Source organism: Komagataeibacter intermedius TF2, assembly GCF_000964425.1.
Lineage (GTDB): Bacteria > Pseudomonadota > Alphaproteobacteria > Acetobacterales > Acetobacteraceae > Komagataeibacter > Komagataeibacter intermedius.
Genome location: NZ_BANF01000194.1, coordinates 1 through 57,671 on the forward strand (window position 1 = coordinate 1; position 57,671 = coordinate 57,671).

The 57,671-nt window shown below is 60.5% G+C and carries 47 protein-coding genes, 1 tRNA gene, 1 pseudogene and 1 riboswitch (1 of these 50 running past the window's edge); of the genes and pseudogenes, 16 read left to right on the plus strand and 33 right to left on the minus strand.

Features of this window, described 5'->3' with window-relative positions; translation table 11 throughout:
* Positions 1–40: 40 nt before the first annotated feature.
* From msrA to B7449_RS15695, 4 genes are all read right to left on the minus strand, one after another.
* A complete protein-coding gene (gene msrA / locus B7449_RS15680) occupies positions 41–595 on the minus strand; it encodes a peptide-methionine (S)-S-oxide reductase MsrA (RefSeq protein ID WP_039735214.1) in 555 nt (184 codons plus the stop codon).
* A 30-nt stretch (positions 596–625) separates the two neighbouring features.
* Positions 626–3,319 (minus strand): valine--tRNA ligase, encoded by a 2,694-nt coding sequence (locus B7449_RS15685; RefSeq protein WP_039735216.1) that lies wholly within the window; start codon positions 3,317–3,319, stop codon positions 626–628.
* A gap of 196 nt (positions 3,320–3,515) precedes the next feature.
* Positions 3,516–4,952 (minus strand): TolC family outer membrane protein, encoded by a 1,437-nt coding sequence (locus tag B7449_RS15690; RefSeq protein ID WP_039735218.1) that lies wholly within the window; start codon positions 4,950–4,952, stop codon positions 3,516–3,518.
* 110 nt (positions 4,953–5,062) lie between these two features.
* Positions 5,063–5,749 carry a protein-L-isoaspartate O-methyltransferase family protein gene (locus tag B7449_RS15695; RefSeq protein WP_039735220.1) on the minus strand — a complete coding sequence of 229 codons (687 nt, stop codon included), beginning with the start codon at positions 5,747–5,749 and terminating at the stop codon, positions 5,063–5,065.
* Positions 5,750–5,930: 181 nt separating this feature from the next.
* Between B7449_RS15695 and B7449_RS15700 the strand changes: the two genes are divergently transcribed.
* A tRNA-Cys gene (locus B7449_RS15700) sits at positions 5,931–6,004 on the plus strand.
* Positions 6,005–6,628: 624 nt separating this feature from the next.
* Here the strand turns inward: B7449_RS15700 and B7449_RS24805 are convergent.
* Positions 6,629–6,730, minus strand: a pseudogene (locus tag B7449_RS24805) (IS5/IS1182 family transposase); the annotation flags it as partial.
* A gap of 388 nt (positions 6,731–7,118) precedes the next feature.
* Here B7449_RS24805 and B7449_RS15710 point away from each other — a divergent pair.
* Positions 7,119–7,613 carry a DUF523 domain-containing protein gene (locus tag B7449_RS15710; RefSeq protein WP_039735222.1) on the plus strand — a complete coding sequence of 165 codons (495 nt, stop codon included), beginning with the start codon at positions 7,119–7,121 and terminating at the stop codon, positions 7,611–7,613.
* 848 nt (positions 7,614–8,461) lie between these two features.
* Here B7449_RS15710 and B7449_RS15715 read toward each other — a convergent pair.
* Positions 8,462–8,863, minus strand: a complete 402-nt coding sequence (locus B7449_RS15715; protein ID WP_039735223.1) for a hypothetical protein — start codon at positions 8,861–8,863, stop codon at positions 8,462–8,464.
* Between the two features lie 397 nt (positions 8,864–9,260).
* Here B7449_RS15715 and B7449_RS15720 point away from each other — a divergent pair, with 397 nt between their 5' ends.
* The 5 genes from B7449_RS15720 (at position 9,261) to B7449_RS15740 (ending at position 14,202) form a co-directional block, all read left to right on the plus strand.
* Positions 9,261–10,622, plus strand: coding sequence for an aminotransferase-like domain-containing protein (locus B7449_RS15720; RefSeq protein ID WP_039735251.1), 1,362 nt, complete (start codon positions 9,261–9,263; stop codon positions 10,620–10,622).
* 78 nt (positions 10,623–10,700) lie between these two features.
* Positions 10,701–10,997 carry a putative quinol monooxygenase gene (locus B7449_RS15725; RefSeq protein WP_039735224.1) on the plus strand — a complete coding sequence of 99 codons (297 nt, stop codon included), beginning with the start codon at positions 10,701–10,703 and terminating at the stop codon, positions 10,995–10,997.
* Positions 10,987–12,165, plus strand: a complete 1,179-nt coding sequence (locus tag B7449_RS15730; protein ID WP_235721128.1) for an arabinose transporter — start codon at positions 10,987–10,989, stop codon at positions 12,163–12,165. Before B7449_RS15725 ends, B7449_RS15730 begins: the two co-directional genes overlap by 11 nt.
* Positions 12,162–13,394, plus strand: a complete 1,233-nt coding sequence (locus B7449_RS15735; protein ID WP_039735226.1) for a Tm-1-like ATP-binding domain-containing protein — start codon at positions 12,162–12,164, stop codon at positions 13,392–13,394. The genes B7449_RS15730 and B7449_RS15735 overlap by 4 nt, the downstream gene beginning before the upstream one ends.
* Positions 13,372–14,202, plus strand: a complete 831-nt coding sequence (locus B7449_RS15740; protein WP_039735227.1) for a phosphoenolpyruvate hydrolase family protein — start codon at positions 13,372–13,374, stop codon at positions 14,200–14,202. Before B7449_RS15735 ends, B7449_RS15740 begins: the two co-directional genes overlap by 23 nt.
* Positions 14,203–14,302: 100 nt before the next feature.
* On the opposite strand, the gene B7449_RS15745 is transcribed toward B7449_RS15740, so the two are convergent.
* From B7449_RS15745 to B7449_RS15760, 4 genes are all read right to left on the minus strand, one after another.
* Positions 14,303–14,821 (minus strand): DUF4232 domain-containing protein, encoded by a 519-nt coding sequence (locus B7449_RS15745; protein WP_235721129.1) that lies wholly within the window; start codon positions 14,819–14,821, stop codon positions 14,303–14,305.
* A complete protein-coding gene (locus B7449_RS15750; RefSeq protein WP_039735229.1) occupies positions 14,821–15,318 on the minus strand; it encodes a hypothetical protein in 498 nt (165 codons plus the stop codon). Before B7449_RS15750 ends, B7449_RS15745 begins: the two co-directional genes overlap by 1 nt.
* Positions 15,315–16,697: a voltage-gated chloride channel family protein gene (locus tag B7449_RS15755; RefSeq protein WP_039735230.1), complete on the minus strand. Its 1,383-nt coding sequence runs from the start codon at positions 16,695–16,697 to the stop codon at positions 15,315–15,317. The genes B7449_RS15750 and B7449_RS15755 overlap by 4 nt, the downstream gene beginning before the upstream one ends.
* Positions 16,698–16,808: 111 nt before the next feature.
* Positions 16,809–16,885: riboswitch (Fluoride riboswitch) on the minus strand.
* A gap of 384 nt (positions 16,886–17,269) precedes the next feature.
* Entirely contained in the window at positions 17,270–17,809 is a 540-nt protein-coding gene (locus B7449_RS15760) for a Dps family protein (protein WP_039735252.1), read from the minus strand.
* 319 nt (positions 17,810–18,128) lie between these two features.
* Here B7449_RS15760 and B7449_RS15765 point away from each other — a divergent pair, with 319 nt between their 5' ends.
* Positions 18,129–19,106, plus strand: coding sequence for a hypothetical protein (locus B7449_RS15765; protein ID WP_039735231.1), 978 nt, complete (start codon positions 18,129–18,131; stop codon positions 19,104–19,106).
* 78 nt (positions 19,107–19,184) lie between these two features.
* Here B7449_RS15765 and B7449_RS15770 read toward each other — a convergent pair whose 3' ends face one another.
* The 12 genes from B7449_RS15770 to B7449_RS15825 all read right to left on the minus strand — a co-directional run bounded on the left by B7449_RS15770 (position 19,185) and on the right by B7449_RS15825 (position 34,609).
* Positions 19,185–19,955: an SDR family oxidoreductase gene (locus B7449_RS15770; protein WP_039735232.1), complete on the minus strand. Its 771-nt coding sequence runs from the start codon at positions 19,953–19,955 to the stop codon at positions 19,185–19,187.
* A gap of 127 nt (positions 19,956–20,082) precedes the next feature.
* Entirely contained in the window at positions 20,083–21,003 is a 921-nt protein-coding gene (rfbA, locus tag B7449_RS15775; RefSeq protein ID WP_039735233.1) for a glucose-1-phosphate thymidylyltransferase RfbA, read from the minus strand.
* Positions 21,000–22,076: a dTDP-glucose 4,6-dehydratase gene (gene rfbB, locus B7449_RS15780; protein WP_039735234.1), complete on the minus strand. Its 1,077-nt coding sequence runs from the start codon at positions 22,074–22,076 to the stop codon at positions 21,000–21,002. The genes rfbA and rfbB overlap by 4 nt, the downstream gene beginning before the upstream one ends.
* Positions 22,077–22,322: 246 nt before the next feature.
* Entirely contained in the window at positions 22,323–23,474 is a 1,152-nt protein-coding gene (locus B7449_RS15785; RefSeq protein ID WP_039735235.1) for an acyltransferase family protein, read from the minus strand.
* Between the two features lie 36 nt (positions 23,475–23,510).
* Positions 23,511–24,068 carry a polysaccharide biosynthesis/export family protein gene (locus B7449_RS15790; RefSeq protein ID WP_039735236.1) on the minus strand — a complete coding sequence of 186 codons (558 nt, stop codon included), beginning with the start codon at positions 24,066–24,068 and terminating at the stop codon, positions 23,511–23,513.
* A gap of 95 nt (positions 24,069–24,163) precedes the next feature.
* Complete coding sequence (locus tag B7449_RS15795) at positions 24,164–25,510, minus strand: outer membrane beta-barrel protein (RefSeq protein ID WP_235721130.1); 1,347 nt, start codon at positions 25,508–25,510, stop codon at positions 24,164–24,166.
* 38 nt (positions 25,511–25,548) lie between these two features.
* On the minus strand, positions 25,549–27,027 hold the full coding sequence (locus B7449_RS15800) for a flippase (protein ID WP_010515948.1): 1,479 nt from the start codon (positions 27,025–27,027) through the stop codon (positions 25,549–25,551).
* Complete coding sequence (locus tag B7449_RS15805; RefSeq protein ID WP_039735237.1) at positions 27,027–28,178, minus strand: glycosyltransferase family 4 protein; 1,152 nt, start codon at positions 28,176–28,178, stop codon at positions 27,027–27,029. Before B7449_RS15805 ends, B7449_RS15800 begins: the two co-directional genes overlap by 1 nt.
* A gap of 18 nt (positions 28,179–28,196) precedes the next feature.
* The gene (locus B7449_RS15810) at positions 28,197–30,371 is read right to left on the minus strand and encodes a GumC family protein (RefSeq protein ID WP_039735238.1); all 2,175 of its coding nucleotides are present in this window, start codon (positions 30,369–30,371) and stop codon (positions 28,197–28,199) included.
* 41 nt (positions 30,372–30,412) lie between these two features.
* Positions 30,413–31,228 (minus strand): WecB/TagA/CpsF family glycosyltransferase, encoded by an 816-nt coding sequence (locus B7449_RS15815; RefSeq protein ID WP_039735239.1) that lies wholly within the window; start codon positions 31,226–31,228, stop codon positions 30,413–30,415.
* A 36-nt stretch (positions 31,229–31,264) separates the two neighbouring features.
* Positions 31,265–32,761 carry an exopolysaccharide biosynthesis polyprenyl glycosylphosphotransferase gene (locus B7449_RS15820; protein ID WP_244465770.1) on the minus strand — a complete coding sequence of 499 codons (1,497 nt, stop codon included), beginning with the start codon at positions 32,759–32,761 and terminating at the stop codon, positions 31,265–31,267.
* Between the two features lie 369 nt (positions 32,762–33,130).
* Positions 33,131–34,609 carry a mannose-1-phosphate guanylyltransferase/mannose-6-phosphate isomerase gene (locus B7449_RS15825; RefSeq protein WP_048883812.1) on the minus strand — a complete coding sequence of 493 codons (1,479 nt, stop codon included), beginning with the start codon at positions 34,607–34,609 and terminating at the stop codon, positions 33,131–33,133.
* Between the two features lie 319 nt (positions 34,610–34,928).
* Here B7449_RS15825 and B7449_RS15830 point away from each other — a divergent pair, with 319 nt between their 5' ends.
* Positions 34,929–36,266: a UDP-glucose dehydrogenase family protein gene (locus tag B7449_RS15830; RefSeq protein ID WP_039735241.1), complete on the plus strand. Its 1,338-nt coding sequence runs from the start codon at positions 34,929–34,931 to the stop codon at positions 36,264–36,266.
* Between the two features lie 274 nt (positions 36,267–36,540).
* Here B7449_RS15830 and B7449_RS15835 read toward each other — a convergent pair whose 3' ends face one another.
* The 4 genes from B7449_RS15835 to B7449_RS15850 are packed head-to-tail and all read right to left on the minus strand — an operon-like array spanning position 36,541 to position 41,017.
* A complete protein-coding gene (locus tag B7449_RS15835; RefSeq protein ID WP_039735242.1) occupies positions 36,541–37,506 on the minus strand; it encodes a glycosyltransferase family 2 protein in 966 nt (321 codons plus the stop codon).
* Positions 37,503–38,702, minus strand: a complete 1,200-nt coding sequence (locus B7449_RS15840; RefSeq protein WP_039735243.1) for a glycosyltransferase — start codon at positions 38,700–38,702, stop codon at positions 37,503–37,505. The genes B7449_RS15835 and B7449_RS15840 overlap by 4 nt, the downstream gene beginning before the upstream one ends.
* Positions 38,699–39,862 carry a glycosyltransferase gene (locus B7449_RS15845; protein WP_048883810.1) on the minus strand — a complete coding sequence of 388 codons (1,164 nt, stop codon included), beginning with the start codon at positions 39,860–39,862 and terminating at the stop codon, positions 38,699–38,701. The genes B7449_RS15840 and B7449_RS15845 overlap by 4 nt, the downstream gene beginning before the upstream one ends.
* A gap of 45 nt (positions 39,863–39,907) precedes the next feature.
* Entirely contained in the window at positions 39,908–41,017 is a 1,110-nt protein-coding gene (locus tag B7449_RS15850) for a GumK N-terminal domain-containing glycosyltransferase (protein WP_039735245.1), read from the minus strand.
* Positions 41,018–41,334: 317 nt separating this feature from the next.
* Here B7449_RS15850 and B7449_RS15855 point away from each other — a divergent pair, with 317 nt between their 5' ends.
* Genes B7449_RS15855 through rfbD form a run of 5 tightly spaced genes read left to right on the plus strand, consistent with a single transcriptional unit; the run spans position 41,335 to position 46,433 of the window.
* The gene (locus B7449_RS15855) at positions 41,335–42,513 is read left to right on the plus strand and encodes an acyltransferase family protein (protein WP_039735246.1); all 1,179 of its coding nucleotides are present in this window, start codon (positions 41,335–41,337) and stop codon (positions 42,511–42,513) included.
* A 13-nt stretch (positions 42,514–42,526) separates the two neighbouring features.
* Positions 42,527–43,858 carry a hypothetical protein gene (locus B7449_RS15860; protein WP_048883811.1) on the plus strand — a complete coding sequence of 444 codons (1,332 nt, stop codon included), beginning with the start codon at positions 42,527–42,529 and terminating at the stop codon, positions 43,856–43,858.
* Positions 43,855–44,880 carry a glycoside hydrolase family 5 protein gene (locus tag B7449_RS15865; protein WP_199858361.1) on the plus strand — a complete coding sequence of 342 codons (1,026 nt, stop codon included), beginning with the start codon at positions 43,855–43,857 and terminating at the stop codon, positions 44,878–44,880. The genes B7449_RS15860 and B7449_RS15865 overlap by 4 nt, the downstream gene beginning before the upstream one ends.
* Positions 44,881–44,929: 49 nt before the next feature.
* The gene (rfbC, locus tag B7449_RS15870; RefSeq protein ID WP_039735247.1) at positions 44,930–45,487 is read left to right on the plus strand and encodes a dTDP-4-dehydrorhamnose 3,5-epimerase; all 558 of its coding nucleotides are present in this window, start codon (positions 44,930–44,932) and stop codon (positions 45,485–45,487) included.
* Positions 45,488–45,545: 58 nt separating this feature from the next.
* A complete protein-coding gene (gene rfbD / locus B7449_RS15875) occupies positions 45,546–46,433 on the plus strand; it encodes a dTDP-4-dehydrorhamnose reductase (RefSeq protein ID WP_039735248.1) in 888 nt (295 codons plus the stop codon).
* 7 nt (positions 46,434–46,440) lie between these two features.
* On the opposite strand, the gene B7449_RS15880 is transcribed toward rfbD, so the two are convergent.
* Positions 46,441–47,322, minus strand: a complete 882-nt coding sequence (locus B7449_RS15880; RefSeq protein ID WP_235721132.1) for a hypothetical protein — start codon at positions 47,320–47,322, stop codon at positions 46,441–46,443.
* Between the two features lie 432 nt (positions 47,323–47,754).
* On the opposite strand from B7449_RS15880, the gene B7449_RS15885 reads away from it, so the two are divergent.
* A complete protein-coding gene (locus B7449_RS15885; RefSeq protein ID WP_235721133.1) occupies positions 47,755–48,828 on the plus strand; it encodes a DegT/DnrJ/EryC1/StrS family aminotransferase in 1,074 nt (357 codons plus the stop codon).
* A 43-nt stretch (positions 48,829–48,871) separates the two neighbouring features.
* Complete coding sequence (locus tag B7449_RS15890) at positions 48,872–50,260, plus strand: hypothetical protein (protein WP_039733201.1); 1,389 nt, start codon at positions 48,872–48,874, stop codon at positions 50,258–50,260.
* A 120-nt stretch (positions 50,261–50,380) separates the two neighbouring features.
* Here the strand turns inward: B7449_RS15890 and B7449_RS15895 are convergent, their stop codons facing one another.
* The 6 genes from B7449_RS15895 to B7449_RS15920 form a co-directional block, all read right to left on the minus strand.
* Positions 50,381–51,748 (minus strand): sugar porter family MFS transporter, encoded by a 1,368-nt coding sequence (locus B7449_RS15895; protein WP_039733202.1) that lies wholly within the window; start codon positions 51,746–51,748, stop codon positions 50,381–50,383.
* 33 nt (positions 51,749–51,781) lie between these two features.
* On the minus strand, positions 51,782–52,885 hold the full coding sequence (locus B7449_RS15900; protein WP_235721134.1) for a major royal jelly family protein: 1,104 nt from the start codon (positions 52,883–52,885) through the stop codon (positions 51,782–51,784).
* A 135-nt stretch (positions 52,886–53,020) separates the two neighbouring features.
* Complete coding sequence (gene xylB, locus B7449_RS15905) at positions 53,021–54,490, minus strand: xylulokinase (protein WP_039733204.1); 1,470 nt, start codon at positions 54,488–54,490, stop codon at positions 53,021–53,023.
* A 351-nt stretch (positions 54,491–54,841) separates the two neighbouring features.
* Positions 54,842–55,984, minus strand: a complete 1,143-nt coding sequence (locus B7449_RS15910) for an acetoin dehydrogenase dihydrolipoyllysine-residue acetyltransferase subunit (protein WP_039733205.1) — start codon at positions 55,982–55,984, stop codon at positions 54,842–54,844.
* A gap of 1 nt (position 55,985) precedes the next feature.
* Positions 55,986–57,014 (minus strand): alpha-ketoacid dehydrogenase subunit beta, encoded by a 1,029-nt coding sequence (locus B7449_RS15915; protein WP_039733207.1) that lies wholly within the window; start codon positions 57,012–57,014, stop codon positions 55,986–55,988.
* A 33-nt stretch (positions 57,015–57,047) separates the two neighbouring features.
* On the minus strand, positions 57,048–57,671 hold the 3' portion of the coding sequence (locus B7449_RS15920) for a thiamine pyrophosphate-dependent dehydrogenase E1 component subunit alpha (RefSeq protein WP_039733212.1). 342 nt of this gene lie beyond the right edge of the window; the window shows 624 of its 966 coding nt (coding positions 343–966); its start codon lies off the right edge, out of view — the gene reads right to left on this strand; the stop codon is at positions 57,048–57,050.

Sequence of the window (57,671 nt, forward strand, 5' to 3'; positions counted from 1 at the left end):
CAAGAACTCTGGATATGCATCAATCTAATCACAGAATGCTCTAGCCCGCCGTATCCACCAGCCGGTCGCGAAACAGCCGCCGCATCTTGGCAATCTTTGGCGGGATCACGGCGCTGCAATAGGCATTGCCGGGATTACGGGCGAAGTAATCCCGGTGATAATCCTCTGCTGGCCAGAAATGCGTCAGTGGCGCGATTTCAGTCACCAGCGGGTCTGGCCATACCTTTTCTTCCGCGATTTCATTGCGGATGGCATAGGCCGTCATTTCCTGCTCCGGTCCCTGCCAGAATATGGCGGAACGATACTGCGTCCCCACGTCATTGCCCTGCCGGTTGAGCGTGGTGGGGTCATGCATGACAAAAAAGACCCGCAGCAGGTCGGCGCATGACAGTTCCGCGGGGTCGAATGTCACCCGCACGACCTCCGCATGGCCGGTGCGGCCAGAACAGACCTGTTCATAGGTGGGATTGGCGGTATGGCCCCCGGCATAACCGGGTTCCAGCCCCTCCACGCCGCGCAGTTCCTTCAGCGGCGCTTCAAGACACCAGAAGCAGCCCCCACCCAGCACCAGTGTTTCCAATGCGTGTCCGGTCATGCGTGCTGCTCCCCCTATTTTACAGGTCCGTCAGGAAATGCGCGCCAGCGCGGCCTGCAGGCGCTGGCGTTCAGCCTGGAACGTCTCAAGCCGTTCACGGTTTTCAGCCACCACTTCAGGCTTGGCGCGAGCCACGAAATCGGCATTGCCCAGCTTGCGCTCGACCTTGGTGATCTCGCCATCGACCTTGGCACATTCCTTTTCCAGACGCTGGCGTTCAACGGCAAGGTCAATGATCCCGGCAAGCGGAATGACAAGTGTTGCTTCATCCACCACCAGCTGCGCCGCACCCTGGGGCATTTCGCCTTCCAGCGGCTGCACCTCGGATACACGCGCCATGCGTCCGATCGCTTCCGACCATTTGGCGGCACGCGCCACGGTCACGGGTGAGGCATCGCGCAGCAGGACGGGGGCAAGGCGTGACGGCGGCACGTTCATTTCCGAACGCACGGTCCGGATCGCACTGATGAAGCGGATAAGCCACTCCATTTCCTCACGGGCTTCCTTTGCCCCTTCCAGATGTTCGGGCTGTGGCCAGGGCGCGGTAATCAGCGATCCCTCCGGCCCGAAACCGAAATGCTGCCACAGGCTGTCGGTCACGAACGGGGTGACGGGCTGCAGCAGCCGCATGATGGTGCCCAGCACATGGGCAGCCACGGCACGCGTCTCGACTGCTTCCGCCGTGTCCCCTGCGGCAAAGACCGGCTTGGCCAGTTCAAGAAACCAGTCACAGAAAAAGTTCCAGACGAAACGGTAGCAGGCTGCGGCATATTCATCGAAACGGAAGGCTTCCAGCGCCTTCGTCGCGTCTTCCACCGCCTGCGCCAGTTCCGCCAGTATCCAGCGGCCCAGCGGCGACTGCACGCTGGCGGGGCTGAACCCTTCGACCGGGGCCACGCCGTTCATTTCGCAGAAACGCGCGGCGTTCCAGATCTTGGTGATGAAGGAACGGTATTCTTCCACCTTCCTGCGTCCCAGCTTCACATCACGGCCCAACCCGGTCAGCGAGCAGATGCAGAACCGCATGGCGTCCGCGCCGTAGCTGTCGATCATTTCCAGCGGGTCAATGCCGTTGCCCTTGGACTTGGACATCTTCTGCCCACGTTCATCACGCACCAGGCCGTGGATGAATACCGTGCGGAATGGCACGTCCTTCATGAAATGCAGGCCCATCATCATCATCCGCGCGACCCAGAAGAAGATGATGTCAAAGCCCGTGACCAGCACGTCGGTGGGATAATAGCGGGCCAGTTCCGGCGTCTGCTGCGGCCAGCCAAGGGTGGAGAACGGCCACAGCGCGGAGGAAAACCACGTATCCAGCACATCTTCATCGCGCGTCAGCGCCGTCTCCTGCCCGTAATGGGCACGGGCCTGTGTCGCAGCATCGGCTTCGTCATGGGCAACGAATACGTGACCGTCCGGGCCATACCATGCCGGAATGCGGTGTCCCCACCACAGCTGGCGGCTGATGCACCAGGGCTGGATATCGCGCATCCAGGCATAGAAGGTGTTTTCCCACTGCCGGGGCACGAATTCGATCCTGCCGCTTTCGACCGCGTCAATCGCGGGACCGGCAAGGGTCTTGGCGTCGCAGTACCACTGCGTGGTCAGGCGGGGTTCGACCACTGCGCCACTGCGTTCGGCATGGGGTACCTGATTGGTATGCGGCTCGATCTTTTCCAGCCATTCGAGGCGTTCAAGTTCGGCCACCATCGCCTTGCGCGCCGCATCACGCGGCATGCCGGCCAGCGTGCGCACGAAGGCGGGATCAGCCAGACCATCCTCGGCACGCAGTTCACCCTCGATTTCGGCAAGGGTGATACGGGCTTCCTCGTCCAGCACGCTGGGCATGTCCAGCTTGTGACGGCGGCCGACCTCGAAATCGTTGAAGTCATGGGCGGGCGTGATCTTGACCGCGCCACTACCCTTGGTCGGGTCGGAATGTTCGTCCGCCACGATGGGAATACGGCGGCCCGTCAGCGGCAGGATGACATTCCTGCCCACCAGATCGGCAAAACGTTCATCTTCCGGATGGACGGCCACGGCCATGTCGCCCAGCATGGTCTCGGGCCGGGTGGTGGCGACCGTGATGGTGCGGCCCGGCTGCCCTTCGACGGGGTAGCGGATATACCACAGGTTGCCGCGCGTTTCCCGGTTATCGACTTCCAGATCCGAAATGGCGGAACGGAAGGCAGGGTCCCAGTTGACCAGACGGCGGTCGCGGTAGATCAGCCCTTCGCGGTAGAGGGTGACGAACACCTCCTTCACCGCATCCGACAGGCCATCATCCATGGTGAAACGTTCACGCGGCCAGTCGAGGGAACCACCCAGGCGGCGCAGCTGCCTTGTAATGCCACCGCCGGATTCGGCCTTCCATTCCCACACGCGTTCGACAAAGGCGTCGCGGCCCATTTCCTGCCGTGACGTGCCGTCCTTCTGCAGCATCCGCTCGACCACCAGCTGCGTTGCAATGCCTGCGTGATCGGTGCCCGGCTGCCACAGGGTGTCACGCCCCTGCATCCGCCGCCAGCGGATCAGCGTATCCTGCAGGGTCATGGTCAGGGCATGGCCAATATGCAGCGTGCCCGTGACGTTGGGCGGCGGTATCATGATGGTATAGGGCTTGGCCAAACTGTCTGGCCGGGCGCTGAACGCGCCACTGGCCTCCCACAGGGCATAGAGGGAAGTTTCTGTCCCGTCGGGGGAGAACGACTTGTCAAGCATCACGAAAAACCAGATCCACCATAATCAGACGCAGGGCAGGACAACGCGCCCGGCCATGCGCAGATATACCCCAAACCGGCGCGAAGGGAACGGCGCGCATGCAATCTTTATCTGCCCTGCCGCAACGCGGCCCTGCCACATCCCCGGATCACGCGGGCGCGGCATCATCTGATGCCGCCGGTCCATGCATGTTCCCTCAGCGTCCCGGCTGGCCGGTGGCGTAATCGCTGATCCCCCACAGCCGGTCATGCACGGCATGGTAATAGGCCCGTTCATCATACAGCGGGACATCAAGGCTGAGGTCACGCGCGGTCAGCCGTCCGACAGCCGCCGTGACCTGATAGGATGACTGCACAAGATTGCCCGCGCTGCGCACCAGCGCGATCTGGGCCTGAAGCAGGGTTTCCTGCTGCTGCAGCACCGCCAGCGTGGTGGTGGTCCCCACGATGACCTGACGCTGCATGCCATGCAGGGCGGTGGCATCCGCCGCGACGGCTTCGCGGTTGCTGTCGATCGCTTCCCGATTGGCCTGCATGCGCTGCCAGCTTGCCGCCGCCAGCTGGATCGCGGCCCGACGGCGGACATCCACCGTGTGGCCGGCTTCAGCCGCCTGCTGGCGCGCCATGCGCACGGCGGCATATTCGCCCCCACCCTGATAAAGCGGCATGGAGGCGTTGACGAGCGCGTATTTGTTATTGTTCAGCGAACGGCCTTCGTCCTGATTGATGCCGTGCATGTAGGCGGCCTCGGCGCTGACGGTGGGCATCAGGGCGGCAAAGGCCACGCCCACGGCGTCCTTTTTCGCGGCCTCATCAAACAGCGCGCCAATGACTTCGGGATTGTTCTGCACCGCCTGCGTCATAGCGTCCTGTTCGGTCTGCAGGGGCAGGACCAGCGGCTGGGGCGGGGACAGGTCATCGGGCGCATCACAGCCGACCACCTGCCGGTAGGTCGCGCGGTCCGCCTGCAATGTCCCTTCGGCCAGTTGCCTGACCGCGCGCGCATTGGCCAGCGCACCCTGCGCCTGCGCCACGTCGGTATGGGTGATTTCGCCCCCATGCGCCCGCAGGCTGGTGGCGCGCAGCTGGGCGGCGTAAACCTGTTCGTTATTGATGTCGATGCTCAGGATCTGCTCATCTTCCACCACGGTGACGTAGGCGCTGACCACATCGGAAAAGACCTGCTGTTCCGCTTCGATCAGGCGCGCGCGTTCCGCCATGACGGCATGCCGGGCCTTGTGCGTGTTCGCCGTTGTCTTGCCGCCAGTATAGATGGGCTGGGAAATGCTGACGCCGCCGGAATAACCGGGACTGTCATATTTACGGACGTATCCTCCCGATTCCCCTGCAACGGGGGCCATGCGCAGCAATCCGGAATAGTAAGACATGCTGGCGCTGCCGGTAATGGTGGGCCGCCACCCGCCCAGCGCCTGCGGCACCTGTTCATCCGTTGCCCGCAGGGCGGCGCGTTCCTGCCGCAGCACCGGGTTGGTCAGATAGGCCATGGCCAGCGCGGCCTTGAGGGTATGGGGAACATCCTGATCCTCCACCCGGGGCACCGGTGCGCGCGCCAGCGCCGTGCCACAGCACAGGATTGCCGCACTTCCCGCCCCGATTGCCCGGTATCCCCGCATTCTCGTCCCCGTCCGCCTGATATGCCATGCGGGAACGTGACGCCCCGCATGGCATGTTTACGGACAGGATATTGCGCAGGCGTTAATTGTCAGTCCGATCATGTTCCCCGTCAGAAAACAAAGGCAGGCGCCGGTTCCAGTTCCGGCAGCAGCGGGACTGCGACATCAAACAGCGGCTGCGTGGCGCAGCCCTGCGCCGTGCGGACAATACGACTGACGGATGTCACCCCCGATCCAGCGCAGACCGGCGCGATCACACGCCCGCCCTGCGCCAGTTGCTCCTGCACTGCCGAGGGGACCTCGCGCACGGCCCCGTCAATCATGATCAGATCGTACGGTCCGTCATCCGGCGCACCCCTGACCAGCGCACCGTCACGCCAATGCACGTCAGATGCCCACGTGAAACACAGGGCCCGGCCGATATCCGCCAGCCGCCGTTCCGATTCGAGGGCCACGATCTCCAGCGACTCCCCCATGGTGGACAGCAGCGCCGCGAGGTATCCGGTCCCGGCCCCGACCACCAGCACCCGTTCCCCGCGGACAGCTTCAGCAACCTGCAGCATGCGCCCCGTCACGCGCGGTTCGGTCAGGTAGCGTCCTTCCCCCAGCGGCAGGTTCTGGTCGGAATAGGCAAAGGCGCGCAGGGCATCCGGCACAGCCAGTTCACGCGGGAGCGCACGCATGGCCGCGATCACATGGGGATTACTGACCTGTGCCGGACGGATCTGGGCATCAACCATGCGCTGCCGTGCCGCGACAAAATCAAGAGGCACATAATCGGGGTCTGTCTTGTCCATAACGTTTCCTTGAAACACGGCGCCCTGAAGGGAAGGCGTTCGGCCGCCCGGCCGGACGGGCAATATTTTTTCCGGCTTTTTTTCTATTTATGCGCCGCTTTTACACCGAAACAACGCCCTACCTGCACACAACGGCTTGACCTGAGCCAGATTTCGGCAGATATAGCGCCAGAGCCGCTGAGGTCTGGTGGCAGAATGGTGATGCAGCGGACTGCAAATCCGCGAACGTGGGTTCGATTCCCGCCCAGACCTCCACGCCTTCCCTGTCCGGGGAAGATCGTGATTGACATCCCCCCCCCGGAAACCCGCCGTTTTCTTCTCCCTGGCTGTGACAGCCGATGACAGGCATGATGAGCGTATCGGCAGAACGGTGGGGGTATCGATTCTGGCTGATGCGGTGGTCAGGCGCACCTGTCCCTGATAGACCTGCCGCAAACTGCCAGACCCGGTCAGCCAGCGCATGTCCACAAGCCTGACGGATCTACAGCACAGCAAGACGCCCTCGGCCCCAGTCACACACGAAAAACAGCATCAGACCGGACAGACCTGTCCCGAAACCATCCATGGGCAGCTGGAAAGTGCTACCGGGCGCACGGCACATCTGCCCGCAACGGGACAGCATTCCGGTGGCATGAGGTAACCCGCAGCAAATTCCTGACGATATGGATATACAAACTTAAGGGACACTGCGCCCCGCAGGAGCCAATCGCTCTACCGGATCATCCCATATCGTTATTTCGAAGAAACAGAATTCATGAGGTCAATAATATTTCTGACCAGAGATTCGGCCGCGAGTGGCAGGGCCGTATCTTCGCGGGCATACAGGCCACGATGGCTGGTAATGTGTTTCCGGTTTGCTGATGGCATCCAGGATCATCTGGCCTCGCGTCCCGCGACTTCACGATCGAGCATCAGACAGGCATCATGGATGATCTGGAATATGAAACGGCGCTTCAGCCTGCGGAACCACCAATAGACGGTTAGCGGGCGGCATCCGGTCAAAATCCGTGCAACCGCCCAGAACATGCTATTCAACATTGGCCGTGCTGCTGGCGGCTTCAATCCTGCAATCGTTTCAAATATAGATTACAATTCCGGGCTTTGCGTAACCATATCCCTGCTTTCATTATTATTCATGATTTCATAAACTGAATGATGATGATTTTTTGGAATATTCCTGTTCAGTCATAGGTATCCGTCTGAACTGATGCACAGACAAAATAACCCCTGATCCTGACATATCGTCAACCGGTGGAAAGACTGTCCTCCCACTGCATTTCGGAGCCCGGTGCAGTTTGCCCCGCATGATTTTCCTTTTTTCCATCATCGCCCGGTTCCTTCGCGTGGCAGTGCGTGGCATGGTCCGGTCATGAAACCGACCCTACTGATCAGCGGCTGTCTGTCTGGCCAACCTGTCCGGTATGACGGCGCTGCACGCACGCTGTTACTGGACAGTCTGGCCCGTTGGCGAACAGAGGGGCGTGTCATCGCCTTCTGTCCCGAAACAGCCGCAGGTCTGCCGACGCCCCGGCCACCCGCGGAAATCACCCATGGCCGGGACGGGGCGGCGGTCCTTGATGGATCAGGCCGTGTATGTGAGAAGTCCGGCCATGATGTCTCCGCCCCTTTCCTGACAGGCGCTTACCTGATGCTGGATCTGGCACGACGCCATAACAGCCGGTTGGCCCTGCTGATGGATGGCAGTCCATCATGCGGCAGCAGCTTCATTTATGATGGCCAGTTCACTGGCACGCGCCATGCAGGACAGGGCATTACAGCGGCATTGCTGCGCCGTAACGGGATTGCAGTCTACTCTCCTGCGCAGTTTTCGAGCCTTGAGGCGGTGATGGGGCATACATCGTAACCGTGGTCTGCGCCTACGTCCCGGCAGGGCAGCTGAAGACCAGTTCGGCACCGCCCCCGCCATCATCGGCAAAACCTCTAGCGTCGCAGTCCAGCCCATTATCACAGGCAATGAACTACGTACCGTAGGTATCATAAGACGGGTCCGCCGCGGCTACCTGCCCCATAAGCAACGACAGCAGGACCATTCCCCCAGCCAGTTTTTCACCCTGTCTGTTTCCCATCATGTTTCCATCCCAGGCAGGCAGTTCAAGACATGTATCGTTACAACGATACTACAACAAATACACATGGGAACACCGTCTTTTTTGGCGCGCGATAGAATATTGAGACATTTTTTTATTTACAGTTTTATTTAAAAAAACGGTAGAATCGGGCCTTTTCTTTGAAATGGAAGATCAAGACGACTGCGATATAGATGGTGAATATAACGCAGGAACACACCGGTCGCATCATGTTGCGACATGCCGCCAGCATTCGTGCTTTACGAACATGTTTTCGATCAGATGAGGTCTCTCATACAAACATTATCTATCTGGACACAGTACATCTACGATTTTTACAAAATACCATTATAAATTACATAGACGATCCTGCTCAGGTTACGGCATGCATCCACACGGCGGCATCATGCTCCAGAGCAGAAAAACAGTCTAATCCGCCACATCTGACTGTCAGACAGTCAAAGCAGGTCACTCACAGGCTTGCCCCCATGCAACCTTGTGAATGATCAACCAATCGCCGCCCGGTTCCGTCATTCAAGGGGACTGATGACCTGCAGCATCCTGGCGTGATGCCGCTTCCAATGATCGGGCAGCCTTTACCAATACTGCAATGGCAGGCGCGATATCAGGTAGCAGATCGCCTGCGGGCTGGGGACTGGACCTGACCGCCAGCAGGGAGGCCGATGCCGCGAACTGCCCCTGCGCATTCACGCCAGCCGTTTGCAGGCCGATCCATAGCGTCCAATCCCGTCTGCGCCAGTTGCGCCAGCAGGGTGGGTGCGGGCAGCACCTCCGTGACGGAAGGATCACGTTGCGCCAGCCACCGCAGGCGGGCGTCATTTCCACGCCAGTTTTCCAGCCGGGCATGCAGGCTTGCCGCCAGTTCCTTTCGTCCAGCAAGACAGGCCTGCACGTCATGGTTAAACAGCGCGGCCTCCGTATTATCCGTCGTCGCGATGTCAGCTGCACGATCCAGTGGGCGCGGATCACTGGTGGGGGCGACGCGGCATGGGCCATGACGCGCCAATATCGCGCATGGAATGCTAATAAAATATAATACGTGCGATAATATCATATGCTATATTGGCACTCTCCATGAATGTAATACGCCGTGCCCGCCCTGCATGATGTCATGCAGGCTGTCCGTCCATTGTCGCGACAATCGTCCCACGTTGTAGCCTGCAATGAAACATACAGGGAACACCGTATCACTCCGCAACGTTGCCATGGAGTCAGAACCGGAACCACCTGCAACAGGTCATAAAGAACCCTTCGGTCACGCCGTGAGGCCAATGACAAAACACCTGTATGCCGACGCACCATGGTTCATGAATGCAACAGCGCTTTTCAGGCGGCCTGTTTTCTTACCCCGCCATGACCTGCTATGCCGGACGGAACCCGTAACAGGACAGGCCTGGTTTCGCATGCGTCTGCGCTCCCCCTGGCATCCGCACCTGCCACCCGGCAACACGCCGCCTGCCGAACGTCTGGCGGATGCACTGGCAGGCGACATTCTGGGGGAAAAGCTGGATGCGGGCGACCGCCTGCCTGCCCACCGCGACCTTGCATGGCAGTTGGGCATAGGTGTGGGCAGCGTGACCCGCGCCTATGCCATGCTGGAACGTCGCGGCCTGGTGCGTAGCGTACGCGGGCGCGGCATGTTCGTGGCTTCCCGCCCTGGCGGATCGGGGCAGATGATCGACCTGTCGGCCAACATGCCGCCGCCCATGTTCGGCAATCGGGCGCTGGCCCGCACGCTGGGCCGCCTTGCCCATACGGTCGACCCGGCGCTGTTCAATGTCTATCCCCCTGTTGCGGGGCATATCGAACACCGCCGGATCATGGGTCACTGGCTGGCGGAACTGGGGGTGGACATGCCGCCCGACCGCCTGCTTCTGGCCAGCGGGGCGCAGCAGGCCCTTGGCGTGGCGGTGGCGGTCTGCCGCACGGTCCGCACGACCGCCGTAACGGAGGAACTGGCCTATCCCGGCATGCTGTCCCTGCTGAGGCAGGCCGGATTGCCGCCCCATGGCCTGCCCATGGACCGGCATGGCCTGCTGCCCGCACCGCTGGATCGCATGCTGCATGCCCACGGACCGGGCCATTGCGTGGTGTACGTCACCCCCACCATGCACAATCCGACCACCGCCACCATGGACCATGCCCGCAGGCAGGACATCGTACGGATATGCCGGGCACATGATGCCCTGATCATCGAGGATGATGTCTATGACTGTGCGCGCGATGACCAGCTTCCACCGCTGGTGACGCTGGCGCCGGAACGGACGTTCTACGTCAACAGCCTGTCCAAGACCCTCAGCCCCGGATTGCGTATCGGCACGCTTGCCCCCCCTGCCCGCTTCATGGCGGCGGCACGGGAGGCCCTGCTCAATTCATCGCTCATGATCGCACCACTCTCCTATGCCATGATGGCGCAGTGGATGCTGGATGGCACCGCGACCTCCGTCCGGCGGGCCTTGCGTGGGGAGGCGGAACGGCGGCGCGGACTGGCCCTGCGCATTCTTGGTCCCGACCTGACGCCGCCAGCCTATGACGCCTTTCACGCATGGATGCCCATGTCGATGGAGCAGGCAACGGATTTCGTGTCTGCCGCCGCACGCGAAGAGGTTCGGGTAACCCCGCTTTCTCCCTTCGTGGCGACCGCTGATACCTGCGGCCAGGGCGGAATACGGCTATGCCTTGGGCCAGCCACCCTGCCCGACCTGACGGATGCGCTGCATCGGCTGCGCCATGTACGCACAGAAGTGCACAATAGTGTCACGTGACACTTTCTTCGTGGAAGAAAAGTGTCACAGCATCCTATCATTCCCTGAACAGACATATGCCAAGGACAAGGACACTCCATGACAGACCAGCCCATTACGGTCATTGCCACGATCCGCGTCCGCCCCGACCATGAAAAGGCGGCAATTGCAGCCATCCATGACTGCGTGACGGCGTCCCGGCTGGAAAAAACCAACATTTCCTACCAATGCCACCGTGATGTGTCGGACAGGGAGGTTTTCGTGTTCGTGGAACGCTGGGCCAGCCCCGAAGCCCTGACCGAACATGAAACCACCCCGCATTTCCGCGCAATGGCGGAGGTGTTCAGGACCGCATTGGCCGAACCGCTGCATGTGCGCATCACACATGAAATCTGAACCTGCGCCACTGGGGCAGCTGGGCCGCCTCGCCATCGCGCTGTTCCTGTCCTACATGGCGGTGGCGCTGCCGCTGGCGGCCATCCCGGTCTCCATCCTCCACTGGCCGGGTTATGGCAACGGCCTTGCGGGGCTGGCGGTGGGCATTGCGTTCTTTTCCACCATCCTCAGCCGCAATCATGCCGGTGCTTTTGCCGATATACGGGGCGGACGGCCATGCATGCGCTCGGGGCTGGCGATCTATGTCGTGGCCAGCCTGATCTGCGTGCTGGCGGGCATCGGCGGCCTGCCGCACGCCGTGCGCTACATGATCCTGATCATGGGACGGCTGCTGCTGGGGATCGGGGAAAGCCTGACCATCGTGGGCATGCTGGGCTGGGGCATCGGCCTTATGGGCCAGCAGCGCGCGGGGCGGGTCCTGGCATGGACGGGAGCCGCCATGTACGGCGCTTTCGCCGTGGGTGGCCCCGTCGGGCTTGCGATATACGAACACTGGGGGCTGGGTGTCCTCATGCTGGTATCGGCGCTGCTGCCGCTGGTGGGGCTTGCGCTGGTGCATGGGGTGCCGCCGTCACAGCCACATGCCGGGGGCAGGCCGCCGTTCTGGCGCATTCTGGGCACCATCCGCTGGCAGGGGATCGCCGTGGCGTTGCAGGGGGTGGGATTTGCCGCCCTCGGGGCGTTCCTGCCGTTACGTTTCCTGCATGCGCACTGGCCTTATGCGGGGCTGGGGCTGACGTGTTTCGGTCTGGCGTTTGTCGCCGGGCGTTTCATATGCGGGCATCTGCCTGACCGTATTGGCGGGCTGAAGGTGGCGCTGTTCTCGCTTCTGATCGAAGCCGCGGGACAATACCTGCTGTGGTGTGCGCCCACGCCACTGCTGGCGCTGGCGGGCGCGGTGCTGACCGGGGCGGGCTGTTCCATGGTCTATCCCTCGCTTGGGGTGGAGGTCGTGCGGCTGGTCGCACCCCATATGCGGGGCACGGCGCTGGGTGGGTTTGCCGCCTTCCAGGACCTGGCCTATGGCGCGACCGGGCCGCTGGCGGGACTTCTGGCGGACCATTTCGGGTACGGGATCGTCTTTCTGGTCGGCGGGCTGTGCGCCACGGGGGCGGCTGTCATCATCCTCGCCTTGCTGACTGTCCACCATGGGAAGGAGCCAGCATGACGACGCATCCCGTCTATATCCTTGGCACCTGCGATACCAAGCACGCGGAACTGGCCTATATCCGCCAGTGCCTGCATGCGCGCGGGGTAACGGGTCTGATCGTGGATGTCAGCACACGCGGCGCGCGGACACAGGCGGATGTCAGCGCACGAACGGTCGCCGCTTTTCATCCGGATGGAGAAAGTGCCGTATTCCGTGGCGAACGTGGGCAATCCATCGCCGCCATGGCTGCCGCCCTGCGCCATTACCTGCTGGCGCGCACCGATCTGGGGGGCGTGATCGCCATTGGCGGGTCGGGCGGCACGGCACTGGTGACACCGGCGCTGCAGGCGCTGCCACTGGGGCTGCCCAAGCTGGTGGTCTCGACCGTGGCGTCCGGCAATACCGCGCCCTATGTCGGGGGATCGGATATCGCGATGCTGTATTCCGTAACTGACATGGAAGGCCTGAACCGCCTGTCACGCGTCATATTGTGCAATGCCGCCAATGCCATGGCGGGCATGGTGCGCACGCCATGTCCCGCCGCCCCGGACCCGCGCCCGGCCATTGGCCTGACCATGTTCGGGGTGACCACGCCATGTGTCGATCATATTGTCCATGACCTGTCGCGGCAGTTTGACTGTCTTGTGTTCCACGCCACCGGCACTGGCGGTCGGGCGATGGAACGGCTGGCGGATGATGGGGTGATACGCGGTTTCATTGATGTGACGCTGACCGAGTTCTGTGATCTGGTGGCAGGCGGCATCTTTCCGTGCGACACGGACCGCCTTGGTGCCGTCATCCGCACGCAACGCCCGTATGTGGGCAGTTGCGGCGGGCTGGACATGGTCAATTTCGGTGCACGCGCCACCGTGCCCGAACGGTATCGCGACCGCGTGTTTGTCGAACATAATCCCCAGATTACCCTTATGCGCACCAGTCCGGCGGAATGTCGCGCCATGGGCCACATGATCGGCCACCAGCTGAACCGGTGCGAAGGCGAAGTCCGGTTCCTCTACCCCGAGGGCGGTTTTTCGATACTGGACCAACCTGGCGCGCCGTTTCACGACCCGGTGGCGGATGAAGCCTTTTATGCCGCCCTGTCCGAAACACTGGACCAGACCCCGCGCCGCCGGCTGATCCGCCTGCCCCATGCAATCAACGACCCGGCATTCGCCGATGCGCTTGCGCATGAGTTTTCCCGTATCTTCATGAAGGACACAGACAATGCCCAGCATTCCCCGCAGTGAGATCCTTGCTAAATTTCGCACCATGATCGCCGCGCGCAAACCCATTGTGGGCGGCGGCGCGGGCACCGGCCTGTCCGCCAAATGCGAGGCGGCGGGCGGGATCGACCTGATCGTCATTTACAATTCCGGCCGCTACCGCATGGCGGGACGGGGATCGCTGGCGGGACTGCTGGCCTATGGCAACGCCAACCAGATCGTCATGGAAATGGCGCGCGAGGTTTTGCCCGTCGTACCGCATACGCCAGTACTGGCCGGGGTAAATGGCACCGACCCGTTCGTGAATTTTGATGTGTTCCTTGATGACGTCAAACGCGTCGGTTTTTCAGGCATCCAGAACTTTCCCACAGTGGGGCTGATTGACGGCAACTTCCGCAAGAACCTTGAGGAAACCGGCATGAGCTACAGCATGGAGGTGGATGTGGTCGCCCGCGCCACCCGGAAGGACCTGCTGACCACGCCCTATGTCTTTGACCCCGCGAACGCCGTGGACATGGCAAAGGCGGGCGCTGATGTGCTGGTCGCCCATATGGGGCTGACAACCGGCGGCGCGATTGGGGCGGAAACCGCGTTTACTCTGGATAACTGCATTGAACGGATCAATGCGATTACCGAAGCCGCGCGCGCCGTGCGCCCCGACATCATCACCCTATGCCATGGCGGCCCGATCGCCATGCCGGCTGATGCGCAGAAAGTCCTGTCCGGCTGCCCGGACTGCCATGGCTTCTATGGTGCATCCAGCATGGAGCGCCTGCCGGTTGAAGTGGCATTGACCGAGCAGACCCGGGATTTCAAGTCGCTGACGCGCTAAGGACGATCCGAAATAAATCAAGGTCTTCGGGCGCCGCCTTTTCGACAAAGGGGGCACCCGAAGCATTCTGAAAACACTTCCCCCAAAAAACCGTCTCTGTTTATCGCCGTTCCGGCCATGGCCGCCATGGCTGCTGTTCCAGTTGGGGCGGCGTGCCGGACGGGGCGCACAGGCTGCGCCCGAAGGGGTGACGCAACGTGCCCCCGTGCAATGACAGCGCAAGCTGGGCTGGCGTAATGCAATACCCTGGGTCAAATGCATTCCCCGATACCCAGCGCAGGGCTGTGGCAACCTGTCCGCCCGCGTCGAGTATTCCACCCGGCGCGGCGACTGTCTGCCGCCATCCGACCGGAATGGGATGATGGCCGCCGTCCTCGAACGCTACCGGGCCGACTGATGCCAGCGAACAGGCCTGCGTGCCGGCGTTCCGCACCACAAGCCATAGCCCGCTGTGCATCATGCCATCGAATTCGCCCTGTCCGTCATCCAGCACCATGACCGTATGGCGTGGCGTGCACGCCCGCACGGCATGGGCATGGGCATGGGCATGGGCATGGGCATGGGCGTCTGCAGGCAGGATGGACAGGCCAAGGGCAACAGACGGGATCAGCCACCGCATCAGGATCCACCGCCCTGTCGTCCAACGGGATTGACGTCAAAGTGCACGACATGGCCCGTGGCGGGATCCAGATGACATGCCCATGTAAACGGAATCCAGCGCATGGGCGCTGTCGCCAGCTGATACTGCCCGCGTCCTTCAATCAGCGCCGGACTGACCACGACCTGACTGTCCGGACGGTCATCCTGCAGGAAAAAACGGTGGGGCAGCGCGCCCCTGCGGACCAGCATGGCGCGCGCGGCATCCTGACACAGGAAAGTGGTCATCTGCCATGCCATGTCCTGTCCCATGACACCGGGACGCTCCCGCGCGGAAAGTGCGTTGAGACGCCTCATGATGATCTGCTGTTCCGCAGGTGAAGGATGTGCATTTCCCGCCGCCCGTGCATCCGCGGAGATACCCGAAAAGACCGTCCCCACGCACAGCATCATGGCCACGGCGCGACACAGGCGGCTACGTGCCATGGATATGGGGAAAACGGCGGAGCCTGTGGTCATGGTGATGTCTTCCTGCCTGTTTGGGATGGCGCAGCGGGTGTAGGGGGCTGATACCCCGCGCGGGCCTGCCGCAGCGTCATGCCCGTAAGGTACTTTGCAGCACGCCGCTTGGGCACTCCGATCCGTTGCGCCAGATAGATCCCGGAGTGTCCCGAACAGGCATAGGCCATGAAACAGCCCATGGCGAAATAGACAATATCCGCCGCCCCGAACAGTTCCACCCCCATAAGCGTGCAGGCCAGCGGCGTGTTGGCCGCACCGGCAAATACCGCTACGAACCCGACCCCCGCCAGCAGGTCTACCGGCGCGTGCAGCCAGGCGGACAGCGCATTGCCCAGCCCGGCCCCGATAAAGAACAGGGGGGTGACTTCACCGCCCTTGAAACCCGCCGCCAGCACCGCGACGGTAAAGACCAGCTTCCATGCCCATGCCAGCGGATAATGCGCGGGACCAAAGAAATTGAGGATTGAAGCCCCACCATCCTCCGGCGCTGCAATTCCCAGCCCCAGGTAATCCCGCGACCCGCATATCCATACCAGCGCAATGGTCAGCACCCCGCCAATGGCTGGCCGTAACCACGGCGTGGGACAGAAGCGTCGCAGCCACGCGGCTACACGATGCACGGATTCAGCAAACAGCAGGCTGGCCAGTCCAAACGCCACGCCCGCCACCATTACCTTGGCCAGCAGAAGCATATCCGCATGGAAAAATCGTCCATCCAGCCCTGCATAGCCATGAAACCGGAGGGTATAGGGCACATGCTCGATCCCCCATGCATGACAGACCCAGTCCGCCATCGTGGCGGCAAACATGACAGGCAGCAGCGCACCATATTCAATGCGTCCCACCCGCAGGACTTCCAGCCCGAAAACCGCACCCGCCACCGGCGTGCCGAATACGGCCGAAAAACCTGCCGCAATACCGGACATAAGCAGGACACGGACTTCATCTGGGTCGCGCAGGCGGCACAGCCGCCCGATCGCACTGGCGATACTGCCCCCCATCTGCACCGCCGTACCTTCGCGCCCGACCGATGCCCCGAACAGGTGGCTGACAACCGTCCCCGCCATGACCAGAGGCGCCATGCGCAGGGGCACGCCGCCGCCGGGTTCGTGGATCTGGTCCACGATCAGATTATTGCCCCCTTCCGTCGTGCGGCCGAACCAGTGATAGAGCAACCCGATCGTGACACCCGCCACCGGCAGGCCATACAGCAGCCATGGATGGGCCAGCCGCGTTGCCGCCGCGTGATCCAGCAGCCACAGGAACATCGCGCAGGCACTGCCCACGCACCCTGACAGCGCGGCAAGCAGCCCCGCCCATTTCAGCACCATACCCGCCACACGGCAGCCATCGCGCATGATTACGTCAATATTCATTGATATTCGCCAAACCCGGCATTTCTTTCATGGAACAACAGGCGGAGTGCGCCTGCACGCGGACATGATTGTACGACCCTACACGGATTCCTCCCCTTGTTGCCGCAATGGCATTGGGCAGGAATCATCAGCCCCTTACAGGGCGGTTCGACCATCATGGTCCGGCAGAATCCATTGCCGTCGGTTCTTAAAAGCGCGGATCACGGCCATCGTCAAGCACTGGCGGGACGGACCGCCTGCAACCCCTCCATGCATCCCGGATGGGCACAGCACAGCCACGCATCCACAGACGATAGCCGGAACAATATCACGGACAGATTTCGATGCCGAAGATGACATGATGAAAACGCGGCCCACTGTCGTGTCACGACATCGGAGCCAGCCACGCCCCTACGCATCTTCGGTTCCATGCGCGGAAAACTGGAAAAGTCCTGGCTGTCGCCTTTTCTCAAAAGGGCGACAGCTTTCGAAGCTTAAAAAAATCCTCACCAAAACCGTCTGCAATATCTGCGGTCTGTTTCATCAGGCGGGATTGCTGAACAGGTTCTTATGGCATCACCGTGACACCTCCCTCAGCTATTGCCGCCAAAGGCAGGGCGCGTGGCTTCGAACAGGAACCATGTCCGGCGCTCGGTCTCATCAATCCAGTTTTCCAGCAGGCTGGCGGTCGCGACGTCATTGCCTTCGTCACACACGCCATGAACCGCACGCAGGCGTGCGGTCAGGGCAAGGTTATCCTCCCGCAGTTCCGCCAGCATATCCTCTGGCGTGACATAGCTGGCGTCATTATCGGCCACCTTTGTCAGCCGTGCGATTTCCCCAACCGAATGCAGTGTCGTTCCCCCGATCTTGCGGGCGCGTTCGGCCAATGGGTCCGTCATGGCGAACAGCTGGTCGCCCTGCTCATCCAGCAACAGGTGATAATCACGAAAATGACGGCCACTCATGTGCCAGTGGAAATTCTTGGTCTTGATATAAAGGGCAAACACATCCGCCAGGACCGCCTTCAGCCCGGCGGCGATTTCATGCACGGCAGCCTGCTTCAGGTCCGTGGGCGTGCCAAGATAGGTCCGGACATGGGCCGCACCGGCCTTTGCCATTGCATCAGTCATCATCGTCTCCCCTGTTCTGTCATCTGGTCTGGCGTCTTTTCATGCCACTGCGCCCGGTCGCGGGCGCAAATGGGGTCGCATGGCCCTTAACGCCGATTGACCGGTGGGGTTCTTGCCCGGCCGTCCGGTTACACCACGCGAATGCTTCATGCGGTTTGTTGTTGCAACTGATATTCGTTTGCAATAAGAATAACGCACTCACGGCACGATCAGGCAGTTTCCCAACCGTCGATTTCCCAGCACCACGCCGTGAAAACTCCTGCGGCATCGTGTCCGCGCGATGCCGCACTCCTTTTTTCATGCAGGGACCATGTCAATCATGAGTGAAACCACAGGATGCACGGCCGACTGGCACCTTGAACACTCTTCTCCCGGGATGTTTCTTCACTATCTTGCGCCCCAGCACCTTTTCGCCCGGCAGATCAACACGCTGACGGCGCGCTTCCGTGATGTGCAGGCCCTGTGCGATGCAGGTTCATGTCCGCCCGCGCTGACACGGCTACGCAATGCGCTGGCATTCCATCTGGTCAGGATGTCGCGCTGGTGGCGGTTTGATTTCTGCCCCCGTGGCGTAACCGGGGTGCGCAATCCACTCTTCCTGACCTATGTGAAGGCCCATGCCGAACGCTCGGCCGAGGACGACGCCCTGTTTGACCTGTTTACCATGCAGCGCCACATGCATGGCGGCGACGGGGGACATATCCTTGTCCTGGGCCGTGATCCGGTCCCGGACCCGTCCGTTTCCATCCTGTATGGCGTGGACGGACAGCGCAATTTCCGCTTTGCCACCAGTTCGCACGGCGTGCAGCCATTATGGAATGGGCAGGCCTATCCGGATTTCGCCGCGGCATGGCTTGCCGCGCGTGGCGTACACGCCCTGATCCGCGATGACAGCACGGACCTGCATGAATACGAAACCGCCCAGCGGGAACACGCGTGGGCCCGGTCATGGCACCACCGCCATTTCCACCGCAGCGGCAAGCTGCCGGTTATCCGGCTGTATGCACAGGCCAATGCCCAGTTCATGAACTGCCAGTCCACCTTTGGCCGCGCGGAAATGAAAACAGTGGTGGAACGCCTGGCCTTTGATATCGCCCGCGCCGCCTTTCAGCGCCACATGACGGTGGCCGACCTGATTGAAGACAGCGACGCGCTTTCCATCAACCTCCGTTCGGCCAATACCATCAAGCAGCGGGCGCGGGCATATGTGGCGACCTGTATCGACCCGATTGCACGACCTGAAATGGATACGCTGCTGGACCGGGTCGTATCCTACGTGCCACGCCGCTGCCCGTGAACAGATGCCTGCCGCGCCCCGCCCACCATGTTGGGCAGGGACGCGGATACATGGGGGCCATGCGTCATGGCCCCGGTTTTACTGTGCAGTATAGCCGCCATCAATGACCAGCTCGCTGCCGGTCATGAACTTCGATTCATCAGATGCCAGAAAGACAATGCCATAGGCGATGTCATCAGGTTCGCCCAGATGGCCAAGGGGATGCAGGTCAACCAGACGCTGCCGGGCCGCAGCCTGATCCGGGGTTTCGGCAGTAAAGCCCTGCACCATCGGCGTCCAGATATAACCGGGATGGATGGAATTGACCCGGATCCTGTATCCCTGCCGGGCACAATGCAGGGCAGCGGATTTGGTGAACAGCCGCACGCCCCCCTTGCTGGCGTTATAGGCCGCCAGCGTGGGGTCGCCCACCAGCCCCTCGATGGAGGACAGGTTGATGATCGACCCGCCGCCATGTGGCTTCATGGCCTCTACGGCATAACGCGTGCCCAGAAAGACGCCATCCAGATTGACGGACTGCACGCGCCGCCAGTCCGCAAGGCTGGTGCTTTCGACCGAGCCTGTATAGAGGATGCCCGCGTTATTGACCGCAATATCCAGCCGCCCAAAACGGGCGTCAATGGCGGCCATTGCCTGTTTCCAGTCATCTTCCGCCGTGACGTTCAGCGGGACGAACAGCGCCTCGCCCCCCGCCTTTGCAATTTCGGCAACGACAGCCTGACCTTCATCTTCCTTCAGGTCGGCCACGACCACCTTTGCCCCTTCGCGTGCCAGCAGCAGGGCCGTTGCCCTGCCGATCCCCCGGGAAGCACCTGTAACCAGCGCTATTTTCCCCGATACACGTCCCATGCTTTTTGCTCCTGAATAAATAACTTCCCTTAAAATATAAGGAAAATTTCATTCAGGGCATTGGGGGAGCGCAATACATCCACAACGTGACGACACGTTTGCGTGATACTGCGCACCCCATCGCCGGTCAGGCCGCGACTGCGTCCTTCTGGGGCAGTGTACTGGCGATTTTCATAAGTTCACGCCCAAGTTCGGTCTTGATCATGCGCTGTGCATAAAACTTCAGTGCTGCCGCATCGATAAAACCACGGCGGAAGGCCACCTCATGCGGGGATCCAACCAGCAGCCCCTGACGGGACTGGATGGTCTGCACGAACTGCCCTGCCTGCATCAGGCTGTCGGGCATGCCGGCGTCAAGCCATGCACAGCCACGCCCCAGACGCTGCACATGCAGGTCATCCTTTTGCAGGTAAATGCGGTTCAGGTCGGTAATTTCCAGTTCCCCGCGCGATGAGGGCTTCAGGGAGCGCGCATATTCCCGCACGCGACCGTCATAGAAATACAGGCCGGTCACAGCCCAGTTCGACTGTGGAGAGGTGGGTTTTTCAACAATATCCAGTGCGTGACCATCTGCCGAGAAACTGACCACGCCATAGCGTTCGGGGTCACGGACTTCATAGGCGAATACCGTAGCCCCCGTCGGGCGCGCGGCCGCTTCGCGCAGCTGCCGGCCCAGATGGTCGGCAAAAATCAGGTTATCCCCCAGTATCAGGGCACACGGCGCATCATCCAGCCAGTCATCGGCAATGACGAATGCCTGTGCGATCCCATCGGGCGAAGGCTGCTCGCGATAGGTGAAGGTCACACCCATGTCCGACCCATCCCCCAGAAGCCGCCGGAACAGTGGCAGGTCCGCAGGGGTCGATATGATCATGATATCGCGTATCCCCGCCAGCATGAGCGTGGACAGGGGATAGAAAATCATCGGCTTGTCATAAACCGGCAGCAGCTGCTTGCTGACCGCCTGCGTCATGGGATGCAGGCGCGTGCCTGATCCACCGGCCAGAAGAATGCCCTTGGGCGGTTTGGTCGTGGTCTGTGCGCTCATGCTGCTGTTCCCATCTTCTCACCTGCCTGACCCAGGCGTTCCCCGCCATACCGGGCAGCACGAATGCTGTCCCACCAGTCCCGGTTATCGAGGTACCACTGCACCGTGCGCCGGATGCCGTGTTCAAAATCATGGCGGGCATGCCAGCCCAGCGCCTGTTCGGCATGGGTGGGGTCAATTTCATAACGAAAGTCATGTCCCGGCCGGTCGGTCACATGCCGGATCAGACGCGCATGCGGGCCTGCCGGGTCGGGATGCAGTTCATCAAGTATCGTGCAGATGGTTTCCACCACCTGCATGTTGGTGCGTGGCTGTCGCGCCCCGATGGCGTAGGTTTCACCGGGCTGCCCACATTCCACCGCGCGGACCAGGGCTTCGGCATGGTCTTCGACAAACAGCCAGTCGCGCACATTCTGACCCGTGCCGTAAACCGGCAGTTCGCGTCCTTCGATCGCATTGATCGTCACCAGCGGGATCAGTTTTTCAGGAAAATGCCATGGTCCATAATTATTGGTGGTATTGGTGACGAAGGTCGGCAGCCCATAGGTATGGTACCACGCCCGCACCAGATGGTCAGAAGACGCCTTGCTGGCGGAATACGGGCTGCGCGGGTCATAGGGGGTCCGTTCGGTAAATGGCGGATCACCGGGCTGTAACGCGCCAAACACCTCATCGGTTGAAATATGGTGAAAACGGAATGCCTTCCGCCGTTCCGCATCCTGTCGCGCCCACCACTTCCGTGCGGCCTCCAGTAATGTATAGGTGCCCACTATATTTGTGCTGACAAACGTGCCGGGACCATCGATGGAACGGTCCACATGGCTTTCCGCCGCAAGGTGCATGACGGCATCGGGACTGAATTCCGAAAATATCCGTTCCATGCTGGCGGCATCGGTAATATTCGCCACTTCCAGCCTGTAACGCCCGCTTTGCGCAGCGGCTTCCGTTGCCTTTATACTTGCGGCATAGGTCAGGGCATCCACATTCAGGACTTCATGCGTGGTCTGGTCAATCAGACGCCGCACAACTGCGGAACCAATGAACCCGCATCCCCCCGTTACAAGTATTCGCATGTCTCACTTCCTTTCCCCCGTTACGCGACCGTACGATCCCATGACTTTTCACGGTGGGGAAAAAGCCGGTCGTTTCATTGATACGGGCCGAACGCGAAGACCGGGACGACCCTGTAAAATCGCAAATGGAACGCGACAATCTAAGGGGCAGTCTGTGTCATAAATATGGAAAGCGATGCCTTATTCAGTCAAAAAACAATAAAACAATATTGTACGAAAAACAGTGCGCGTGTCCTGACGGACTGTTCACGCTGGCCTGCGTGCGCCAATCATTGCATCACGCGCCTCGACCCGCTGCATGACCCTCCGGCCCAGACGTTGTGACGGCCGTTCAACCAGATGGTAACAGACCGTACCCACGATCAGGCATAACCCGAATATGGCAAAAGTAACCGCCAGCCCGGATGCCAGATCAAGATGATGCAGCCATTCGCCCAGGCTCCAGGATATGATGCCAATCAGCAGGTAATGCGTCAGGTAAAAGGAAAACGATATACGCCCGAGCCATATGACCGGCTCCGAGCGCAATAGCGCATCCACTACCCCGCGCTGATAGGCCAGGCCGAAAATCAGCGCGGTAAACCCGAACACATCCAGCACCGGCACAACGGGGAAAAACAGTGTTGCCGCAATAAATATGACAGCACCCGATGTAATGGACGCTGCATGGCGCTCCATACTGTCAGGCAGCAGATGATAGGCACGATACAGCAATATTCCCGCCGCAAAACAGAAGAACATGCGAATGGCGCCAAATGTTCCCGTCGGGTTGTTATTGGCATGGTGGCAGGCGGACAGCACCACGACCAGCGTGACAAGGCTGCATGCACACAGTGCCAGCGCATTGCGTGGCGATGAAATGCGCATTGCCCACATCGCCAGCAGCGGGAACATGATGTACCCCAGCACTTCCGCGCTGAGGGTCCAAGACACGATGTTCCATTCCCCCAGCTTCAGCACTGTCCAGCTCTGCACCAGCAGAAGGGTCTGCACGAAACCCGGCAGGGACAGGTTATGCGCGCGGTAAGCGAAGGCAGGGTCCGTATAATGCCGCTGCATGGCCACATAGCCGGGCGCCAGCAGCACAAGCGGCACCATGGCCAGCAGCACGAATGTATTGAGCGGATACACCCGGAAGAACCGGACAATGAAGAAATCCCGGATCACATGCCACCGCAGGACCGTGAACTGCCCTTCATGCACATGCATGAGAATGAACCCCGACAGCACGAAAAACAGGTCCACGCCACGGAAGCCATTAAACAGGAACAGCGACTGCAGCATCCATGGCTGATGCAGGATATCGGCAGCCAGACCATAGAAATGCGTCATGAAAACCCATAACGCCGCGATACCGCGCACACCGGTCAGGCTGGGGATGGAACGGGCCTTGGGCATGTTGTTCCCCCGGATTCATCTATTCTGGTTCAGGTTTCAGAAAAATCTTTCGTCAATCGTCACCACGTCACCGGGCAGCAGCACGGTCGCGCGCGATATGCGGCCTTCATGCGGGGCGGTACTGAGGTCTTCCTGCCGCACGTCGGTCGCGTGTCCGGTCACGGCACGGTAGGTAAAGCCCCCCGCCAGCGCCACGGCGGTCAGCATGGTCATGCCGGGCTGGTAGGGATACTGCCCCGGATGGTTGACTTCCCCCAGAATGAAGATCGGCCTGTACTGCGCGACCTCGACCGACACGCTGGGCTGGGTCAGGATACCCTTCTTTTCCAGGCTGGCGGAAATACGCGCCGCCAGTTCCGGTGGCGCGGCCCCCGCCGCCGGCACCACCCCCAGAAGCGGGAAATCGATATTCCCGTTGTCACTTACGGTAAACGTATTGCTCAGTTGCGGATCGTTATAGGTAATGACGCGCACCTGATCCCCCGGGCCCAGATGATAGGCCCGGGCATCAACCGTTTCAAAGGACTGCTCCCGCGCGGAGGCGCAGCAGCTTAAGGCAAGCAGGGCCGTGACACCGGCTGCCTGCATCATCATGGGCCGACACGTCTTCCGTATCATTGCAAACATGGCCACTCCCAAATCATTCAATGTGACTTTCCTTCACCCGGCCCGCATGGCGGGCTCCGTCATCAGCCAGAGAAGGAAAAGCCCAACAGTATCGTATTGCTCGTAAACGTTGAAAGACGCCCCGGGATGTTCAGGTAATTCACGTTCCCGCCCGATGTGGCGTTATTGACATAGTTGTAGGTAAGGGACGCCCGTACATGACGGTCGATATTCCAGTACACCGATCCCCCGAAATGGATCTGTTTCTGCAGTCGGTTCCCCTCCAGCGTGGAAACGGCACTTCCCGCGGGCGTCACCATGTTGGACTGCGACGCACTTTCCCCATATTCGGCATAAGCGCGCAGGAACACATTCTGCCGCAGTTCATGATCCCATTGCAGCCGCACGTCCGTCACCACCTGGTTGCGTGCAAACGGGGTTTCCGGATCACTCAGATGCCGGGCCGCCGTCAGGTTGACGGTATCAATCTTACGCGGCATCCACGATACGTTGACCTCGAATGTGGGCGTCGTGACCGATGGGCTGGTGGCGTTGCTGAAACTGCGCGTTTCCCCACCCACCAGCAGGCGGTACTGCCAGACCTGCCCGCTACGGAAATCAACCCCGGCAAACCCCGCGCCATCGGCGTAATTGTTGACGGATGCCTCCGGCGCGGAATCGTACTGCGCGGCGGACCCGCGGAACACCACGACCGCCGCGTTCCCGCGTGAAAATTCATAGCGCGAGGTCAGTGACCCGGTTTCCACCTTGTGACTGATGGCGCCGTAATCGATGGAAATCGGCCCCGGCGCCGTCCCGAAGGAGAAATCCTGATAATCAAACGCGGGGATCAGGCTGAAGCGGCCGAACATCTTGGTATAGGTCAGCCGCCCGTCATTGACCTGATAGGGAACGGGATAGACCACGCCGTACACCCCAAGGTTGGTTGCGGACAGGTGGTACTGGTAGTGGGAATAGGCCGCGCTGAGCGTATCATGGCCCAGATTGAGCGTACCGCCGATGTTGCCGTGCCAGTTGGTGTAACTGGCGATCGACTGCGTGGGATACCGGTGGTCATCCATGCCCACGGACGCGCCAAGCGCATGCCGCCGCCAGCGCGAATTGACGCTGACATTGGCCGAAGTCTGCACTGCCGGGCTGCCCGATCCGGGGATGCCCAGCGTGTTGGAGTTATAGCCCACATTTTCCGATGCGCTGGGCCGGAGCAGCCAGCTGCCCAGACCTATGCCATCGGTCTGCTGGCCCATCATCTGCCGGGTAACGACCGAACCGGTCATATCCGTCGAATATCCAGGAATATCAGCGGGAAAAAGCTGCTGGATCAACTGTGCATGCGCACTGTTCGCATGCAGGCCAATCCCCAGCATCACCATACCAACCGGTCCCCACGACAGACAGCGCCACGTCATGGCGCTGTCCTGCAACCGCCTCACCTTCATACTGTAACCTACCCTGTAATCGTAAGACGGGGATTGCCCCCCGCACGCTGGACAAACCGGTGCACCATGTCATGCAGGCCCGGGTCCAGCCGGTATGCAGCCACAGCCATTGCCAGCCCCGCCACCGCGGCGGCACAGGCGGATACCACCAGATTCATGGGAATCAGCAGACTCACAATCAGCGCTCCTGTCATTATCAACAGTCCCGGCACAAGCCGCCAAGTCTGCTTAGACAGGCAATCCGACAACAGGTAAAGAGCAACTAAATTAATCGTGACCCGCAATGTCCACGCAGCCGCCGCCCCGGGCAGGCCCCACCACTTGATCAGAAGCCACAGCACGCAGAAAAATGGCAGGATTTCCACCATCGAGACCTTGGCCGTGATATGCGGCCGGCCCTGCCCCTGCAGCAGGCCATAAGGCAGGAAGGCAATGCCGTTGGTCCAGGCGCCAAACATCAGGATCTCTGCCACGGGGCGGGACACATCGGCAAAGCTGCCCCCCACCCACATATGCAGGAACGCGCCCGAAAACAGGATACCCGGCGCGCAGATCATGCCAAACCCGTAAGTAAGTGACGCCGTGGCCCGGCGGGTCAGGTCGACCGCCTCCCCCCTGTCGGCGCGCGACAGGCGGGGGAACAGCGTGCGGGCCAGCGCCGTCGCCACGACCTGCGAACGCATGGCCAGATTCATCGGCACGGTATACTGCCCCACCGATGTCACCCCCAGCGTCGCACCGATAATCAGCTGGTTGGACGTGTCGAGCAGCGGGTTGATCAGGCTGGAAATGCTGACCCATGACCCGTAGCCCAGCAGGCGCTTGAGCCATGTGACATCAAAGTCCAGCGGACGGATCGGCCACTCCAGCGCCATGACCACGCAGTAGGCCAGCACGATCATGCCCAGCCGCGACAGCACGATGGACGGCAGGACAACCGTAAGCTGCGGCCCGAAGAAATGGATGCAGATCAACGGAATGATCTGACCCGCCATGGTCGTGCTGGAATTGAGCATGTTGGACAGCAGGAACCGCTCACGGGATTCCAGCGCACCCGTCGCCACGCCATTGATCATGCCCAGCGGCAGCATGACCGCCATCCATGGATAGGCATGCCGCGTTTCCGCCATCAGATCGGGCGGGATACGCACGAAATGCAGCAGCACCATATCCCCGATCGGATACAGGATCAGCCCCCCCAGCGCACCAAGGCCAAGGTTGCTGTAGAACGCCGTCATAAGCACGGGCGAACGTTCCCGCGACGTGGCATGACCCAGCTGCGCAAGCGCATTGGCCGATGCACGCGACAGGCCGAAATCCAGAAACCCCAGATATCCCAGCAAAATCCACGAAATCGCAACAATACCGTACCGGTCCGTGCCAATCAGGTGCAGGTAGAATGGCACGGTGCCCAGCGAGACGACGATCGGGAAGATGGAACCGAAGACGTTGAACAGGAAATTGGTGGAAAATTTGCTCTGCGCCATCACTCCGCCCCTGCCGTCGCCATGACGGGATGTGGTCCCGCCTGACCCAGAACCTGCTGGTAAAGACGCACATATTCCTGCGCGACACTGTTCCAGTCATAGCGACTGGCCACTTCCATATTGCGCGCGCGCAACGCATCCGCCGTGTCCGGCAGGGAGATGGCCAGCGCCTCGACCTCCCGCGCGCCGGGGGCAAGATTGTCGGGATCGATCATGACCCCTGCCGCCCCCTGCTGCATCAGGCGGACGAAGGGGGTGATGGTGCTCAGGATGGGAACCAGCCCCGCGGACATCGCCTCCACCGCCGCAAGGCCGAACCCCTCATGCGCGGACAGGCAGCCAAAGAAACTCGCCTCCCCCATCAGGTCGCGCAGGGCGGCATCCGACGGGCCGGACACGATGCGCACGGCCTCCGCAATGCCGCATGCCTGCGCCTGCTGCTGCAGGTCGGCTGCCGTCAGGTTGGAATCCTGCCCCGCGACAATCAGTTTCCATTCCGGGTTTTCACGCCGCAACAGGGCAACAAGCTGGAACAGGAGCTTCAGCCGCTTGTGCACGGCAAAACGCCCGAAGGCAAGGATCGTGCGCCCCGGTGTGCGGGACGCGGCATCACGGAATCGCGTCTGGTTGATACCGTTTTCGATTGTCTGCAACCGTCCCGCCGCCACGGTGCGGAACAGGTCGGCGTCACTATAGCTGCACGCGACAATGCGCCTGTATGCCCGTACGGAAACCGGGGTGATGGTGCGGAACCATATTTCCTTGATGCGCCGCAACGCGCCGGTGTGGAAAAAACCACCATGGGTGGAGGCAATCATGGTCTTGCGGTGAACCGGCCATGTCCAGGCGAGGAAATCGAAAAAGAAATCGATCGCATGGACATGCAGCAGGTCGAACGTCCCGATATGACGCAGCACCCCCGGCGCCAGCGGATAACGGGTCGATCCCCGCCACGGAATGCGGATGACCGGTATGCCCTCGACCATGTCGCGATGCGCCAGCCGGCCCGGACGGCCGAATACGCTGTCGAGGGTCAGGACCTGCGCATCGATATTCAGGTCGCGTCTCTGGCTGCGTGCAAGGTTGAGCAGGGAATCCTCCAGCCCACCGACAGAGGGACTGAACTGGCGACAGATATGCAGAACTTTCAATATTTCATCCCCCTGTTTTCATTTGTCGTCGAAACGGCTCAGGATCTTGATGTCCCGATTACCGTAGCTGTAGCCCATCACGTCCATGGCGTTATCTTCCACCATGGTGGCCACGACGCCCGCCAGCGGCGCACCACAGGCTTCCAGCCGTTCCAGGCAGGCCATGACGGCACGCTGCGCCGTGCTTTTCCAGCGGCAGACAAAGATCACCTGATCGGCCATGTTCGCATGCACCAGGGCGTCACTCAGTCCCAGCAGCGGCGGGCAATCAATGATGACCAGTTCATACGACCGCTTCAGTTCCGTCAGGATCGTGCGCAGGCGCCGGATCTCGACCGGGCTGAAGGCATGCTGCATCGTGCGCCCGGCGGGAATGTAGTCAAACCCGGTATCCGGATCCGTGCGGATGACATCCGCCACCGGCACGCCCGATGTCACAAGGTCGCTCATGCCCAGCGACGGACGTCCCGTCGTGCCATCGGCCAGATACTGGTCCAGCATGCCCCGGCGGTGGTCGGCATCAATGACCAGTACTTTCTGCCCACCCCGGCGGGCGATGGTCGCCATCCACAATGCCAGCGTGCTTTTCCCTTCTTCCGGCCCTGCCGATGTAATGGCAAGGCAGAGCGGCTGCCCCCCTTCATGCACCCGCATGGACAGTTGCATGACAAGGCTGCGCACCGCCTCGGTCGCGCGGGAATAGGGATGGTCAATCACATGCCGCCGCACGGCCTGTTCCGTCCGGCCGCCCACCTTGGGCACCACCGCCAGCAGGGGCAGCGGAACCGCGGCACGCAGGCGTTCGATTTCGGTGAAGCCCGCCGCGAAGTAATCACGCAGCAGCACAGCCCCCGCCCCTGCCGCCAGCGCCACCGCAATCAGCCCCAGGCCGATTTTCTTGCGGTTGGGAAAGCTGGGCACATCAGGCGGGGAAGCATGCGAGACGACGGAAATGGGCGGCTGCAGCAGGGCGGCCCGGTCCACGACTTCCTTGGCGTGTTCCAGAAAGGTTTCATACACGGCGCGCGCGCTCTGGGCTTCCTGGTCCAGGGTGCGGTATTCCGCCTGCGGCGCGCTCTGACCACCCGCCTTCTGGCGCAGCAGGTCAAGGTTTTCGTTCAGGCGCTGCACTTCCGCGCGGGCGGAAATCTGGTCCTCACGTATGGTGCTCAGCGCGGCCTGCGTTTCAGCCTCCAGGCTGGCGCGGGTGGTTGCGATCTGCTGGTCCAGCGCGCGCAGGCGCGGATGCTGCGGGCCATAGGTCGCCGCTTCTTCCTGCCGGGTGCTCTGCAGCTGCATCAGCGCATTGGCGGTAGCAACCAGGATGGGTTCCTGCGACAGGGCGACAGCCGCGCGCGCATCCCCGCGTGCGGCCGCATCCCGCAACGCGTCCGCGCGCGCCTGTGCCGCCGCCAGCCGTCCTTCCGCCTGACTGAGATTGGCGGATGTATCGGCAATCTGGCGTTCGATCAGCGGGGTGCTGGTGCTGCCCTCGTTCGTGTTGGTCAGGCCATGGACATTATCAAAGGTATTGGCCTTCTGCACTGCATCCAGCCACCGCTGCCGCAGGGCCGCCGTCCGGTTGTCCAGCCATGTCGCGACACGGTTGATGTCCCCCGTCTGCCGCGCCAGCGCAATACGCTGGTAGTTCGTCACTACCGCGTTGGCCAGCGCGGCGGCACGTTCGGCATTGCCATCAACCACGTTGATGTCAAGGATCTGCGTGCGCGGTTCGGGCGTGACCGTCAGGTTGTTGAGGAAGGCATCTTCCTCATGCTCGCGCTGCACCTGCGGATCAACCGGCGCGCTGGCATGGCACAGGAACCCGATGCCCATGTGACACAGCCGGTCGCGCAGGCCCACATGCGGCGGTGCCGCAGGTGGTGGAAGCTGCGCCATGACGGCGGCGGCGACATCACGCGAATGGATCATCGCGGCTTCGGTCGACACCAGTTCATCATCCGGCGGGGCCAGGTTCTGCTGCTGTCCGTTCGGGGCAAGGGGGTCCTGCTGCGCACGGCCCGACACCACGACCGTCGTGGTCGCGGTATAACGCGGCTTGAGCGTCAGCATGACTGCCCCACCCACGACCACGACCCCAAGGGTGGTCAGGATGAACAGCATCCTGTGGCGCAGGAATGCCCGCACCGTCTGGCGAATGACGAGGCCCACGTCGTGCGCTGTCCATGACATTGAAGTGGCCCGTCCCTGTATGGAAACATAATTCATGCTGTTTATCCGGCAAGTTTCCGCGAGATGGATGACGCGGGCCGGCACATCAGCCTGCGCCACAAATAAACAAGGACATGAAACCCGAATACAGGCAGTCCCAGCAGGTAACGCCGCCATAGCCTGCGCGGTTCACGCACCAGTCGCACAAGCCATTCCAGCCCCATGTTCGCGACCCATCGGGGCGGTCGGTGCACACGCCCGGCCGCATGGTCAACCAGCGCCCCCGCGGTGATGATGACGCCGGTGGGCAGGTAGTCCATGTTGTCATGCAGCCAGCGTTCCTGCCGGGGCATGCCCATGGTCAGCAGGATGATGTCCGGGCGGGTCGCCTTAATCCGTTCAAGCAGGAGCGTGGAATCACGCGATCCGGGCGTCGGGTCAAAGAAACCATGCTGCGTGCCTGCCGTGCGCACGCCATAGCGGGCGGAAAAGGCCTCTGCGGCCTTGTCCACCACCTCCTCCGTGCCCCCGATCCAGAAGACCGAGGCTTCGTTCCCCAGTTGCGACAGGACCGGACCGATCCATTCCGGCGGCGTGGTGCGCGGCAGGTGTCGCCCCGTCAGCACGATGCCCGCCAGCTGCACGCCCGCACCGTCACAGAATGCAATGTCGGCCCGCCGGAACAGCGTGCGCAGCCAGGGCTGCTTTTGCGACACGACCGCCATATGGGCGTTGGCGTTGACGACTGTCATCTTTTGTCCCGCCCGGACCGCATCCACCACACGCTGGACAATATCCGCACGCGATATGTCATGCAGCGGCAGGCCCATGACATCGACAATCGTATTATCTACTGCGATTTCTGTATTTGCGTTCATTTGAATACACCGTTCATCATCAGGAAATTGAAGAATTCAGAACGCATTCCGACTGAAAATCTCGCGCTTTATGGTCAGGAAAATGATTTTGATATCCAGCCAGATCGACCATGCGCGAATGTATTCCAGATCCAGCACCACACGGCGGCACAGATCATCGCGCGTGACCAGTTCACCCCGTGACCCGTTGATCTGCGCCCAGCCGGTAATCCCGGGCTGCACGCGGTGGCGGGCGACATATTCTTCCATCGCCTCATGCAGAAGCTGGCCACCGGCACGGGTCTGCGGCGCATGGGGGCGTGGGCCGACCAGCGACATCTCACCACGCAGCACGTTGAAAAGCTGCGGCAGTTCATCAATGCTCAATCGCCGGATCCACTTGCCAACACGGGTCACACGCGGGTCGGTGCGGGATGTCTGGCGCGCGGCGTCAAGGTCCGACATGTCCGTATACATCGACCGGAACTTGAAGACATTGAAGTAACGGTTATTGAAGCCCTGCCGGGGCTGGCAGAACAGCACGGGCCCGCGGGAGTCCAGCTTGATCGCCAGCGCCACCAGCGTCAGCAGCGGGGCAAGCGCCAGCAGCAGCACACTGGCCGTCAGGTCAAATGCGCGCTTTTCCAGCATGTCCCATTCACTCAGCGGACGACGCTGCAGCACCGTCAGCGAAAACGGCCCGAACCGTTCAACCGGCCAGCCATGGCAATCCTCGGTCATCAGCGACGGCACGACATAGACATCCGCCAGAACGCCACGCAGCCGCCACAGCACGTCCATGACATGCTGCTGCCCGCACGCAGGGGGGAAGCATATGATGACCGCATCGATATGATCCTCACGCGCGTGCAGGACCAGCTCTTCCACCGTGCCGTCACTATTGCCGCCCTGGTCATCAAACGTCCCGACAAGGCGGAACATGCGCTGCATGCGCGTATTGATGCGGGTGGCCATCTGTGTTGCTTCACTGCCCGATCCGATGATCGCCACCTTGCGCGCAAGGCGACGGGTCATCGTCGGCGTATGCAGGATGTATGTCCCGACACACCGTTCCACAAACAGGATGGCCACCACAAAGGCCAGCCATTCCAGCCCCATGCGCACCGTCACGCCAAACGGCCATGACAGCATGACCAGAACCGTACAGAACACCACTTCGCCAAAGGCCACGGGCGGCAGCAGGTAACGGATCTGGACAGAAGCCCTGGTTATGTCGGGAATGTCGAGCAGGGGAACATTCTTGGGAAACAGGAAAAACGCCCCCGCCGCCATGATATTGGCCAGCAGAAGGGCGCCAGACAGTTCATCGGGGGTGTCGTATATCCTCTGCCAGGCAATGCAGGCCACAACGGCGAGGCACACGCAGAATGCATCAGACAGGATCACAACCTGGGGCAGGACAGGATGCCGGTAGGAAAAGCTGTCATCCATGCCGCGTGCCGTATGGACGCGCCGGGGAATGCTGTCGAGACCGGATGGCAGCGACGACAGGTCCGTTTCGCCATTCTTCAAGTGCCTGAGTGCCTCGCTCATTTTGAAACATCTCCTGTGGACGCGGAACACGACCTGACGTCGGGCAGGACCCGCCTGCCATTTTCCGCACTGCACAATCGAGTGCGAAATAATCCCCATTTATTGTTGTTTTTTACATGAATCGGGAAACCCCGCTTCCTGATGCCGGAATATTCTGGGTATTTTGAGGCGAAAATATGTCACGACATCAATACATGGAAGAAATTTCCCAATCATATTTTATTCATAAAACCCTGTCATTTTTACATTTCCGTTATTTTATCGTAACGATATAGGGCCACAATAGGGAAAACTACGGACATTCAGTAAAAGCCGCCACCCACATTGCGTAAAATCCCGTACGGATTTCACGCATGTGCTGGTATCTGCCTACTGTCGGCCGTAGGTATCCTCGAACCGGACAATGTCATCCTCACCCAGATACGGACCGGACTGTACCTCGATCAGGGTCAGGGGTATGCGCCCCGGGTTTTCCAGCCGGTGCATACATCCTAACGGCAGATAAACACTTTCGTTTTCCTGCAACATAAGTTTTTCCTCATTTCGCGTCACGATGGCGGTACCACTGACAACAACCCAGTGCTCGGCACGGTGAAAATGTTTCTGCAGGGACAGTTTCTGGCCCGGATACACCACGATCCGCTTGACCTGGAAACGTTCCCCCTGAATCAACCCTTCGTAAAAACCCCAGGGCCGGTAACAACGATTATGAATTTCGGCTTCCGTTCTTTTGGCCATCTTCAGCTGCGACACAAGGGCGGACACGTCCTGCGCGTAATCACGGTGAATCGCAAGCACGGCATCCGATGTCACCACCAGCACGATATCCGTAAGCCCCGCCACCGCCGTCAGCATGCCTTCACTGCGCACGTAACAGTTATGGGACTGTTCCAGCACGACATCGCCCACCACGACGTTGCCTGTCGCATCCTTGTCGCCCAGTTCCCATAATGCGTTCCAGTTCCCGATATCCGACCAGCCAAGGTCGGCAGGTATCACGACCGCACGATCCGTCCGTTCCATGACCGCATAATCAATGCTGACATTGGGACAGCGCATGAAGGACGCGGTTTCCAGCCTGCGAAACGTCAGGTCGCTTTCACTGTGCAGCAGCGCATGACGCACATTTTCCAGAACATCCGGTTCATGCCGCTTCAGTTCCGCCAGAATGACGGAAGCCGGGGCCAGGAACATGCCCGAATTCCACAGGTAGCCCCCTTCATTCAGCATTTCGGTCGCACGCAGGCGATCGGGCTTTTCGATAAAGCGGGCGACGCGGTACACGTTGTCGTCAGCATCACCGGGACGCAGCGGCGCGCCGAGCCGTATATAGCCATAGCCGGTTTCCGGCACGTCGGGCTTCATGCCGAATGTGACGATGTATCCTTCACGCGCCACGGTCATGGCTTTTTCCAGAACTGCGGGCAGGCGCTCGGGATAACGGAAAACGGCATCCGCTGCCATGATCCACAGAAGGGTCTCGGGATCATCCTGCGCCGCCAGCAGGGCTGCGGCCGCAATTGCGGCTGCGGTGTTGCGCACGGCAGGTTCCAGGATGATCCGTCCGTCCTCGCACCCGTTTTCGCGCAGCTGTTCCGCCACAAGGAAACGGTGCGCGTTGTTACACACCACAATCGGCGGTGCAAAGGCCGTGCCCGTGGCGCGCTGCAGCGTTTCCCCGATCATGGTCCGGCTGGAGGCCAGCGCCCAGAACTGTTTGGGGTGGCTTGCGCGTGAAACGGGCCATAGCCGCGTACCCGTGCCACCGGACAGGATAACGGGCGTAATGGTCCGGTTGCGGGGTTCAGGCGTGGATACGGTTACATCCGTTGCTGTCATAAACGTCATGGATCGTGACTCCGTCCTGCGGTTTTCATGCTGCACGTATCCGCTGTTTCCCGATGGGAAACAGAAACCGGTCATGTCGGACATTGATGTTGCGGAATGCACTTAGCCTGAATTTTTTTGTCAAGAATGTGGTGGGCAAACATATTTTTGTCGTGATCATGCCTTTGTGTAGCATCCGTGTGACATCTTCCGGGTTACGGAACATGCACCCCTTATTACTTTTGGTTTTATTAAACCCGCTTTGAAAAGCTTTGAATTCCGGCCTGTTCCGGACGGCAGGCCGCGATACGAGATCAGGGAGGTCCAGGTGCGAATTGCTATGATTGGTGGAGGCTACGTTGGGTTGGTCTCCGGTACATGTTTTGCAGAATTTGGCACCGATGTTGCCATTGTTGAAACCAACCCGGACCGTCTGACCGCCCTGCGTGAAGGGCGCATACCGATTTACGAACCCGGTCTGGACCGTCTGGTGGAAGAAAACGTGGAAGCCGGGCGCCTGACATTCGGGGACGACATCGCCGCTGCGGTCAAAGGGGCTGATGCCGTATTCGTGGCGGTTGGCACGCCGTCACGCCGGGGCGACGGGCAGGCGGATACAAGTTATGTCTACGCCGCCGTGGAACAGATTGCCCGCGTGGCGGACGGGTACACCGTCATTGTCACCAAATCGACCGTGCCGGTAGGAACAGGACGTGAAATTGCACGAATCATACGCAAGACACGCCCGGACCTGGATTTCGATGTTGCATCGAATCCGGAATTCCTGCGGGAAGGCAACGCAATTCAGGATTTCATGCGCCCTGACCGTGTCATTATTGGCACAGACCAATATAAACCGGAGGGTACGGAGCGGGCGCAGAATATCCTGCGCAAGCTGTACCGTCCGCTTTATCTGCTGGAAACGCCCATTGTCTTTACGGGCCTGGAAACGGCTGAACTGATCAAATATTCCGCCAATTCATTCCTTGCGATGAAAATTACCTTCATCAATGAAATCTCGGACCTGTGTGAAAAGGTCGGCGCCAATGTCAATGACGTGGCGCGTTCCATCGGGCTGGATGGACGTATCGGCAAGAAATTCCTGCATCCCAGCCCCGGCTTTGGCGGTTCATGTTTTCCCAAGGATACCCGTGCGCTGACGGCAATCGGCCGCAATGCGGGATCCCCCGTCCGGCTGATCGAAACTACGGTCGCGGTCAACGAACAGCGCATGAAGGACATGGGCGAACGTGTCATTGCCTTTGCCGGCGGGGATGTGAGTGGACTGACCATCGGCGTGCTGGGGCTGACCTTCAAACCCGAAACCGATGACATGCGTGAAGCCGCCTCCATTCCCGTTCTCGACATGCTGGACAAGGGGGGCGCGAAAATCCGCGCGTTCGATCCCGCTGGCATGACCACAGCGCGTCCCGTATTACCGAAATCCGTGACCTACTGCACGGACGCGCTGGATGCCGCAAAAGGGGCGGACATCCTTGTTGTAATGACGGAGTGGAATGAATTCCGCTCGCTTGCCCCGGAAAAACTGGCAGCGGAAATGAAGGGCCGCAAAATTGCGGACCTGCGCAACATTTGGGACCCCAAGGCCATAAAGGATGCCGGGTTCGACTATATTTCGCTCGGTCGGCCGGACGCGGTACAGCCTCATCAGGCATAACGCACGAAACCGGGCCATGCACCGCATGGCCCGGCCAGAACCCGCCAGTTCCCCTGATCATACCATCAGAAACAGACATAGATTGTGATGTACAGGTAGCAGAACAGCGCCGGAACTACACTCGCGGTACATTCGAAAAAGCAGGTGGCTGCTTAAAAACGACCTGCAAAAAAAGAATAAAAGTCTTCGTGCACCGCCTTTTTTCAAAAAAGGCGGTGTTCTTCGACGCTTTCTGGAAAAAGCGTCATCAAAAAATTTTGGTCGTGATCTGTTGTCAGGAATGGCAAAGCCTGCGCCTGAGCGCCGCCGCCACCTGACGGATCATGGCTGGCAGGAACGCAGGCCTGCGCATGATGCGCCGGATGATTGCCCCCACTGCCCCCGCGCGCAACGCCACGGACACGAAATAGGAATCATCCAGTCGCTGCAGCCCCTCGGCACGCTGGCGCAGCAGATCCACCAGTTCGGGATCATTGCGAATGCGCGGGTCACGCGCCAGTGCCAGCGCGGTGTCATGCATATCCCGATAGGCAATGACCGTGCGTGACATGCCCGATGCACGCCTGCTGACACTGCCCTGGCGCTGTGTATAAAGATACGTGGCGTGATCAATCAGGAAAAACCTGCCACCCACCATGAGGAAAGCGACCATAAGCAGGAAATCCTCCCCATGCCGCACCACGGGGTCATACCGTATGGCATGGGCAAGCATGAATTCCCGTCGGAACACGGGCTTGAGCAATCCCCAGTCAAACCCTTCCCCGCCCGATCGGTTATGGGCGATGTAATCACGCAGTCCGACGGGCGTACGCGGCACCTGCCCTGCCCCCATCGCCCGTCCCGTCACCTGTCCGGCCATGGCGTCGTAATAGGCCAGATCATCCGCCACCGCATCACAATCCCCTGCCGCCGCACGGGCCATCAGCACCTCCAGCCGGTCGGGGGCAAAGGCGTCATCGGCGTCAAGAAACGCAATCCAGTCACCCCGCGCCGCCCCCAGCCCCACGTTCCGCGCGACCGATGGTCCCCCGTTATACGGCGTGGACATAACGCGGATACTGCCATGCGCGCGCGCCAGCCTGTTCAGCAGGTCTGGCGTCCCGTCGGTGGAACAGTCATCCACAATGATGATTTCCAGCGGCGCATGCGTCTGTTCCAGCGCGGAACTGACGGCACGCATGATAAAGGCCTGTGCATTATACGTCGTAATGACCAGACTGACGGACATGGGAGTGTTCATGGAATGCGTCCTGTCATGCTGTCGTAAATTTTTTCCAGTGTTGCCGCCCAGTGGGCCAGGTCATGCTGTCGCGCCACGAACGCGGGACCGGCGGCGGACATGCGTGCAGCCAGACCGTCATCGCACAGCAGGTCCAGCAGGCGCGCCGCCAGCGTTGCGACATCCCCTTCAGCAAAGGCGAAGCCTGTCGTGCCATCGACAATGCCTTCCGTCGCCCCGCCCCGTGCCGATGTCACGACCGGAACGCCACAGGCCTGCGCTTCCAGCAGGACCAGCCCCATGCCTTCCGCATCGCCATTGGCGGCGGTGACACTGGGCAGACAGAAGACACGCGCCTGTTCCAGCAGCGGCTGCATTTCTGCCGCTGAATAACGGCCGTAAAATGATACGCCACCCAGCCCTTCGGCAAGACGGGTCAGCATCGGGCGTTCGGGGCCATCGCCGGCAATAATCAGTTTTGCGGCGGGCAGCCTGTCCCGCACGATGCGAAAGGCTTCAATCAGGTAACGACAGCCCTTTTTTTCCACCAGCCTGCCCGCGAACACGATCACCGGCGCACGCCCTGCAACCGGCTGGCCCGTATGGTGAAAGCGATGGACATCAATCCCGATGGGGCAGACATGAATACGCTGTTCCGGCAGACCCGCGCGCAGTGCCGCTTCGCGTATGCTCTGGGACACGGCGACAAAACTGACCTCCGGCCGGGTGGCCAGATGCTGCAGCCTGCGCGGATAGGCACGCCAGCGCCGTCCCCCGCCGCCTCTGGCGAACCACTGCATATGGGTTGTAATATCCGATCCGTGCAGCGTGACCAGCAATGGCACATTCAGCGCACGCGCCACGGGCCATGCCTCCACTCCGTCAAAGCCGAAATGGGCATGTACCAGTACCGGGTCCACCGCACGCGCCAGTTTCATCATGCCCGGCACGGGACGTTCCACATAGCGCGCGCCCATGCCGATCAGGCGCTGGAAAAACGTGGGCGGCCCATCATGCAGGGCCCGGACGGCCATGCCATCCAGCGGCAGCTGGCCCACCGTACGCTCCCCGATCAGGACCGGCCGCCAGCGCGTCAGTGCACGCGCCTGATCCCGCACGAATGTTTCGGACCAGGGCAGGATCTGCGTGCGATAGATTGCGACACAGGGCCGGGTCAGACCGGAAATGCCCGTCCCTGCCTGCGACAGCATCTTCATGCCGCCACGGCCTGTGGCACGACAGCAGTCGGCGTCATGGGTGTATCACTACCCTGCCCACGATGGCATGCCCGGTCGGTGCGCGAAGATTCCCGGCCAAACCGGCGCACGAGTGGTGCCAGCAGCACACCCAGCACAAAGTCCTTCTGCATGGCGCGGCTGCCAAATGTCCAGAATGACCGCTCACTATACCCTCCGTCACGCACCAGTTGCACGAAGGCCGCGATACGGCGTGGCAGGGCGCCGGAACAGACATCGGCCCGGCGGGTATAAAGCGGTTCCAGCTTACGCCATGCCTCGGCAGCCACGCGGGCACGGGCACGCAGGGGTTCAGGCCACTCCGCCATCTGCGCCAGATCGGCGAACATGTTGCTGTCCTGCACCGTCATCCGCGCCAGATAGCGGTATGTATCGGCCCGGTCTTCCAGACGGTAGCGCCAGCGATCCACGAATGTGGGCCTGGTCCGCTTGCCCGACCCAACCGTATTGCCCCCGTGCAGGCGGTATTCCGTCAGTTCGTCATCCAGATAGACAATGGTGCCGACACCGGATGCGACCAGGAAGAAAAACAGGTCGTGTCCCATTTCCTTGCCCGGATTGTAATGATCCCCCATGCGGGCCCACAGGGCGGATGCAGGTTTCAGTTCCGCGCGGAATGTCTGCATGAAGCCATAGGAAAAACACCATGGCTGCAGGGTAAGCGGTCGCGATACCGCGGGTATGGGGGGCGTTGCGTAAAATGGCGAGATGGGCGCACGCTGTTCATTCACCAGATGCGCGTTGTGGAAGACCATCATGACATCGGGATCATTCACGAACGCCTGCCTGACACGCGCCAGATTATCGGGTTTCCAGAAATCATCCTGGTCACAGAAGGAAATCAGGTCACCCGAACTCAGGCTGACCGCATGCATGAAATTGCCCTTGTAGCCCAGACGCTGCGCATTGCGGTGGATATGCACCGGAAAGGGTGCCGTACGGGCAAAATCGGCCACAATATCCAGCGTGCCGTCGGTCGAACCATCATCCGTCACGACCAGTTCGGCAGGCAGGCACGTCTGTGCCGCCAGACTGTCCAGCTGTTCACGAATATGGGCAGCCCCGTTATAGGTCGCCATGACAACTGAAATGCGTAACCCGTTATCACCTGCCTCAGTCATGTTTCTCGCTCTTTCCTAATGCTTTGCGCAGGGACAGGCCTGCCTTCAGACACGCGTGTCGGGATAGGCCTCGGGCGTCAGGATACGCTGCACGATTTCAGGCCAGCTATGGGCATCAAGCTCGATCACGTCCGTAGACTGCAATGCCGCATCGATCGCCCGCCCGATCGAATGCGCATCCCCCGGCCGGTAGCCGTACCGGCCTGCCGTGTCATTCAGTGCGAAATCGGGACAGACGGCAGGAATGCCGAACAGGGCGAACTGCCGCAGCTTGAGTGAGGTATCCAGCAGGTAGCGCGGCGTATTGGCATCCCGATAGGGGGCGACGCCAAAACTGGCGTGCTGGAGATAGGACAATGTCCGTTCAAATGCCATTTCGGGATGGATGATGATGTTGGGCGCATCCAGCCCGTCCGCCGCATGGCCCGCGCCAATGATATGAAAATCGATATCCGGCCGCAGCTTTGCCGCGATCTGGAAAAACGTGCGGTCAAACAGCATCGACCCGATCGAGACACAGCTGGTCCGACCGGGCGTATAGGGATTGGGATAGATTTTTTCGGCAATGCCGCGGTCAATGCCATGGGGCGCGAAAACCGCCGAACGCGCATGGGGCAGGCGTTCCAGCAGGTAGCGCGAGGGCATGCGCACCGTGTCGATCATGTCGAAATTTCGCACGAAATCATTCTTGATGGTATCCGCACAGCCAACGACTTCCAGATCGTCGGACATCAGGTAGATAATGCGGGCCGACGGATTAAGTTTCCTGACATCGGAAATAAATATCGGCGCCATGCCGGACTCAATAAAAACAGTATCGGCGCGCCGTATCCATTTTCGCGCAATGGCAGGCAGCATCTGGCGATATAACCAGAACAGCCCCCGCTCCACCGGCGCAAGCGCGGCGCGGCGCATGTTGAACGGATGCCATTTCATGCGCCACAAGTAACATTCCACGCCATCCACCCTCTCCACGCGGTTGGCGCGATCCGCAAGGCTTGCACGCGTATCCCCCCGCCGCAGTGACAGCGTGCTCAGCCCGATGGACAGGAACGCGGTCGGGCCACGACGCGCCATCTCCGCTGCGATGAAATGGACACTCGCCTTGCGCAGACTCCTGAAATCATGAACGGAAATAAACAGGGAGCGCGTCATGGAACTCTGGTCTCCTGCCGTGCGCCACGCTGGCGGCAGGCCGCATGCGCATGGCGTACGGCCCACGGGTTCATAGCAATTGCGCAAACATGCCGGGACCATTGTCGCGGCCCCTTTTACGCCGCGCCAAATCCACAGTGTGATTGCGGCAAGATCATGACATGATCGTGCCGTGATAAAGGCGATGCCACAAAGAATTGTGTAGGCACATTTTGAATGTTTTCTACATTTATATTCTGATACGCTCTGTCAGCCATACCAGAATCACTGTATTGCCTGAACCACGCTACGCAATCCACGCACCGGGGGACCTGCTGATGTCGTCTGTGACAGAAACGTCCGGAACGGAACGAAATTATCTGCACCAACTGACATCGCTGCGTGGGGTCGCCTGTCTTGTCGTGCTGTTCGGCCATGCCATACAGGTGTTCCGGTACAGCAACCCGCAACGCAATGCCCCGCAGGCCGCGGTGCATGACATTGTAACGTATGCATTCAATGCGGAAGCGGCCGTGGTGCTGTTCTTTGTTCTCAGCGGATGCGTCCTGTCCCTGTCGTTGCGCAAATACGCGCATATGACGGGACGGGTCATAGGCAGTTTCTATATCAAGCGCGTATTCAGGATCTATCCGCTGCTATGGTTTTCCATCGGGCTGGCCATCATCAGCATGGTCATTGCGCGCGGCTGGGTGGCTGACGGCGTGTTTGTCGGCTGGCTGGCACGTAACCTGCAGACACCCGTATCGGTCCGCAACACCATCATGTCGGTCGCGGGTATTTTTACCCGCTACAACGGGCCGATGTGGTCGCTGCGGGTGGAACTGATGTATTCCGTCGCCTTTCCGTTCCTGTTCTGGCTGGTACGGGCGCCACGGTTCCGGCTGGCCACACTGTGCGTGCTTGCCGCCGTCGCCCTGCTGCCGGTTCCGCATGAAGTGGGAACGGTATTTGCGCTGTCCTTTGGGGTCGGGGCATTGATCCCGCTGCTGCCGGCCACCCTTCCCCGCCGACACGGACTTTATGCGCTGATCGCGCTGGTGGTACTGTTATATGACCGTTACGCGCTGGCCGGTCTGAACCTGCCCGAACGTATTCCCGACATGATTGAAACCGCAGCGGCCTTCGTGCTGATCCGTGACCTGTACGCATCCGGGCGGCAGTATCGCGTGCTGCTCAGCCGGCCGGTCATCGCCATTGGGGAACTGTCCTACGGTATTTACCTGCTGCATCTGCCCATCATGCTGATCGTATTCAGCGTGGGGGGACATGTACTGGGTACCTCCACCCTTCTGTCGCATCCTTCGCTGACGCAGGCGGGGGGGGGGATCGTGACCGTCGTGCTGACAACCGCGCTTGCGGCCATAACCTATAATGTACTGGAACTGCCACTGCATAACCTGGGCCGGCGGCTGGGCAATGCGATGCTGGTGACAGCATCCCCTGCCCGCACGGTTTCACCCCGGCAGGGTGCGGATACCCATGTCTCGCGCATCTGATACTGGAATTTTCATGTCCGATACAGCGCATGTCCGCCTGTCCGCCCGCCCCATGACCAGCGCACCCGCCCTGTCACAGGCGGATGGCATATCGTGGCTGGTGGTTGCGGGGGCGATCTTCAACCTTGTCCTGTGCTTCATCAATACACGGCATGTCATCATGATCCGCAGTTCGGAAATCGTGCTGTGTGAACTCGCCATCATTTTCCTGGCGTTTATGGAAGTGCGCAATACCATATCCCCAGCCGTGGTGCGCATTACGGGGATCATGATCTGTTTCGAGATCGGGGCAAAACTGATCAATCCCCGGCTGGACATGAAGATCCTGCATGACCTGGCCATTGCGTATGTATTTTACCAGCTGGGCACCCGTTCCACCCTGCGTTCAGGTGAACGCACCATGTGGGCGATGATGGCCATGATCATGTTCGTGGGCTTTTTCGAACTGCTGTTCACCAACCTGTTCGGCACGATATTCGATGTGTGGACCTATTACGTGAACAAGGGTGTCATCAGCAGCAGCACGGTCAACTACAGCAATACGAACCTGTTTATCAGCGGCAACCGGGGGGCTGCGGCATCCCGCACGTTCTTCCAGTCCATATTCGGTTCGCATCGCGTGTCCTCGCTGTTTCTGGAACCGGATTCACTGGGCAATTTCTCGGCCATCGGGTTTGCATGGTGCCTCAGCACGCATCTGGGGTCACGGCTGCGGCATGCGTTCCTGTTCTTCCTGTCGGCGCTGTGCTTTGTGCTGGCGGATTCCCGTTTTGCCTCGGGCTGTGCACTGGGCATGATCATGCTGCGCATGACGCCGCTGTACCGTTCACGCTTCGTGGTGTTCGCCATGCCCGTTACGGTGATGATGGGCCTGATGCTGCAGGGTGCCAACCATGAAATGCCCGGCATCCTGCCGTCCATCATCGGGGATAATTTTTCCGGTCGCCTTCTGTTTTCGGGTCGGCTGCTGGATTACTGGAACCTGCCCCAATGGTTCGCGATGGCCCCGTCGCAGGTATACACGGCCGATACGGGCTATGCCTATATCATCAACAACCTTGGCCTGCCGCTGACGCTGTTCCTGCTGGCGCTGTTTGCCCTGCACCCGGCACGCACCGAAGCCGCCGTGTCGATGAAGGCGATGATCTCGCTATATTTTTCCACCTCCCTGTGCATCGGCGCGTCGGTCTTCACCATCAAGACGGCGGCGCTGCTGTGGTTCCTGTATGGCACGACCAACAGCGTCATTGCGCCATCGGAACCCGAAGTCAGGGAAAAGGCGCCTGAACGCCTGAACTCATTCCGTTTCAACCGGCTTGTGCCCTCAGCGGAGCATATTGCATGACATTACCCCATTCCTCCCGCCCGGGGCGCTGGCTATGCGGCTGCCTGATCGCGACTGCCCTCGCACTCCCGCCTGGTGGACACGCGGATGCGCAGACCTATCGGGGCGTCAACCTGGCGGGAGCGGCCTATTCCTCATCCAAACTGCCGGGGCGTTACGGATACGATTATCTCTATCCCAAACCTGCGGAGGTTGACTACTTCACTGCGCAGGGCATGAACACCTTCCGCCTGTCGGTGTTATGGGAACGCCTGCAGCCCGCCCTGAACGGCCCACTGGATGAAAAGGAACTGCAGCGCGTGCAGCAGTTCATTGCCTATGCACAGGGCAAGGGCGCCACAACGGTGCTCGATATCCATAATTACGGGCGGTATCGCGGACAGGAAGTTGGCTCCGACGCCGTACCGGATGCCGCCTTTGGCGATTTATGGGCACGGCTGGCGCAGGCCCTGGGCACCAACCCGCATGTCCTGTTCGGGTTGATGAACGAACCGCAGCAGCATTCAGCCGAGGCATGGAAAAACGCCGTGCAGGCCGCGATTGACGCCATCCGCAAAACGGGCAGCCACAACATCATCCTCGTGCCCGGTATCGGATGGGACAGCGCGCTGGGCTTCGCCAAACTGAATGGCGATGCGCTGGGGCAGCTGCATGATCCCGACAACCGTCTGGTTTATGAAGTGCATGAATATTTTGACCCCGATGCATCGGGCACCAAACCGGCATGTATTTCACAAGACCAGGCCGTTGGCCGCCTCAAGTCCTTTACCGACTGGCTGCACGCCCACAAGGCCCATGGCTTCCTGGGAGAATTCGGGGTCAGCCGCCAGCCGGAATGCGTGGCGCTGCTCCAGCCGGTCCTGTCGCACCTGCGCGACAATGCGGATGTCTGGTCCGGCTGGACCTATTGGGCGGCAGGCCCGCTATGGGGCAATTACATGTTTACGCTTGAACCCGACCACGGTCAGGACCGCCCCCAGATGGAGGCCATTAAGCCTTTCCTAAGCCAAAGCGCGCCATAACACGGCTTCACGCTACCGGGCGGACAGAAGAACAAGGGATTATTTAAATATGGAAATACAGACATTCAACGTCGCAGGCATAATTCTGCTTACCCCGCCGCGTTTCGGTGATGAACGTGGTTATTTTTCAGAAACATTCAACGCCGCCCGCATGAAGGAAATCGGGATTCCCGGCCCCTTCGTGCAGGACAACCACAGCCTGTCCCGCGCGCGTGGCGTGGTACGCGGGCTTCATTGCCAGTTATCCCCCCACCCGCAGGGCAAGCTGGTCCGCTGCACCCGTGGCAGCATATGGGACGTGGGGGTGGATATCCGTGCAGGTTCCCCTACTTTCGGGCAATGGGTCGGGGCGACCCTGTCGGAAGAAAACGGATCCCAGCTGTGGATTCCGACGGGATTCCTGCATGGTTTCTGCACGCTGAGCGAAAATGCCGAAGTGCAATACAAATGCACCGATTACTGGGACCGCGACAGTGAACGATCGGTCCGCTGGGATGACCCGCTGCTGGCCATAGACTGGCCTGTTGCGCCAAAGGACGCGATCCTGTCCGCAAAGGATGCCGACGCCCTGCCGTTCTCCAGTGTCGATGACTGGTTCCATATGTAAAAGGCGGCCGGATACAGCCCGTCCCTGATCCTGTCCTCCTGAAAGAAGAAGGAAGCACATGCTACATAATCCGTCGATTCTGGTAACAGGGGGGCATGGACAGCTTGCCACCGCGCTGGCCGGGCAGGAAGGCGTCATGCGGGTCGGGCGACCGGACTTCGATTTCGACCGGCCCGAAACAATCGATCAGATCATGGCGGAGAACACACCCGAATTCGTCGTGAACGCCGCAGCATGGACGGCCGTGGACGCAGCGGAAACAGATGCCGAAGGGGCGGCAAGAGCCAATCATGCCGGCCCGGCCCGACTGGCGGCCGCATGCCGGGCGCGGGGCATTCCGCTTATCCATATCTCGACCGATTATGTTTTCAGCGGTGACAAGGGCAGCCCCTATATGGAAACAGATCCTGTTGATCCACGCTCGGTCTACGGCAGTACCAAGGCGGCTGGAGAACAGGCGGTAATGGCGGCACAACCTGACAGTATCATCCTGCGGACGGCCTGGGTCTATTCGCCCTATAACCGCAATTTCGTGCGCACCATGGTCGAAGCCGCAGCCAGACGGCCCACCCTGCGGGTTGTCAGTGACCAGATCGGCAATCCGACCAGCGCGGATGCCCTGGCACAGGCCATAATGCACATCATCCGGCAGATCCGTAAGACCGGATGGAAAACGGATTATGCCGGGATCTACCACGCAGCCGGTCAGGGGGCGACAAGCTGGTATGACCTGGCCTGTGCCGCGGTTGCCGCCGCGGCCAGACATGGCAACCCGCAACCGGTCATGGAACCCATTACCACCGCCGACTGGCCAACACCGGCCCGGCGCCCTGCGGATGCACGCCTGGACTGCACCCGCCTGAAAGAAACATTTGGCCATGCCCCCGGCCCGTGGCAACCCGAAGTGGAGCGCGTGGTGGAACTGATCCTGTCACAACAGGGATAGGCACGTTTTACGGACGCCCCCATGTCTGCCGCATGCGTTCGGTCGCACGCGCCACGGCGGCGCGGTAGAGTTGCCGCCGTGATACCGCGCCAGGGAAACGGGCCAGTTCCCGCCGTAGCAGGCTGCCATGCATGAAGTAATGCCGCACGAAGTGCGTCTGCCGCAGCAGGCTGGCAATATACCTTTTCTGGTCCAGCACGGGATGAAGGAAGGTATGGCCACTTGCTGGCAGTACAAGGTCTGTCGCCAGGATGGGTGGAAACCAAGAATAGCGCGAGACATCGCCATACCGCGCCAGCGGGATGAAGGTCAGGTCAGCCGCTGCGACCTCCGACGCGACAAAGGCTTCCCCCAATGGCCAGAAGCCCGTTTCATCCATATTGACTGACATCGCACGTCGCCGCTGCGCCAGATGCTTCAGGGCGCGCGCGGAAAAGAAAGAAATACAGTTCAGCGATGCCCGTAACTGCCCCGCAGGGTAAGTGCCGGTATGGAAGCGATTCCAGTACCATTGCGGTCCCGCATCCAGCGGATGGGATACGAAATCCGCTTCATCGGCAATCATGTCCGCAAGCAGCCGGACGCCATTTCCCCCGATACAGGCGTCATATTCCACAAACAGGTAATAATCATAATCCGGGATCCGGTCATGGACCTGATAATGGGTATAGTCCGCGTTCCACCATAACAGGCTGCCCTTTTCAAACCGGTTGGCAAACCCCAATGCCAGCATGTCCGCGTTACATGTGCGCAGTACGCGTTCATACGGAATGGTTCCCGCAAAACCGTTTGTTTCATCAATAGAGACAAAAACATCAACTTCCGGAAATGTTGACTGCAACCTTTTCAACTGCTGGTACACGAAGCTGTCCCATGTATAGGTCTTCAATACAACCGCACATCTTTTTTCCGCGATCACGTCAGCCATCCTGCGTCACTGGGTCGGGCCGCCTGCACAATACAGTATGATTATCCTGTTTTACTGGATTCCCGGACATGAAGAATGGGGACCGGAACGACCCTGAAACCATAAAATGCATGAATTTCCCTCATTCATGTCAAATATTGTATATTTCAGGCGAACATAGTAATCACATCAACGTGTGGTAAATAATATCTTTATATTTACATTGAATGCAGCCCCGTTATCTGCTTTTAACATTAATGGTCTACGCGCACACATCCTCCCTCCTGATCCGCAGACATGATGATCCGGCCATCGGATTGACGAAATCGGAATACAGAAATGTCCAATACGGAAATATCATTCATTCGCTCCAACATTCCGAAGATAAGTCAGGTATCCGATGGCATCATCGAAATGGAAAATTCTGGCATCTACACCAATTACGGACCAATAAACCAGAAATTCGAAAAACAGCTGGTTGAACAGATGTTCAATGGCGTGGGCCAGTGCGTCACGGTGTGCAACGCCACGATCGGGCTTATGATGGCGCTTAAATACGCGACCCGGCACAAGGATACCCGTGTCGCGCGATATGTCATCATGCCGTCCTTTACGTTCGCGGCAGCAGCACACGCCGCCCTGTGGGCGGGTTTCATTCCCCTGTTCTGTGACATTGACCCCGATGACTGGATGGCATCCCATGAATCGGAAAATGAATTACTTCGCCAGTATGGCGAACAGGTCGCCGCTATCTTTCCGTATGCCACGTTTGGAAATGCGACCGACATCGCCCGTTACACCGCCCTGGAAAAACAGACCGGGATTCCGGTCGTGATTGATGCCGCAGCCTCCCTCGGTGCGCATGATGCACTCGGGCAGGGCTTCGGGACCGGATCACCACATGCCATCGTGTGTTCCCTGCACGCGACAAAAACAATGGGAATCGGGGAAGGCGGTTTCATATACGCCAATAACCCCGACATGATCGAAGCACTGCGGGCCATGGGCAATTTCGGCTTTGGCCAGATCCGCCATGCCACCATGCCCGGACTGAATTCGAAACTGCCTGAAATCGGGGCGCTGCTTGCGCTTTCGGGGCTGGAACGCCTGGAAAGCGTTGTGGAACGGAAACGCCGTATCGAACAGATGTATTACGACCTTCTGCCTGATTTCGGTTTCCAGCACCAGCGTGGCGCCCGCATATCCTATCAGTTCATGCCCGTGCGCCTTCCGCCAAGATATGCGCCATACCGTCATGCAATACTTGAACGCATGAAAGAAAAACGGATCGGCACATCAACCTATTTTTCACCGCACCTGCATGAACAGAGTTATTTTGCCGCCCATAGTAAAGCAGGCGACCTGCACGCGACCTACGCCCTGGCCTCTTCCATTGTCTCATTGCCACTGTGGCATGAAATGACGCCAGAAATGGTAAGGTATGTGTGCCAGGAGTTCATGAACGCCTGCCACGCCGCAGATATGTAAGCCCCCTTTCCTTCCCCCCACTGGAAAATGGATACCTGCAGCCATGTCCCCCCATACATCAACACCGGTTCTTATCGCTGGCGGCGGCCCGGCTGGCATTGCCGTGCTGCTTGCCGCGTCGCGCATAGGCGAACTGCCACGCCTGCTGGATGAAGGACTGACCCTGGTTGAACAGGGCGAACATATCGGCTCTGGCATGCTGGGACGATATGTCATCAATTCAGACAGTGCTGCGGAAACATTCGTTGATACGATCACGGACAATCCGGTACCCGAACTTGCATGCCTGATCCACCATCCATTGGTAACGATGATCCGCAACCATGGCAGGCAGGCCCTGCCGCTACGGATCGTTGCGGAATTCCTGGACCTGGTGGGCGAGGTGCTGACGGGGCTGATCCGTGCGCACCCGGCCTCACGGCTGCTGACCGGCTGGCAGCTGAGAAGCCTGCATCAGGATACGGATAGAGAATGGGGGTGCCACCTCGTCTCCTGCGATGGCCAGCGCACACAGCACATTCACGCCTGCAAGGTCGTGCTGGCCATGGGCGCATACCAGCCTGAACAGCGGCTTCATGATGAACAGGTTGCTGGCCGCCCTTTGCTGCCCCGCCATGCGGGCCGGATCATGCAGTCTGATACCCTGCTGTCCCCCGATGGCATCGACCGCCTGCGCGCCATGACAGCCGGGCACGAAAAGCCCAGGATCGCCATTATTGGTGGCGCCAGCAGTGCGCTGTCCGTCGCACGTGTCATCATGCGGGACATGGCGGACTGCCTTGCACCGGGCCATCTGACGCTGCTGCATAAATCACGCCTGAAGCTGTTCTACCGTACGGCGGAGGAAGCCGTTGCGGATGGATACAGGGAATTCAGCGATACCGATATCTGTCCGGTCAGCCAGTTCGTGTACCGCTTTGGCGGCCTGCGTTATGAATCCCGTGATCTGGCCATGCAGTTGATGGGCGTTGCCAATGCCCCGCCCGAACCTCTTGTGCGCGACGTGCAGATAACGGGGGATAACGACGCGCAAGTAAATGATATTCTTGATAATGCCGACGCCATTATTGCCTGCTTTGGTTATCGTCCCCGCCGCGTGGCCATGATGGATATGCACGACCATCCCATATCCCTTGCCGCCGATACCACTGATGGATGCCTGACCGGCGCGGAATGCGCCGTCATGAATGAAGACGGACATCCCATTGCCGGCCTGTTCGGGATCGGGCTGGCATCGGGTTTCCGTCCTTCGGGAGCGATGGGAGGGGAAAGCAGCTTTCGCGGGCAGGTCAACAGCCTGTGGTTATGGCAGACCGCGATCGGGGAGAAGATCCTGCACCACCTGCTGCCGCAGGATGCACCGGTTCTTGTCCCGGTTACCCGCCTGCGCGCGCCCGTTCTGGAACCCGCACGGGGACATCTCCATCCCTGATCGTCCATGTATTTATGAAGACTATACGATAAAGGCTACATCTCATTATTATATGAATGTAGCCTTTCGTGCTCCCTCGGCTGTAACGCGGCTATCCCCGATCATCCCGACGGGTGAGGTTCAGGTCAGCTTATTGAAGGTGCCAGCCTTCAGCGCCGTTTCGATTTCTTCCAGCGAGCGTCCACGCGTCTCAGGCACATAACGCCAGACAAACACGAACGCAGCCAGGTTGAGTGCGGCATACATCCAGAACGTGCCCGCTGCCCCCAGCGCCTGCACCAGTGACAGCGTGGTCAGGGAAATCAGCAGATCGGCCGTCCAGTGCGTTGCCGCCACAAGGCTCATGCCCTTGCTCCGGCATGACAGGGGATAGACCTCCGCCCCCACCAGCCATATGGCGACAGACAGGCTGCCCACGTTGAATATGGCGTAACTGACCACTGCGGCTGCCGTGATCCATGTATTGATCCCCGATGTCGACCCGATACCAAACATGATCGCCAGCACCATAAGCGAGACGGCAGCCCCGGGCACAAGCCGCAGCAGCAGCCTGCGCCGTCCCCAGGCATCCACCGCCCAACTGCCAAAGGCCGTGGAGATGACCATGGCGACACCAATGGCGATGGATGTCAGCAGGGCTGAGCTTTCCCCGAACCCCACGCCCGCGAAAATGGTCGGCGCGTAATACAGCACCGCATTGATGCCCGTAATCTGGCAGAATAACGCGATGCCAACCGACGCCACCACCGCCGGGCGCACCCATGGCTGCAGCAGCGCGGACCATGGGGCCTGTTCATCATGCATGGCGATGATGGAATCCAGTTCCGCCCGTGCGGCCTGCGGGTTGCTGCGCAGGCGCCGGAGCACCTCGAACGCCCCTTCCATGTTCCCCTTCATGGCCAGCCAGCGCGGGCTGCGGGGCAGGACCGACATGCCGACAAACAGGATGACCGCCGGCACGACGCCAAGACCGAACATAAGCCGCCACGAATGATGACGGCACAGATACCCCGCAATAAAGGACACAAGGATACCGAACACGACCGCAAGCTGGAACAGGACCACCATCTGTCCACGTTTTTCGCGCGGGGCGATTTCCGCGATATAGACCGGCACGATCTGCGAACACATACCGACCGCCAGCCCCAGGATGAACCGCGCGCAGACCAGGATCACCACCCCCGGAGAGAAGGACGCAACCAGTGTTCCCACAATGAAGACAAGGGCGGCGAACATGATCATGTAACGCCGTCCCAGACGGTCCGACAGCGGAGCCGCCACAAGGCAGCCCCCCAGCGCCCCGGCAACAATGGCGGATGTCACGACCTGCTGTCCCGCTGTTCCCAGGCCAAAGTCACTGGTGATCTGCAGCAGGGCCGCAGAAATGATGCCGGTATCATACCCGAACAGCAGGCCACCCGTCGCAGCCACGCCTGCAATGAGGTTCACGATACCGGAGCCAGATGCCGTCTGTCTGTCATGCGCCATTATTATGCGTTCTTTCCAGCTTGCCTGTCAGGCTTATTTGAGGGGAATGCGCACGACCAGCCATGGCCGCTCTTCCATGTCATGGCCGTCATGGAACACCGGCAGCCGTCCCCACTGGCCCACAGTCAGCCACAGGGCGCCATCCCTGAGGGTCAGGCCATCCGGCGCGATCAGGCGGGGGTCATGCGCGATAACGGACAGGTGCCCGTCCGCCGTGCGGCGCAGGACCGCATGGCGTTCGATGTCCGTCAGGTACAGGGTATTGTCGGGGCCGGTCGCCATGCCATCAACCACCGCGTCCTCCCCTTCGTCGTGCACGGCATGTTCCAGCTGCGCGGGGGTTACGGCGGGATCAGCCAGCAGGGCGGTCGGCGCACTGTAAAGCCTGCGGCTGGACAGGGGCTGCCAGTAGAGGCGGGATGAATCCGTGCTCAGCGTCACGCCATCAATGCCGCCCTGCCCCATGGCCGGGTGCGCCATGTCATAACGCAGCATCTGCCCATCCAGTTCCATGGCGAAACCGGGTTCCGCACGGGTCGAAGGCGCGTTTTCCAGCACCCGCCGCGCATGCCCGGTTGCAAGATCAACCACGATGATCGCCGGGTGGTCCATAAGCGAGGTATCGCTGACATAGGCCGTGCCCTGCGCACCATGCGTCATGTCCACACGCACGTCATTCACATGGCTGTCGGCCCGCGTCGCCCCACTGCCCAGCGGTATGGTCGCCACGATCTGCCCGGTATGTCCATCCAGCCCGATCAGCGCGGGGGCGGGTGGCGTCTTCTGCCCGGCGACAGTGCCTTCATCCACGATCCACAGTCGGCCGGTTGCATCCACCGTCATGCCAAGGGGCGAAATAAAGCGTGCCTGCGTCGCTTCATCGGGAAACGGCACGGCCCCGCCATTGTGCAGCAGGCCCAGGCGCGGTCCCTTGTGGTCGGCGGCGCTACGCGGGAACGCCAGCACGATGCGTCCATCCGGCAGGGTCGCAATCCCTGATGGCTGCATGTCATAAAAACGCGCCACAACGCTGATATTGCCCGACGGGGCAGCACCGTGGTCCACGCTGTCGGCGGCAACCGCGCCGATGGGCGCCATACATGACAGCGTAAGGGCCGTGCATGCGGAATATACCATCGTGTGAAACATACCAGCTTTCATAATGCTATCCATTCCCCCTGTTCCCGCCCGATATGGGCAGCATGGTCGTTATAGGGCTATAACAGCCTTTTGCCTGGTCGGGACATGCTGCGGACATGGCAGCGTGCGCCGTCAGGCGGACCGCGCATCCATTGCGGAACGAAGGGCGGGGTAAAGCCTGCGGTAGAATGCCAGAGGCGCGGCATAGGCGCTGGCAAGTTCAGGATCGGGAACCAGCGTTTCCTTGCGCTGCTGCGGCAGGCAGACGGCGTCCACGGTCTCCCCCGTGACTGCAATGCGGGCAAGGCGCGCCGCGCCAAATGCGCCCCCCTGTTCCCCATGCGCCAGCCGGTGCAGCGACAGCCCCGTGACACTGGACAGGATGGAAACCCATGCCCGGCTATGCGATCCCCCGCCGATCACGTCCGCCTGCGTAACGGGGGAGCCGGCATCCACCAGTGCATCCACGACATCACGAAAGGAAAAGGCCACACCTTCCAGCACCGCCTGCGTCATGTCCGCGCGCGTGGTGTTGTGGGACAGGCCGGCGAACATGCCACGGATATGGCCATCATTATGGGGCGTGCGCTCGCCCGACAGATAGGGCAGGAAAACGGCAGGCGACGGATGCGTGATGCGCGCGGGCAGTTCCGCCAGCAGATCGCCCTCTGCCATGCCGGTAGTACGTGCCCACCATGCAAGCGACGAGGCCGCCGACAGTGTCACCCCCATCTGATGCCACATATCGGGCACGGCATGGCAGAATGCATGGATCCCACCCTGTGGATGCGGCCGGAACCGGTCGGTTGTCACCCACAATACGCCCGACGTGCCCAGCGACAGGAAGGACGATCCGGCCCTGACCGCTCCCAGTCCCACGGCGCCAGCCGCGTTATCCCCTGCACCACCAGCCAGCACCGGACGCGCCCTGATCCCCCAGCGCTGGGCCAGCGCCGCATGCAGCACGCCCGCGCGCGCCGTGCCTTCCACCAGATCGGGCATGTCGTCACGCCGCAGGCCCGTCGCAACCAGGGCGTCATCGGACCAGCGACGACGGCCGACATCCAGCCACAGGGAGCCCGAAGCATCGGACATATCCTCGATCATGTCACCGGTCATGCGGTAACGCAGCCAGGCCTTGGGCAGCAGGACATGACGGGTCGCGGCAAAAACCTCCGGTTCATGCTCCGCTACCCATAACAGCTTGGGCGCGGTAAAACCGGGCATGGCAATGTTGCCGCATACATCACGGCTTTGCGGAAACCTGCGTTCGAATTCCGCGCATTGCGCCACCGCGCGCACATCATTCCATAAAATACACGGACGCAGCACCTCGCCATCACGCCCCAGCAGCACCGCGCCATGCTGCTGACCCGACAGGCCCATGCCGGTCACCTGCGCCATGTCAGCCGGATGGGCCGCCGCCAGCGCGTCCATGGCTCCAAGCAGGGCCATCCACCAGTCCTGCGGCGCCTGTTCGTTCCATCCCGGCCGGGGGGAACTGACACGCAACGGATATGAATGGCTGCCGATGACGTTCTGCTGACCATCAACCAGCACGGCCTTGAGGGCGGACGTACCCAGATCAATTCCGACAAACATTATTATTATTCCCATGCCGTGACTGGCTTTCCAGTCCGGCTATTCTTGCTTTGCCGCCTTGTTGTGACCCAAGTGAATACACATCGGCAGTGACATGGCAAGTTATGGGTCGTGCACCTTCTGGTGACCTGTCGTAACAGGAATTTTTCCATTATCCGTCATAATACGAAATATTACAGACAGGCGGGGAGGAACAGATTTAATTGTTTCGAATACTAAACGGTTTCTTCATGCGCAAAATATCATAAAACGCGCCCCCTGCTCATCATGCCAGAAGTAATAAGACCTCACCCGTTCAGGATGGCGCATGAAAACATGTCGTAACAGCGCCATCCTGAACCGGGCTTCATGTCATGTGGCGAAAACCCTGGATTTCATGAATTCCTCCACCATGGCGTTGACCCTGTCGGCACATTCAAGCTGGGGCATATGCCCTATATCAGGCAGCACATGCCGTTCGATACCGCCCGGCAGGCCATCTGCCTGTGTCACGGGCAGGATTTCATCTTCCTGTCCCCATATCACCGAAACCGGGACATGCACCGCCGCCAGCACGGACCGCAGGTCATCGCCCTGCCGCCCGTTGGGGAAACAGGCATCCGCAACCCTGCGCAGGGCGGCGTCCACCCCATCCAGCCTTTTGTAGCGCAGCACGTCATCGGCCATGCGCCGGCCGATCAGGGATTTGTCATGCACAAGGTATTTCAGCGCATCCTGCACCGCGCGCACGCGATCAGCTTCGATAAACCCGTTAATGAAGGTCATGTTGATCTGCGGCCCAAGACCTGCGGCGGCAACCAGCACCAGCGAGGCCACGCTTTGTGGTGCGGCATGCGCCAGTGTCAGCGCAATGCCCCCACCCAGAGAATGGCCCATGACATGCGCCTGGCTGATCTTGAGCTGCGCCAGAAGCTGCGCTGTCACGTCCGCGAAGAATTCCAGCGTGCCCGGTCCGACATCCTTTGATGACCCGCCATGTCCCGGCAGATCAAAGGCAATGACGCGCCGCCCGTGTGCAAGGGCGTCATGGTTGAGCATCCAGTTTTTCAGATCGCCACCAAACCCGTGGATCAGCAGCAGGGGAATACCGTCACCTTCGCCGCGTTCATGCACGCGCAAGGTATGCTCCCCCACCGTCATCATGACCGGTTCATCGACCGGCGCGCTGCCTGACTGCGCATCGGACGATGCGGCAAAATCAGCCTGGAAGCGGGTAATGAACGCATCAATATCCGCATCCGGCACGGCTGCATCGGCCACCACGCCAATCAGCGCCCCCACGGGCAGCATTTCCCCATTACCGGCAACCTGCCGCCGCAACGTACCGGTTACAGGGCTTTCAAAGGCATTGGTGATCTTGCTGGTTTCAATATCAACCAGTTCGTCTCCCGTCTTGACGGCGGCACCCGGTTCGACCATCCACCCGGCAATCTTGCCTTCGGTCATGGCCAGCCCGAATTTGGGCATGGTGACGGGAATGATGTCCTGTGTCATGTCAGACTTTCTCCGCTACGCGGTGGGCCATGGTGGCGGTGACCGCTGCCTCGATCCTGTCCACGCTGGGCAGGTAAAGCGTTTCCAGAACGGTGGCGAAGGGAACCGGCGTATGCGGCGGCACCACGCGGCGGATGGGTGCGCGCAGGGTATCGAATGCCTCTTCCGCCACAAGGGCCGCAATGTCGGTGGCCATATTGCACCGTGGGCTGGATTCATCCACGATCACCAGCCGCCCGGTATCGGCCACGCATTCCAGAATGGTATCACGATCCAGCGGCGACGTGGTGCGCGGGTCAATGACCGTGCAGCTTATGCCCTTCTTTTCCAGCCGGTCGGCCGCCTGGTTGGCCAGCCCGACCATGCGGCCAAAGGCGACGATGGTCACATCGCGCCCTTCGCGCGTCAGGTTGGCTTCGCCAAACGGGATGGCGTAGGGTTCGTCGGGCACGTCTTCCTCCTCGTCATACATCACCTTGTTTTCAAGGAAGATGACGGGATCATCATCACGGATGGCCGAAATCAGCAGTCCCTTGGCTTCATAGGGCGAAGACGGGATCACCACCTTCAGCCCGGGAATATGGGTAAACAGGGGATACAGCGCCTGACTGTGCTGGGCTGCGGCATTGAACCCCGCGCCGAACATGGCGCGGATCACCAGCGGCGTGCGGGCCTTGCCGCCAAACATATACCGGAACTTGGCCGCCTGATTCATGATCTGGTCCAGGCAGCAGCCGACAAAATCGACAAACATCAGTTCCGCCACGGGCCGCAGCCCGGTCACGGCAGCACCGGCGGCAGCACCGATATAGGAAGCTTCGGTAATGGGCGTATCCAGCACGCGGGTATCGCCAAACTCCTCCAGCAGTCCCTTGGTCACGCCCAGCACGCCACCCCACGCGTCCTGTGTCCCAGCCGATCCGCCCCGGCCGCCCGCCACGTCTTCCCCCATCAGGATGACGGTGGGGTCACGGCGCATTTCCTGCCGCAGGGCTTCATTGATCGCCTGACGAAAGCTTTTTTTGCTCATGGTTCATGTCTTCCATGCATTAGGGGGAACAGGTCAGTACCGGACATACACATCGGCCAGCAGGTCGGCAGACTGTGGCAGCGGGTCGTCCTTGGCCTGCACCACGGCGGCCTCGATCTCGTCAGCAACGGCGGCGTCGACCTCATCGAGTTCGCTGCCTTCAAACAGGCCAGCCTCCGTCACGCGCGTGCGGAACAGCTTCAGGCAGTCATGGTCGCGCCTGGCGTCCGCCACTTCGTCCGCCGCGCGATAGGTCATGGCATCGCCTTCGAAATGTCCGTACCAGCGCTGCAGGTGGACATGCAGCATGACCGGTCCCTTGCCTTCACGCGCATGGGCGATCGCCTCGCCTGCCGCCTGGTGAACGGCGAAGTAGTCCGACCCGTCACATTCGATATAGGGCATGCCAAACCCTGCAGCCCGCGCCTGCTGCGTGCCGGCACAGGCATAGGATGCGCCAGTGGCCTCGCCATACCCGTTATCCTCCACCACGAACACGGCGGGCAGGTTCCATACGGATGCAAGGTTGAGGCTTTCAAGCGTCGATCCCTCGTTCGACGCGCCATCGCCATAGAACGCCACCGCCACGCCGCCATCACGCAGCGTCTTGTGCGACAGCGCCGCCCCGCAGATCAGCGGCGGACCGCCCCCCACGAT

What these genes read in the sequence shown, in the direction of transcription:
- B7449_RS15755 (WP_039735230.1), bottom strand. Translation starts at nt 16,697, where the DNA reads ATGAATATTGACGTAATCATGCGCGATGGCTGCCGTGTGGCGGGTATG.
- B7449_RS15830 (WP_039735241.1), top strand. Translation starts at nt 34,929, where the DNA reads ATGATTGGTGGAGGCTACGTTGGGTTGGTCTCCGGTACATGTTTTGCA.
- B7449_RS15725 (WP_039735224.1), top strand. Translation starts at nt 10,701, where the DNA reads ATGACAGACCAGCCCATTACGGTCATTGCCACGATCCGCGTCCGCCCC.
- rfbB (WP_039735234.1), bottom strand. Translation starts at nt 22,076, where the DNA reads ATGCGAATACTTGTAACGGGGGGATGCGGGTTCATTGGTTCCGCAGTT.
- B7449_RS15910 (WP_039733205.1), bottom strand. Translation starts at nt 55,984, where the DNA reads ATGACACAGGACATCATTCCCGTCACCATGCCCAAATTCGGGCTGGCC.
- B7449_RS15895 (WP_039733202.1), bottom strand. Translation starts at nt 51,748, where the DNA reads ATGGCGCATGACAGACAGACGGCATCTGGCTCCGGTATCGTGAACCTC.
- B7449_RS15810 (WP_039735238.1), bottom strand. Translation starts at nt 30,371, where the DNA reads ATGTCATGGACAGCGCACGACGTGGGCCTCGTCATTCGCCAGACGGTG.
- B7449_RS15835 (WP_039735242.1), bottom strand. Translation starts at nt 37,506, where the DNA reads ATGAACACTCCCATGTCCGTCAGTCTGGTCATTACGACGTATAATGCA.
- B7449_RS15765 (WP_039735231.1), top strand. Translation starts at nt 18,129, where the DNA reads ATGAGTGAAACCACAGGATGCACGGCCGACTGGCACCTTGAACACTCT.
- B7449_RS15745 (WP_235721129.1), bottom strand. Translation starts at nt 14,821, where the DNA reads ATGCGGTGGCTGATCCCGTCTGTTGCCCTTGGCCTGTCCATCCTGCCT.
- msrA (WP_039735214.1), bottom strand. Translation starts at nt 595, where the DNA reads ATGACCGGACACGCATTGGAAACACTGGTGCTGGGTGGGGGCTGCTTC.
- rfbD (WP_039735248.1), top strand. Translation starts at nt 45,546, where the DNA reads ATGCTACATAATCCGTCGATTCTGGTAACAGGGGGGCATGGACAGCTT.
- B7449_RS15720 (WP_039735251.1), top strand. Translation starts at nt 9,261, where the DNA reads ATGCGTCTGCGCTCCCCCTGGCATCCGCACCTGCCACCCGGCAACACG.
- B7449_RS15760 (WP_039735252.1), bottom strand. Translation starts at nt 17,809, where the DNA reads ATGACTGATGCAATGGCAAAGGCCGGTGCGGCCCATGTCCGGACCTAT.
- B7449_RS15915 (WP_039733207.1), bottom strand. Translation starts at nt 57,014, where the DNA reads ATGAGCAAAAAAAGCTTTCGTCAGGCGATCAATGAAGCCCTGCGGCAG.
- xylB (WP_039733204.1), bottom strand. Translation starts at nt 54,490, where the DNA reads ATGTTTGTCGGAATTGATCTGGGTACGTCCGCCCTCAAGGCCGTGCTG.
- B7449_RS15795 (WP_235721130.1), bottom strand. Translation starts at nt 25,510, where the DNA reads ATGACGTGGCGCTGTCTGTCGTGGGGACCGGTTGGTATGGTGATGCTG.
- B7449_RS15710 (WP_039735222.1), top strand. Translation starts at nt 7,119, where the DNA reads ATGAAACCGACCCTACTGATCAGCGGCTGTCTGTCTGGCCAACCTGTC.
- B7449_RS15850 (WP_039735245.1), bottom strand. Translation starts at nt 41,017, where the DNA reads ATGACGCGCTCCCTGTTTATTTCCGTTCATGATTTCAGGAGTCTGCGC.
- B7449_RS15740 (WP_039735227.1), top strand. Translation starts at nt 13,372, where the DNA reads ATGCCCAGCATTCCCCGCAGTGAGATCCTTGCTAAATTTCGCACCATG.
- B7449_RS15855 (WP_039735246.1), top strand. Translation starts at nt 41,335, where the DNA reads ATGTCGTCTGTGACAGAAACGTCCGGAACGGAACGAAATTATCTGCAC.
- B7449_RS15815 (WP_039735239.1), bottom strand. Translation starts at nt 31,228, where the DNA reads ATGAACGCAAATACAGAAATCGCAGTAGATAATACGATTGTCGATGTC.
- B7449_RS15750 (WP_039735229.1), bottom strand. Translation starts at nt 15,318, where the DNA reads ATGACCACAGGCTCCGCCGTTTTCCCCATATCCATGGCACGTAGCCGC.
- B7449_RS15690 (WP_039735218.1), bottom strand. Translation starts at nt 4,952, where the DNA reads ATGCGGGGATACCGGGCAATCGGGGCGGGAAGTGCGGCAATCCTGTGC.
- B7449_RS15840 (WP_039735243.1), bottom strand. Translation starts at nt 38,702, where the DNA reads ATGAAGATGCTGTCGCAGGCAGGGACGGGCATTTCCGGTCTGACCCGG.
- B7449_RS15845 (WP_048883810.1), bottom strand. Translation starts at nt 39,862, where the DNA reads ATGACTGAGGCAGGTGATAACGGGTTACGCATTTCAGTTGTCATGGCG.
- B7449_RS15820 (WP_244465770.1), bottom strand. Translation starts at nt 32,761, where the DNA reads ATGAGCGAGGCACTCAGGCACTTGAAGAATGGCGAAACGGACCTGTCG.
- B7449_RS15885 (WP_235721133.1), top strand. Translation starts at nt 47,755, where the DNA reads ATGGAAAATTCTGGCATCTACACCAATTACGGACCAATAAACCAGAAA.
- B7449_RS15735 (WP_039735226.1), top strand. Translation starts at nt 12,162, where the DNA reads ATGACGACGCATCCCGTCTATATCCTTGGCACCTGCGATACCAAGCAC.
- B7449_RS15800 (WP_010515948.1), bottom strand. Translation starts at nt 27,027, where the DNA reads ATGGCGCAGAGCAAATTTTCCACCAATTTCCTGTTCAACGTCTTCGGT.
- B7449_RS15770 (WP_039735232.1), bottom strand. Translation starts at nt 19,955, where the DNA reads ATGGGACGTGTATCGGGGAAAATAGCGCTGGTTACAGGTGCTTCCCGG.
- rfbC (WP_039735247.1), top strand. Translation starts at nt 44,930, where the DNA reads ATGGAAATACAGACATTCAACGTCGCAGGCATAATTCTGCTTACCCCG.
- B7449_RS15785 (WP_039735235.1), bottom strand. Translation starts at nt 23,474, where the DNA reads ATGCCCAAGGCCCGTTCCATCCCCAGCCTGACCGGTGTGCGCGGTATC.
- B7449_RS15900 (WP_235721134.1), bottom strand. Translation starts at nt 52,885, where the DNA reads ATGGTATATTCCGCATGCACGGCCCTTACGCTGTCATGTATGGCGCCC.
- B7449_RS15890 (WP_039733201.1), top strand. Translation starts at nt 48,872, where the DNA reads ATGTCCCCCCATACATCAACACCGGTTCTTATCGCTGGCGGCGGCCCG.
- B7449_RS15860 (WP_048883811.1), top strand. Translation starts at nt 42,527, where the DNA reads ATGTCCGATACAGCGCATGTCCGCCTGTCCGCCCGCCCCATGACCAGC.
- B7449_RS15825 (WP_048883812.1), bottom strand. Translation starts at nt 34,609, where the DNA reads ATGACGTTTATGACAGCAACGGATGTAACCGTATCCACGCCTGAACCC.
- B7449_RS15790 (WP_039735236.1), bottom strand. Translation starts at nt 24,068, where the DNA reads ATGATGATGCAGGCAGCCGGTGTCACGGCCCTGCTTGCCTTAAGCTGC.
- B7449_RS15730 (WP_235721128.1), top strand. Translation starts at nt 10,987, where the DNA reads ATGAAATCTGAACCTGCGCCACTGGGGCAGCTGGGCCGCCTCGCCATC.
- rfbA (WP_039735233.1), bottom strand. Translation starts at nt 21,003, where the DNA reads ATGAGCGCACAGACCACGACCAAACCGCCCAAGGGCATTCTTCTGGCC.
- B7449_RS15865 (WP_199858361.1), top strand. Translation starts at nt 43,855, where the DNA reads ATGACATTACCCCATTCCTCCCGCCCGGGGCGCTGGCTATGCGGCTGC.
- B7449_RS15695 (WP_039735220.1), bottom strand. Translation starts at nt 5,749, where the DNA reads ATGGACAAGACAGACCCCGATTATGTGCCTCTTGATTTTGTCGCGGCA.
- B7449_RS15685 (WP_039735216.1), bottom strand. Translation starts at nt 3,319, where the DNA reads ATGCTTGACAAGTCGTTCTCCCCCGACGGGACAGAAACTTCCCTCTAT.